Raw genomic sequence first — 57,671 nt, forward strand, 5'->3', positions numbered from 1 at the left:
GAAACGGTGGAACGCAGCTTCGCCGACGCCAAGCAATTGCATGGTCATCGCTACGCAAAGATGCGTGGCTTGCGCAAGCTTGCCGAGCAATGTCTGCTGGGGGCTGCTTGCCAGAATATGAAGAAGATCGCGCTGCTGCTGGCGCGGCTTTTAGCTTCTTTAAACGTCCATTTCGACCGCACATACGCCTTGATGCGCCATTTCCTCTTGCATGACGCTTTCTTCTGCCGATCGCCTGTTTTTTAAGCCCACGCCTTAATTCGACCCACAAAAAATAAAACCCACCAAAAAATGGTGGGTTCGTCAGCAACCTGAAGACAGGCAAACGCCTGTCTTTTACTTTACACCATGCGTTGATCGCTAGCTCGCGCCGCCGGCAAGGCCAAGGCGCGGCATGACCGTCACTTGTCCTTGCCGCTGGCCGGTTGCATGGCGAATTTCGGATTGGCCTTGAGCAGGTCTGAGGTGTCGCCGAGGATTTTCGCGGCTTCGTTCAGCAATACGTCCTTGGCGCTTTTTTGCGCCTTCTCTGCCGCCAGCTCGGCGCTCAGGCTGCGTTCGTTGGCTTGCAGGCCGTCGTCCTGGCGGTTGAGGTCGGCCGCATCGGCAGCGTCCTTGTCCTTGCTGTCGCTGTCGCCGGCCCCAGCCTTTCCGCGCGCCTTGAGGCGGGCTTCCTGCAGGTTCATTTCATTGCGGCGGTCGGTTTCGTTGAGCGAGATGACACGCTTCTTGCGCAGCGTGTTCAGCTCAGCCACGTCTTCCTGGAAGCGCTGGAAGTCCTTGTCCTTTTCGACCCGCGCATCGTGCCGGCTCTGGATCTGCGGCAGCAGGCCCTTGACGTCGCCGACAGGCGTGTAGTCGGCTGCCTTGACCTGCGACCACGGCAAGGCGTTGTCGTAACTCGATTCGCCAAAACTTTCGGGATCCGAGAAACCTGGCAGGCTGATGTCCGGGGTCACGCCGCGCAGCTGGGTGGTGCCGCCGTTGATGCGGAAAAACTGGGCGATGGTCATCTTCAGTTCGCCGAATTTCGGCTTGTCGTTGTGCGACAGCTCGTCAAGGTTGACCATGGTTTGCACCGTGCCCTTGCCGAAACTGCCTTCGCCGATGATGACGCCGCGGCCATAGTCCTGGATCGCCGCCGCAAAGATTTCCGAGGCAGAGGCCGAACCGCGGTTGATCAGCACCGCCAGCGGGCCGGTCCATGCCGGCGCAGGAATATCGTCGCCCTCGACGTTGACATCGCCGCGCGCATTGCGCTGCTGGACGATCGGGCCCTTGCCGACAAACAGGCCGGTCAGGTCGACCGCTTCGGTCAGCGAACCGCCGCCGTTATTGCGCAAGTCCATCAGGACGCTGTCGACCTTCTCTTTTTTCAGTTCGGCCAGGAGTGCGGCAACGTCGCGGCTGGCGCTCCGGAAATTCTTGTCGCCCTTGCGCCGGCCGTCGAAATCTTCGTAGAACGCTGGCAGCGTAATCACGCCGACCTTGCGGGTAGCGTCGCCGTTCTTGATCGTCAGGATGGTTTTCTTGGCGGCCTGCTGCTCCAGGCTGATCTTGTTGCGCACCAGGCTGATCAGCTTGTGCTTGCCGTCCGGGCCGGCGTCGGCCGGCAAGATGTCGAGCCGCACCACCGTGTCCTTGGCGCCGCGGATCTGCTTGACCACATCGTCGATGCGGGTGCCGACCACATCGGTCATGGCGCCCTTGTCGCCTTGTGCGACGCCGACAATCCGGTCGCCGACGGCAAGCTTGCCGGACAATTGCGCCGGGCCGCCAGCCACCAGTTCGCGGATAGTGGTGTAGTCATCCCTTTCCTGCAGCACCGCGCCGATGCCGACCAGCGAAAGCTTCATCGAGATATCGAAATCGGCCGCCGCGCTGGTGCCAAGGTAATCGGTGTGCGGTTCAATCGATGTCGCATAGGCGTTCATGAAAATCTGGAACACGTCGTCGCTCTTGTACTTGTAGGCGCGCGCCAGGGAGTTTTCGTAACGCTTGCCGAGCGTGTCGCGGATCGCCTGGTCCTTCTTGCCGGCCAGCTTCAGGCGCAGCCAGTCGTTCTTGACGCGCTTGCGCCACAGGTCACGGCTCTCGGCTTCGGATTTCGGCCAAGGCTCCTTGTCGCGGACGAAGGAGTAGTCTTCTTTCTGGCTGAAGTCGAAACCCTGCTTGAGCAGCTCGCGCGCATAGGTCAGGCGTTCGACGATGCGCTGCTGGTACAGGTTGAAAATGGAAAAAGGGATGCGCAGGTCTTCGTGATAGATGGCGTCGTCCAGCTTGGTGTTCTCGGCAGTGAACTGATCGATGTCGGCCTGCACGAAAAAGAATTTTTCGGGATCGAGCGACTTGATGTAGCGGTTGATGACCTTGGCCGACAAAGTGTCGTCCAGCGGCACTGGCTTGTAATGGAAGCGTGTCAGGAATTGCGCGCTCAGGTGCGCCGCCTGCGCTTGCTGCTGCATTGGCGACAGGACCGGCGGCGGCCCCGATTCCAGCGCGTGGGCAGCGGTCGAAATTGCCAGGATGACACATAACAGACTGTTTTTTAAGCGCATATAACCTTCAATTCGATGTTCGGTGTTGATTTGAGCGGCAAGGGCATCGTCCTTGCCCGCTACATCGGGCATGGCCGCCGGCAGGCCGGCGCTGTGCAATTCGACCCGCACGCCGGGCAAGCGTTCAGATTAAGTAATTCTACTTGGCTTTACTTAAAGCTTGCTTAAACCTGACCTCCCAGGCATGGTCCGCCATCAATTTTACCGAAGGGCAACTATTCCTGGCTTCTGTCCAGCCAGGATTTTGCGGAATGCGAGGTGATCGAAGGCGCTGCGGGTTTGAATGCGGGCGGATTACCCGTCGTTTGATGCAGTGAATTATCTGGCGCGGAGAGCCGCACCAGGAAAAACATCGGCCTGAGCCAGGCCGCGCATCTGGTTCAGCTCTTGACGCCGACGATGACATGCGATGCCTTGAAAATCGCCACGATCGGTTTGCCGGCCGCGAGGCCGAGGCTGGTCGCGCTTTCCTGGGTAATGATGGCCACCAGTGTCGCGCCGCCGTTCAGGCTGACTTCGACTTCCGTATTCACCGCGCCGGCTTTCACCGCCTTGACCGTGCCTTGCAGGCGGTTGCGGGTAGAGAACTTGATGCCGGCGTCGGGCGCAGACAGGATGATCCACGGCGCCTTCACCAGCGCCAATGCTTCCGCGCCCGGCTTCAGTTCCAGGTATCTGGTGCTTTCCCGGGTGATGACCGCAACGATGCGGTCGCCGCCGGGGAGGGTGATCTCGACTTCATCGTTGACCGCGCCTTCCTGGATGGCGGTCACTTTGCCTGTGAATTCGTTGCGCGCACTGGTCAGCATTTCTTGCTCCTTGAATCAGGTTAAGCGCCAAGCCCGGGGCCTGGAGCCGAGGAGTTTTATCATACCCCACCGTGCCGTCCGGGCATTCGCTTCCGGCTGCTAATGGCTATCAGCCGCCGCTGATAGCCGGCCAGCCGGAAGTTTGCCTGTTGCAACGTCCTGTGTCAGGGCTGCAGGGATGCCAGTACTCCTTCCTGCTTTGCCGGCTGCAAGGCGGTATTCAAGGCATGCGCAAAAACCTCGATATGCGGTGAAATCATCATCGACTGGTGGGTGCCCGGCACCGGCACCAGCCGCAGCAGCATTTCCGGCACCACGGCGCCCCAGCCGCGCAGAGGCTCGTTGACGGTGTCGCCCTCGGCACTGTAGAAGTGCACCGGAACGCCGATCGGCTGCGCCGCATAGTCGCCGTAGGCACGGATGATGGTGCGGCTGTTCTCCATCAGCTGCAGCAAGCCCTGCAAGGAAAACCCGGCCGGAAACAGGCCGTTCCGCCTTGCCAGCTGCAGCAGGGTGGGGACATCGATATCCGGCGCGGCCGCTTTCAGCTTTTCCATCGCGGCCTTGAGCACCGGATCGTTGCCGGCGGCGGCTTCCAGCAGCGTCAGCATCAGCTGCTTGTCGCCTAGTTTCCATTCGCGCTCATCATCGTCGCCGATAGAGCAGTGGGTGTCGAACAGCCCGATAAACTCGACCTCCTGGCCTGCATTGAGGAATTGCTGCGCTACCTCGTAAGCCAGCGCTCCGCCGAACGACCAGCCGGCCAGCCGGTAGGGGCCGCTCGGCTGCACCGCCCGGATCAGGTCGGCCGCGCGCACCGCCATGCCCTGCACCGTCGACAGCTGCGGCTGTTCCAGCGGCACCGGCGGCAAGCCGTATACCGGGATGTCGGGATGGATATGGCTTGCCAGCATATGCGCATAAATCAGCAAGCCCGAGCCTTCGTGCATCAGGAACAAGGGGCGCTGCCGGCCGCCGGCGCGGATCAGCACGGCAGCATTTTCCGTCTCCAGCGGATTCAGCTGCGCGATGTGTTCGGCCAGCCCGGCGACGGTCGGATAGGTAAACACGTCGCTGGCTGAAATCCGCACGCCTTTTTGCTTGAGCAGGTTCACGACCTGCAATATCGAGAGGGAATGCCCGCCCAGCGAGAAGAAATTGTCGTGGCGGCCGATGCGTTCGATCTGCAGCAGTTCCGACCAGATGCCGGCCAGGACCGTTTCGATTTCCCCCTCGGGCGCCGCATAACGGCCGACCGCATAGGCGTCCGCCGCAGGCGCCGGCAGGTGCTTCCGGTCCAGCTTGCCGTTCGGCGTCAGCGGCAGCGCGGCCAGCATGACGTACGCTGCCGGCACCATGTACTCCGGCATGTTGACGCTCAGGTGGGAGCGCAGCGTTTCGGCATCGACGGTTTCCACGCCGGCAGTTTCAAGCGCGACAACATAGGCCACCAGGCGCTTGTCGCCAGGACTGTCCTCGCGCGCAATCACCACCGCCTCGCGCACCGCCGGATGCGCGGCCAGCTTGGCTTCGATCTCGCCCAGTTCGATGCGGAAACCGCGGATCTTGACCTGGAAGTCGTTGCGTCCCAGGTGCACCAGGTTGCCGTCGGCCTGCCAGCGCGCCAGGTCGCCGGTGCGGTACAACAGCGCGCCGGGCAGTCCGGAGAAGCGATCCGGAACGAACCTTTCTTCCGTCAGCTCGGGGCGGTTCAGGTAACCGCAGGCTACGCCTGCGCCGCCGATATATATCTCGCCCGTCACGCCAACCGGCACCGGCTCGCCGTGGGTATCCAGCAGATATGCCTGGGTGTTGGCGATCGGCCGGCCTATCGGTATGGTGGCCTGGGCCGGGTCGACCGCCGTGATTTCATAAGTGGTCGCATAGGTAGTGGTTTCGGTCGGCCCATAGCAGTGGATCAGGTGCCCGGGTTTGCCGGCTTCCAGCACACGCGCAAACGCCGCCGGATCGCAGCGTTCGCCGCCGGTCAGCAGGTAACGCAGCTTGCCGAATGCATCCGGCACAATCGCCGCGCATTGGTTGAACACGGCGGTGGTGATGAACAGCGCGGTGACAGCGTGCTGTTCCAGCGCCCCGGCAAACCGGAACGGATCGAGGAATACCTCCTTGTCGATCACGACGATCCGCCCGCCATTGAGCAAGGCGCCCCAGATTTCCATGGTCGAGGCATCGAAGGCCGGATTGGCGGCGAATGCGATGCGGTCGCTGGCGTCGAATGCGGCGTAGCCGTTCTCCAGCACCAGGCGCTTGATGCCGCGATGCGGCACCATCACTCCTTTGGGCTGTCCGGTTGAACCCGAGGTGTACATGATGTAGGCGATCGTGTCGTTATCGCCCGCCGGCGCCAGGTTGTCCGCGGCGCATGCGGTTTCCGGCGAGCCGTCCAGGTTGACCCTGGTTACCGTTGCCAGCGCCGGCCAGTTGCCGCCCGCCAAAGCCAGGACCAGGCTGACGCCGCTGTCGCTTGCCATGAACACCTTGCGTTCGTCGGGCAGCGCCGGATCGATCGGCACATAGGCCGCGCCGCATTTCAGGATCGCCAGCTCGGCGACAACCAGCTGCGATGAACGGTCAAGATGCAAGGCCACCCGGTCGCCGGGTTTGACGCCCAGCGCACGCAGATAGTGCGCCAGCTGGCTGGCGCGGCGGTTGAGTCCGGCGTAGCTCAGCTGCTCGGCGCCATGCACCACGGCAATCGCCTGCGGCGTCTTGGCCGCCTGTGCTTCGAACAGCTGCGGCAGCAAGTCTTGCGGATTGCCGGCGCCGGTTGCATTCCACGCCGTCACGATCTGATGGCGTTCGGCGGCGCCCAGCAGCGGCAGGCGCGCGATCTGCTGCGCATCGTCCTCGACCATCGCTTGCAGCAGGCGCTGCCAATATCCCAGGTAGCGTTCCACGGTGCCGCGTTCGAACAGCGCCGTGGCATATTCCAGGACGCCGGCGATGACGTCGTCCGATTCGCCCAGCGACAGGGTCAGGTCGAATTTCGCGGTGACCTGCTTGAACGGCAGCTGCGTCATTTCCAGGCCGGCCAGGCTGAGCCTGCCTTGCGGCGCGTTCTGCCAGGCGAACATCACCTGGAACAGCGGACTGTGCGCCATGCTGCGCACCGGATGCGTATGCTCGACCACCTGCTCGAAAGGAATTTCCTGGTGCTGCTGCGCGGCCACGGATTGCTGCTTCACATGGGTCAGCAGCGTGCCTACCGTCGCATGCTCGGGCAGATGGATACGCAGCGCCAGCGTGTTGACAAAGAAACCGATCAAGCCTTCCACTTCCTGCTGGCTGCGGTTCGCTGCCGGCGTGCCGATGACGATATCGTCCTGCCCCGCCAGCCGGCCCAGCAGCAGCGCCCAGCTGCTCAGCAGCGTCATGTGCAGGGTGGTGCCGTGGCGCTGGCTGAGCGCCTTGAGCTTTTTCGTCAACTCGCCGTCCAGCACGGCGTCGACCCAGGCGCCGGCATAGTCTTGCTGCGGCGGACGCGGGTAGTCGGTAGGAAGTTCCAGCAAGGTCGGCGCGCCGGCCAGGCTTTCGGTCCAATACGCCGTCTGCTGTTCCAGCACCGTGCCGCTCATCCAGCGGCGCTGCCATGCCGCGTAGTCCGGATATTGCACGGCCAGGGCCGGCAGCGGATCGTGCTCGCCTTGCCGATAGGCGTTATACAGAGCGCTGACTTCGTTAAGCAGCACGCCGAGCGACCAGCCGTCCGAAACGATATGGTGCATGGTCACCAGCAGCGTGTGCTGGGTGCGCGTCTCTTGCAGCAGGCGGCCGCGGATCAGCGGGCCACGGGCCAGGTTGAACGGTGCGGCTGCTTCCGCGGCGATCAGGCGTTCCCGTTCGGCGTCGCGTTCGGGATGGTGCCGCAAGTCGTGCTCAAGCAAGTGGAAATGGCTGACGTCCGCCGCCGCGACCTGCTGTATCGCACCTTGGCCATGCTGCGGGATGAAGCTGGTGCGCAGCGCTTCGTGACGGAACACCAGCCGTTCCAGCGCCTGGACCAGGGCCACCCGGTCGAGTTCGCCGCGCAGCTGCAGGGCCAGCGGCACATGGTAAGCCTGGCGCACTTCGCCCATCTGCTCCAGGAACCACAGGCGCTGCTGCGCAAACGACAGCTGTTCCCGCTCGGCGCCGGTGGCGAGCGTCATCGCAGGCCGGATGCTGGCGTCGCTGCCGGGCAGCTGGGCGGCAAAGTCGGAAAAAAACGGATGCATGAACAGGGTGCTCAACGTCACTTCGACGCCGAATGCCTGCCGGATGCGTGACATCATCTGCACCGCCAGGAGCGAATGGCCGCCGAGGGAGAAGAAGTTGTCGTGGCGGCCGACACGTTCGACCCGCAGCAGCTCCGACCAGATGGCCGCCAGGGCGGTTTCGCTTTCTCCTTCCGGCGCCGCATAACTGCCGGCGGCGTAGGCGCCGCTGTCCGGGGCCGGCAGGCTGTTACGGTCCAGCTTGCCGTTCGGCGTCAACGGCAGTGCCGCCAGCGTGACGTAGGCGGCCGGTACCATGTAGTCCGGCATGCTGCTGCCAAGGTGCGCACGCAGGGCCTCGGCGTCGATTTCTTCGTCGGCCACGATGTAGGCCACCAGGCGCTTGTCGCCGGGCGTGTCTTCGCGCGCGATCACCACCGCTTCGCGGATTGCCGGGTGGGAAGCCAGCTGGGTTTCGATCTCACCCAGTTCGATACGGAAACCGCGGATCTTGACCTGGAAATCGTTGCGGCCCAGGTAGGCCAGGTTGCCGTCGGCTTGCCAGCGCGCCAGGTCGCCGGTCTTGTACAGGCGGGCATCCGGCTGTTGCGAGAATGGATCGGGAATGAAGCGCTGCGCGGTCAGTTCCGGCCGGTTCAGGTAACCGCGCGCCACCTGCACGCCGCCGATATGCAGCTCGCCCGCGACGCCGATCGGCGCCGGCCGGCCCAGGGCGTCGAGGATGTGGATGCTGGTATTGGCGATCGGCTTGCCGATAGGAATCAGCGCCCTGGCTTCTCCCGCAACGGAAGTCCAGGCAGTGACATCGACCGCGGCTTCGGTAGGGCCGTACAGGTTATGCAGCTGGGCTTGCGGCAGCAGCGCATGGAAACAGCGCACCAGCGACGCCGGCAGCGCTTCGCCGCTGCACATCACGCGGACGATGCCGCTGCAGTTCGCCGCCTCGCCATGCGCCGCGAATACCTGCAGCATGGATGGCACGAAATGCAGCGTGGTCACGCCGGCGGCACGGATGACCTCGCTCAGGTAACGCGGATCCTTGTGGCCGTCCGGCTTGGCCATCACCAGCTTAGCGCCCACCATCAGCGGCCAGAAGAATTCCCACACCGAGACGTCGAAACTGAAAGGCGTTTTTTGCAGCACCACGTCGTGCTGTTCCAAGCCGTAAGCCTGCTGCATCCACAGCATGCGGTTGACCACGCCGCGATGTTCGTTCATCACGCCCTTCGGTTTTCCGGTCGAACCCGAGGTGTAGATCACGTACGCCAGGTCTGACGGCGTGAGATGGCTGCTGTCCGGATTGTGGCCGGGATAGGCATCCCAGCTTGCCGCCTGCAGGTCAAGCACCGGCAAGTCCGGTGGCAGCGCCGCCCGGACCTGCTGCCAGCCGCCTTCGATCCCTGCTTGTGTCAATACCACGCGCGGTCCGCTGTCGCTGAGCATGTGCGCCAGGCGGTCCGCCGGATAGGCCGGATCCAGCGGCACGTAGGCGGCGCCCGCCTTCAGCACTGCCAGCAGGGCAACCACCATGGCCAGGCTGCGTTCGGCGCAGATCGCTACCCGGTCGCCCGGCCGCACACCCAGCTCGCGCAAATAATGCGCCAACTGGTTGGCCTGGCGATTGAGTTCTGCATAACTCAGCTGCTGCGTTCCCTGTTCCACCGCCACCGCTTGCGGTGTCCGCGCGGCTTGTGCTTCGCATAACTGATGCAACAGCGATTCACGTTCCGGATACGCTACCTGGGTTGCATTCCAGCCATCCAATAGCTGGCGTTCCGCTGCGCCCGCCAACGGCAGGCTGGCGATCTGCTGCCCATCGTCGGCGACCATTGCTTGCAGCAGGCGATGCCAATAACCCAGGTAGCGCTGCACCGTGCCTTGCTCAAACAAGGCCGTCGCATATTCCAGCGAGCCGGTTACCGCATCGCCCGATTCGCCCAGCGCCAAGGTCAGGTCGAATTTTGCCGTGACCTGCCTGACAGCCAGCGGCGCCAGCTCCAGCCCAGACAGCTGCAGCTTGCCTTGCGGCGCGTTCTGCCATGCAAACATCACCTGGAACAGCGGACTGTGCGCCATGCTGCGCACCGGATGGGTATGTTCCACCACCTGCTCGAACGGGATTTCCTGGTGCTGCTGCGCCGCCAGCGCTTGCTGCCTGACATGCGCCAGCAGCGAGGCAACCGTTGCGTTTTCCGGCAGGCGGATACGCAGCGCTAGCGTGTTGACAAAGAAACCGATCAAGCCCTCGGCTTCCTGCTGGCTACGGTTGGCAGCAGGGGTGCCTATGACGATATCGTCCTGTCCCGCCAGCCGGCCCAGCAGCAGGGCCCAGCTGCCGAGCAGCGTCATGTACAGGGTGCTGCCGTGGCGCTGGCTCAATGCTTTCAGTTTGCGCGTCAGCGTGGCGTCCAGGGTTGTATCGATGCTGGCGCCGGCATAGTCTTGCTGCGGCGGGCGCGGATAATCCGCAGGCACTTCGAGCAAGGTCGGCGCGCCTGCCAGGCTCTGTTGCCAGTATGCCGCCTGCTGTTCCAGCACCGCTCCGCTCATCCAGCGCCTTTGCCATGCCGCGTAATCGGGATATTGCACCGTCAGCGGCGGCAGCGGATCATGGCGGCCTTCGTGGTAGGCGTTGTAGAGCGCGCTGATTTCATCGAGCAGGATAGCCGTCGACCAGCCGTCTGAAACGATATGGTGGGCCGTGATCAAGAGCGTGTGCCGGGTCCGCGTTTCTTGCAGCAGCAAGCCGCGGATCAGCGGGCCACGGGCCAGGTTGAACGGTGCGGCTGCTTCCGCGGCGATCAGGCGTTCCCGTTCGGCGTCGCGTTCGGGATGATGCCGCAAGTCGTGTTCCAGCAGGTGGAAATGGCTGACATCCGCGGCTGCTACGCGCTGGATCGCGCCGTGGCCTTCTTTTGCAGCAAAGCTGGTGCGCAGCGCTTCGTGGCGGAACACCAGGCGCTCCAGCGCCTGGACCAGGGCTGCCCGGTCGAGTTCGCCGCGCAGCTGCAGGCCCAGCGGAATGTGATAGGCATGGCTGACCCCGCCCATCTGTTCCAGGAACCACAAGCGTTGCTGGGCGAACGACAGCTGTTCGCGCTCGGCGGCAGTGGCTGCCGTCAGCGGCGGCCGCACGCTATGACTGCCGGCCAGCAATTGCGCGGAAAAATCGCGCAGCACCGGACAGGCGAACAGGGTGCTGATCGCTACCTCGATGGCGAATGCCTGCCTGATGCGTGAAATCATCTGCACCGCTATCAGCGAATGGCCGCCCAGTGAAAAGAAATTATCGTGGCGGCCGATGCGGTCGACCCCCAGCAGTTGCGACCAGATCGCCGCCAGGGTGATTTCGGTTTCGCCTTCCGGCGCGACATAACCGCTCGCTGCGTAAGCATCGGCCTCGGGCGCCGGCAAGTGTTTCCGGTCCAGCTTGCCGTTCGGCGTCAGCGGCAGCGCCGCCAGCATGACGTACGCCGCCGGCACCATGTACTCTGGCATGCTGACGCTCAGGTGGGAGCGCAAGGCCGCGGCGTCGATTTCTTCGCTGGCGATGATATACGCCACCAGGCGCTTGTCGCCAGGATTGTCCTCGCGCGCAATCACGACCGCCTCGCGCACTGCCGGATGCGCGGCCAGCCTGGCTTCGATCTCGCCCAGTTCGATGCGGAAACCGCGGATCTTGACCTGGAAGTCGTTGCGCCCCAGGTGCACCAGGTTGCCGTCGGCCTGCCACAGCGCCAGGTCGCCGGTGCGGTACAGCAAGGCGCCGGGCTGGCTGTTGAAACGGTCTGGAATGAAGCGTTCCGCCGTCAATTCTTCGCGGTTGAGGTAACCGCGCGCTATGCCGGCGCCGCCGATATACATCTCGCCTGCCACGCCAACCGGCACCGGCTCGCCATGCGCATCCAGCAGGTACACCTGGGTGCCGGCGATCGGCCGGCCTATCGGTATGGTGGCCTGGCTTGCATCGGCCACGCTGACTTCGTATGTGGTGGCGTAGGTCGTCGCTTCGGTCGGGCCGTAGCAGTGGATCAGGTGCCCGGGTTTGCCGGCTTCCAGCACACGCGCAAACGCCGCCGGATCGCAGCGTTCGCCGCCGGTCATCAGGAAACGCAGGCGGCCGAACGCATCCGGCGCAACCGCTGCGCATTGGTTGAACACCGCGGTCGTCAGGAACAGCGTGGTGATGCCTTGCCGTTCAAGCGCATCGGCGAGGTGCAGCGGATCCAGGAATATTTCTTTGTCGATTACCACGATCCGTCCGCCGTTCAGCAAGGCGCCCCAGATTTCGACGGTCGAGGCGTCGAACGCCGGATTGGCTGCGAACGCGATGCGGTCGCCGGCGTCGAACGCGGCGTAGCCGTTTTCCAGCACTAGGCGCTTGATGCCGCGATGGGGCACCATCACGCCCTTCGGTTGTCCGGTCGAACCGGAGGTGTACATGATGTAGGCGATCGTTTCGTCGTCGCCCCCCGGCGTCAGGTTGTCAGCGGCATAGGCGCCGGCGGCGATATGGTCGAGGTCGACCCTGGTCAGCGCGGCCTGCGCCGGCCAGCGGCCAGAGCTGTGCGCCAGGAGCAGGGTGGCGCTGCTGTCGTTTGCCATGAAAATCTTGCGCTCGTCGGGCAGGCTGGCGTCGATCGGCACATAGGCGGCGCCGCATTTGAGGATCGCCAGTATGGCGACAAGCAGCGGCAGCGAACGCTCCAGCTGCAGCGCTATGCGGTCATTGCGCTTGACTCCCAGCTGCCGCAGGTGATGCGCCAGCTGGTTAGCCTGGCGGTTGAGTTCGGCATAACTCAGCTGCGCCGTTCCGTGCACCGCCGCGATTGCTTGCGGGGTTTTAGCGGCCTGCGCCTCGAACAGCTGCGGCAACAGTGGTGCCGGCTGCCTGGTTTTTGTTGCGTTCCAGCTGCTGACAACCTGCTGGCGTTCCGCGGCCGGCATGACATCGATGCTGTTGACGGCACGCTCCGGGCTTGTCTCCAGCGCCGCCACCAGGCGTTCCAGCGCGGTCTGCATGAAACCGCACACGCGCAATGCGCCGACCGCAGGCGTCACTTGCGCGGTCAAGGCGAAGCCGGATCCGAGGTCGTCCACCGACAGGGTCAACGGATAATTGCTGCGTTCCTCTCCCGAAATCTGGGTGACGCCTTCCCAGGTCGCCTGCTCGGCGGCCGTGGTTTCGCCAAGCATGTTGTGGCGGTAGTTGAGCAAGGCCGAGAACAAGGGCTGCGGCGCTGCGATCGCACTGGCGCGCTGCGCCAGCGCCAGCGAGGCATGTTCGTGTTCCATCAGTTCGGTCAGCAAGGCATGCGTATGCCGCACGCATGCCGCCGCGCCTTGGGCGTCGATGTTGATCCGCAGTGGCAGGGTATTGACCAGCAGGCCCATCATGCGGTCGGTGCCTGCGCCGCCTTGCATGCGGCCGAACAGCACGGTGCCGAACACCACGTCGCTGCGGTTGGCGATCCGCGCCAGCACCTGGCCCCACGCCAGATGGCACAGGCTGGCTGCGCTGACGCCCAGTTGCCGCGCCTGCTGCCGCAGACGCTTTGACAGCGCTGTACTGAGCTGCATATGGCCTTCTTCCAGTCCGCCGCCGTCGCCATGCACTTCCAGCAAGCCGAACGGCGCGGTTGGCTCATCGACATCGCCCAGCATCTGGCGGAAGAAGGCTTCATGCACCTCGATGTTGCCGCCCAGCCGGGCTTGCGCCACATAATTGCGGAACTGCAGCGGGACCGGCAGCTGCGCTTGCTGTCCTTGCAAATGTGCGGCGATTTCGGCGCGCACCACTTCCAGGGTGGTATGGTCGCTCACCAGGTGATGCATCAGGGTCAGCAATACCCAGCGTTCCTGTACAGAGTCGTAGGCAAAGCTGGTGCGCATCAAGGGCGCCTGCGACAGGTCGAGGCGGGTATGGCGCGGATCGAAACGGGCGCGCAGCTGGCCGGCGATATCGCCGTCGGCCGGGTCCAGCATCAGTTCTTCCTGCACCAGCGGCGCTGAGCGCCAGACCACCTGCAGCGGTTCCGGCACGCCTTCCCAGACGATGGCGGTGCGCAGCACGTCGTGCCGCTGTATCACGCCTTGCAGGGCTGCCAGATATCCGTCCAGGCGCGTCCGCGTATCGAAAGCGGTCAATCCGACCAGCAGATAGGGATCGCCGTCCTTGGCCATCAGGTGATGGAACAGGATGCCTTCCTGCAGCGGCGCCAGCGGGTAGATATCCTGCACATTGGCGGCGCCGCCGGGGACGCTGTCGACCACGCGGTCAATTTCAGCGCTGTTCAAGGCAGCCATCGGCAGCATCGCCGGTGTGATGAGTCCGCATCCGGCCGGGATCAGGCTGGCCGGGACGGCGACCACGCGGCTTTCCTTGCCGATTGCAGCCGCCAGTCCGGCCAGGGTCGGCGCAGCGAACAGCGCGCGCACTTCTGCCTGCAAACCTTGCTGGCGCATCTTTTCCATCAGGCTGACGGCCAGCAGCGAATGACCGCCCAGCGAGAAGAAATTGTCGTGGCGGCCGATGCGGCCGATCTGCAGCAGGGCGGACCAGATGGCCGCCAGCGCCGTCTCGGTTTCCCCTTGCGGCGCTTCATAACCGCTCACGGCATAGGCATCGCCAGCCGGCGCCGGCAGGTTCTTGCGGTCCAGCTTGCCGTTCGCCGTCAACGGCAAGGCCGCCAGCGTGACATAGGCCGCCGGCACCATATAGTCCGGCAGGTTGAGGTTCAGGTGCGCGCGCAAGGTTTCGGCGTCGACTTCTTCATGGACCACGATGTAGGCCACCAGGCGTTTGTCGCCGGGAATATCTTCGCGCGCGATGACGACTGCTTCGCGGATGGCCGGATGGGATGCAAGCCGGGTTTCGATTTCGCCCAGTTCTATGCGGAAGCCGCGGATCTTGACCTGGAAATCGTTGCGGCCCAGGTAGACCAGGTTGCCGTCAGCCTGCCAGCGCGCCAGGTCGCCGGTCTTGTACAGGCGGGCATCCGGCTGTTGCGAGAATGGATCGGGAATGAAGCGCTGCGCGGTCAGTTCCGGCCGGTTCAGGTAACCGCGCGCCACGCCGGCGCCGCCGATATATAGCTCGCCGGCCACGCCGACCGGCGCCGGTTCGCCTAGGGTATCCAGCAGGTACACGCTGAGATCCGGGATGCGCACGCCGATCGGACTGACGCCGCCGCGTACGGTGTCGGCCGCTTCAATCGGCTGGTAGGTAACGTGGACAGTGGTTTCCGTAATCCCGTACATATTGATCAGGCGCGTGGCGTTGCCCTGGTTTTGCGCGTACCACGGGGCCAGGGTTGCCGGTTCCAGCGCTTCGCCGCCGAAAATCACATGCCGCAGCCGGTGCGTTTCGGCGCTGCCGCCTTGCGCTGCAATCAGCTGGCGGAAGGCGCTTGGCGTCTGGTTGAGGATGGTTATTTTTTCGCGGCATAACAGACGATAAAAATCCTCCGCCGAACGCGCCGTTTCCAGGGGCACCACCACCAGGCGCCCGCCATGCAGCAACGCGCCCCAGATTTCCCATACCGAGAAATCGAAGGCGAAGGAATGGAACAGGCTCCACACATCTTGCGCGCCAAAATGGAACCAGGCGTCGGTCGCCGCAAACAGGCGCGTTACATTGCGATGTTCGACCATCACGCCTTTCGGCGTGCCGGTCGAGCCCGAGGTGTAGATCACGTAGGCCATGTCTGACGGCGCCAGGTGGCTGCTGTCGGGATTGTGGTCCGGATAGGCGCTCCAGGCCGGCGCCTGCAGGTCCAGCAACGGCAGGCCGGGTGCAATCGTCGCTTTCACCTGCGGCCAGCTGCCTTCGATCCCGGCCTGCGTCAGTACTACCCGCGGCGCGCTATCGTTGAGCATGTGCGCCAGGCGGTCGGCCGGATAAGCCGGATCGAGCGGCACATAGGCCGCGCCTGCCTTCAGCACGGCCAGCAAACCGACCACCATCGCTATGCCGCGCTCGACGCAGATCGCGACCCGGTCGTCCGGCTGCACGCCCAGTTCGCGCAGGTAATGCGCCAGCCGGTTGGCCTGGCGGTTGAGTTCGGCGTAGCTCAGCTGTTCGGCGCCGTGCGTCACTGCCGCGGCCTGCGGCGTCCTTGCTACTTGCGCTTCGAACAGCTGCGGCAGCAATTGCCCGGGATAGCCGGGCTGGTTTGCATTCCACGTTTGGACGATCTGATGGCGCTCCGCTGCCGGTAGCACGTCGATACTGTTGATGGCGCGCTCCGGCGCCGTCTCCAATGCCGCCACCAGGCGTTCCAGCGCGGTCTGCATGAAATCGCAGATGCGCATTGTGCCGACCGCAGGCGTCACTTGTGCGGTCAAGGCGAAACCGGATCCGAGGTCGTCCACCGACAAGCTCAACGGATAGTTGCTGCGTTCCTCTCCTGAAATCCGGGTAATGCCGTTCCAGGCTTCTTGCTCGGAGGGCGCTGCCTGGCTGAGCATGCTGTGGCGATAGTTGAGCAAGGCCGAGAACAAGGGCTGCGGCGCTGCGATCGCACTGGCGCGCTGCGCCAATGCCAGCGAGGCATGTTCGTGTTCCATCAGTTCCACCAGCAAGGCGTGGGTGCGCCGCACGCTTGCCGCCGCGCCTTGCCCGTCGATGCTGATTCGCAGCGGCAGCGTATTGATCAGCAGGCCCATCATGCGGTCGGCGCCTTCACCGCCCTGCATGCGGCCGAACAGCACCGTGCCGAACACCACGTCGCTGCGGCTGGCGACCCGTGCCAGCACCTGGCCCCACGCCAGATGGAACAGGCTGGCGGCGCTGACGCCCAGTTGCCGCGCCTGCTGCCGCAAGCGCTGCGACAGCCTGGCGTCGAGCTGCACTTGGCTCTCTTCCAGTCCGCCGCCGTCGCCATGCACTTCCAGCAAACCGAACGGCGCGGTTGGCTCATCGACATCGCCCAGCATCCGGCGGAAGAAAGCTTCGTGCGCCTCGGTGCTGGCGCCGGATCGCGCCTGCGCCACATGGTTGCGGAATTGCAGCGGGGCGGGCAGCTGTGCTTCTTGTCCCTGCAAATGCGCGGCGACTTCGGCGCGCATCACTTCCAGGGTGGTGTGGTCGTTCACCAAGTGATGGATCAAGGTCAGCAGCACCCAGCGCTTTTGTATCGCGTCGTAGGCAAAACTGGTGCGCATCAAGGGTGCCTGCGACAGGTCGAGGCGGGTATGGCGCGGATCGAAACGGGCGCGTAGCTGGCCGGCGATATCGCCGTCGGCCGGATCCAGCATCAGTGCTTCCTGCACCAGCGGCGCCGAGCGCCAGACCACCTGCAGCGGTTCCGGCACGCCTTCCCAGACGATGGCGGTGCGCAACACGTCGTGGCGCTGTATCACGCCTTGCAATGCCGCCAGGTAGGACGCAAGCCGTTCCCGTGTGTCGAAGCCGGTCATGCCGACCAGCAGGTAGGGATCGCCTTCCTTTGCCATCATGTGGTGGAACAGGATGCCTTCCTGCAGCGGCGCCAGCGGGTAGATATCCTGCACATTGGCAGCGCCGCCGGGAACCTTGTCGACCACATGGGCAATTTCTGCATCGGTCAATGCCACCATCGGCAGCATCGCCGGCGTGATGCATTCGCAGCCGGTGGGAATCAGGCTGGGAGGCACCGTTACCAGGCGGCTTTCCGCGCCGATTGCGGCGGCCAGCCCGGCCAGGGTCGGCGCGGCGAACAGCGCGCGCACCTCTGCCTGCAAACCTTGCTGGCGCATCCTTTCCACCAGGGTCACGGCCAGCAGCGAATGCCCGCCGAGCGAGAAGAAATTGTCATGGCGGCCGATGCGTTCTATCTGCAGCAGCTCCGTCCAGATCGCTGCCAGGACGGTTTCGGTTGCCCCCTCTGGCGCGGCATAGCCATTGAAGGCGTAAGCATCGCCATCGGGAGCGGGCAGGTTCTTGCGGTCCAGCTTGCCGTTTGGCGTCAATGGCAGCGCTGGCAGCGTGACGTAAGCCGCCGGCACCATGTAGTCCGGCAGGCTGAGGCCAAGATGCGTGCGCAGAGCTGCGGCATCGATGTCCTCGCCGGTCACGATGTAGGCCACCAGGCGCTGGTCGCCGGGCGTGTCTTCGCGCACGATGACCACCGCTTCGCGGATGGCCGGATGGGATGCAAGCTGGGTTTCGATTTCGCCCAGCTCGATGCGGAAGCCGCGGATCTTGACCTGGAAGTCGTTGCGGCCCAGGTAGACCAGGTTGCCGTCAGCCTGCCAGCGCGCCAGGTCGCCGGTCTTGTACAGGCGTGCGCCAGGCAGCTGCGAGAAGGGATCGGGAACAAAGCGCTGTTCGGTCAGCTGCGGCTGGTTCAGGTAACCGCGCGCCACGCCGGCGCCGCCGATGTGCAGCTCGCCTGCCACGCCGACCGGCACCGGCTCACCCTCGGCATCCAGCAGGTAGACCTGGGCGTTGGCAATCGGGCGGCCGATATGCAAGACCTCGCCGGCTGCTGCCAGCCGGCCGGATGTGGCGACCACCGTCGCCTCGGTCGGGCCATAGTTGTTGACCAGGGAGAACGGCAATCCTGCCTGCGGAGCGTGCCGCAAGCGGTCGCCGCCGGTCAGCAGGTGGCGCAGGTGCGGATTGCCGATGCCGTTGCGCAGGGCGTGTTCGGCCATCGGCGTCGGCAGGAAACTCACATCCAGCGTTTGTTCGCTCCACCATGCCAGCACCGTCGCTGCGTCGTCGTCCCGCACCGGCAGCAACAGGGTTGCGCCGACGCACAGGCTTGGCCAGATTTCCCAGGCCGCGGCGTCGAATCCCAGCCGCGCCACGCACGAGGTCCGCTGGCCCGCCTGCAGCTCGAATGCAGCGTTATGCCAATGCACCAGGTTGCTCAGGTTGCGGTGTTCGATCATCACCCCTTTCGGCGTGCCGGTCGAACCCGAGGTATAGATCACGTAAGCCAGGTGAGATGGCGCGAGCCGGCTGCTGTCCGGGTTGTGATCTGGATAGGCGCTCCAGGCCGGGGCTTGCAGGTCGAGCACCGGCAAGCCTGATGGAAGCGCTGCCAGGACCTGCTGCCAGCTGCCTTCGATCCCGGCCTGCGTCAGCACTGCCCGCGGCGCGCTGTCGTGCAGCATGTGCGCCAGCCGGTCCGCCGGGTAAGCCGGATCCAGCGGCACGTAGGCCGCGCCTGCTTTCAGCACGCCCAGCAAACCGGCCACCATCGATACGCCGCGCTCGACGCAGACCGCCACCCGGTCGTCCGGCTGCACGCCCAGTTCGCGCAGGTAATGCGCCAGCCGGTTGGCCTGGCGGTTGAGTTCGGCGTAGCTCAGCTGTTCGGCGCCTTGTACAACGGCCGCCGCCTGCGGCGTTTTTTCTGCCTGTGCCTCGAACAGCTGCGGCAGCAGGGATGATGGATAACTCGCCTGCGTGGCGTTCCAGGCCGTCACGACCTGGTGGCGTTCCCCGGCGTCGAGCAACGGCAGCCGGGCTATCGCACAATCCGCGCCGTCGATGACGGCGTCCATCAGCAAGGCCATGCGGCTTTGTATCCGGACGATTTCATCCTGCGTGAAATGACGCGTGTTGTAATCGAACACAACCAGCACGTCCTGGCCCTGGTGAAAATCCCGGACCGACAGCGCCAGCGGCGTCTGCTCGAATCCATGGTCCAGCTTGACGCCGCTGGCCAGCCCGTCGCCCATGGGGAAGTCGGTATTGAAGACTTCATAGGAAAGCGAGACGTCGAACAGCTGGCGATAACCGTTCTGCACCACATTGTGGGCGCGGTTGATCTCGACGATGGGGCAACGCTGATGGCGGTAGCAGCGGCGCAATTCCTTTGCAACGGCTGCCATCGCTTGGCTGAACGGCTGCTGCCGGTCCAGCGCGATCGCCACCGGAATGATCGACGAGAACATGCCGAAGGTGCTTTTTTCGCGCGCGTTGCCGCGGTTATGGATGGGCACGCCGATGACAACTTCGTCGAGGTCGTTGGCGCGCGCGAAATACACACTGGTCAAGGCCAGCATGAAATCCGGCGCGGAAAACCCGTGCGCCGCTGCAAACGCGGTCATCTTGTCGAAGCGCGGACGGTCGATAGACCAGTAGCGCTGCGCGCTGGGAGCCAGCTGTCTGGCCGCGAGCGCACTATCGCCTGCGACCAGCCGCGCAGGCAGCTGCGTGAAACGCTGGCGCCAGAATTCCTTGTCGAGCGCAAACCGCGCAGAAGAAAAATAGTCCCGGTCCTTGGCGATGAAATCCAGGTAGGAGGGTGCGGCTTCGGCCAATGTCACGTCCAGTCCGAGCAGCCGGTTGTAGGCGCTGGCGATGCTGGTGAAGCTCTGCGACGTGCTGATGCCGTCGGCGACCAGGTGGTGGTAGCACAGCAGCCAGTAATAGCGCGACGGACTCACGCGTATCAGTTCCATTTTCCAGAGCAGCCCGCCATACAGGTCGAACGGCTGCTTGAACACCTGTTCCATGCGCTGCCGGGCATGCAGGTCGCCGTCGGCTTCGCCGGAAAAATCCAGTACCGGCAACACAAAATCCACCGACGGCAGCACCTGCTGCCGCGCCATGCCGCCGGCTTTGACCAGCACCAGCCTGGCGGCGTCATTTTCCACCGCGAAATAGCGGATGGCTTGCTGCAGCACGAGCGGATCGACGGCTGCGTCGATTTGCACTGCCAGTCCGATGTTGTAGTAGGGGATGTCTGGATTCAGCATCTGGTCCAGCCACACCACTTGCTGCACGGAAGAAAGTGGGTGGACCGACGCTGGTCCGTCGTTGGACAGCGCGCCTGGCGCCGCAGGTGTTTCAACCGGATTCGACATAAAAACCTCTAGGCAGTGTTTTGACAACAATCGGAAATTAAGGAAGCGTTCTGCTTCTCCCGGGCCGCCGCCTGCCACGGCATGTGGATCGCCGGCGTCGATTCTCGGGTTGGAGCAGGGGCTTAAGGGACGCTGCTGGAGGCGGTTGCCTCAGTGGAGAGAGAGCATGGACAAAGCTGCTGTAGGGGGAGCGTGCGCATGGAATTCTCTTGGCTTGGAAACAAGTTTGAGGCGGACACCAGTTGCCGTAACCAGGCTTTGGCAGCGACGGCCGGGAAGGCAGCCAGCCGCCGCATCGCATAGGTTACGAGGCAAAAGTGATAACGATGTTGCAAGTAAAAAAACGAAGTAACATTGTTACTGTACAGAAAGTAAAAAACGCCGAAACTGTCACTTTTCACAGGCTGTTGCATTGCGGAAAATCACAGTAGACTAATGCGCACCCAGTCTTTTGATTGCATTTTTACCAATTCTGGTGGTATTTGCATCGGTAATGCAGGGATCCCGTCTTGCCTTCCCACGCCACGCCAGACTGCTCGAAAGCACAAGCTCCCGCCATGACCGAAATGACCGAAGAACTCGCAGCAGAAAACGCGGTTCCTGCCGACCGGGCGGGGCTGCCGCCGGTATTGCTGCATCGCGGTTTCCTGCTGCTGATGGTGGGGTCATTCGCCGCCTTCCTGGGCGAGCAGCTGACCACGGTGGCGTTGCCCTGGCTGGTGCTGAAGCTGAGCAACGACAGCCTGGCGCTGGGCACGGTGCTGGCTGTGGTGGCGGTGCCGAAAATCCTGTTCCTGGTGCTCGCCGGCGTGGTGGTGGACCGGCATTCGCCGCGCACTGTGCTGGTATGCGCGCTGGCCGGCGGCACCGTCCTGCTGACGGCAGTCGGCGCGATGCTGCTGCATGACTTGCTGGCGCTGTGGATGGTCTACCTGTTTGCCTGCGGGATGGGACTGGCGGGCGCTTTTGCGATTCCGGCGCGGGTCGCCATGCTGCCCAGGCTGATCGACCCGCGCCAGCTGCAGCCGGCGAACGCCATGCTCATGGGCATCACCCAGGTGTCGATGCTGGGCGGGCCGCTCCTGGCCGGGCTGCTGGCGGCGTCGGCGGATGGGCTGGGACTGGTTTTCTTGCTGAATGCTTGCTGTTTCCTGCTTGCCACGGTCACCGTGCCGCGTCTGCAGCCGCGTCCGCAGCCGGCGCAGAGTCATCATGTGCCGCTGCTTGCCACCATTGTTCCCGCTGCAAAATGGCTGTGGTCCGACCGCGTGCTGAGGACGCTGATCAGTTACTGGGCCGTGGTCACGTTGCTGCTGGCCGGCCCGGTGCAGGTAGGGCTGCCGCTGTGGGTGGACCGCCAGCTGGGCGGCGGCGCTTCGGCGTTCGGCATACTGATCGCCGCCAACTGCCTGGGCCAATTGGTCGGCATCGTTTGCTCCGGCTTGCGCGCCAGGAAAGTGGCCAATCTCGGCGTCGCGGTCTGCCTGATCGACGGCCTGGCGGGCATGGCCGTGCTCGGCATGGGATTCACCCATGTCCTTGAGGCCGGCCTGGCGCTGATGCTTGCGGTCGGCGTCGGCGCCGGCTACGTGCAGGTCGGATTGTTCACCTGGATCCAGCGCAGGATTCCGACCGAACTCCACGGCCGGGTGCTCAGCATCCTGATGCTGATCCTGATCACGATTGCGCCGCTGTCGGCGCTGATTGCCGGTTACCTGATCCTGTACGTGACACCGTCCCAGCTTTTCATTTACAGCGGCATGCTGCTGTCGCTGTTTGCCATGCTCATGCTGCTGCATCCAGATTTGAGGAAGCTACGCAACTAGCCGCGCCGCGGTTTGGCCGCCGCGGCGTGGCAAACAGGGATTCGCTGTAGAATATTTCTAAGCGGAAAGGAACTGTCATCCCATGCTCCGGTCAGACTTGAATCCGGCGTGAGGCTGCCATCGGCAAGAAGACGGCAGCAATGTTTTTCTGCACGTCTTCACTGTATCTGTTTCAGAAACGGAGTTTGACAGTCATGGCAAAAATCCCCCTCCCAGGCAGCGAACGCAGCCTCCCTTCCGGCGCCAAAAGCGTCGGCAGCGCTGCCCCCGCCGAGCAGCTCGAAGTGACTGTCGTCATGCGCCGCAGCGCGGACCAGGAGTTGTGCGACATCGTCGACAGACAATGCGCCGGCGCGGCGGTTGCGGCGCATCTCTCGCGCGAAGAATTCGCCCGGAAGTTTTCCGCCTCGCCGCAAGATATCGCCAAGGTGACCGCATTTGCACGCGACCATGGATTGCAGGTGGTGCGCGAAGATCCTGCTTGCAGCACCGTCACGCTGAGCGGTACCGTGTCGCAGTTCAACCAGGTATTCGATGTCGACCTGCAGCGTTACGAATCGCATCTTGGCAACTATCGGGGCCGCACCGGCGCGGTCCACATCCCGGCCGAGCTGCAGGATATCGTGACGGCGGTGGTCGGCCTCGACAACCGCCCGCAAGCGCGCCCGCTGTTCCGCCTGCAGCCGCCGTTCCGCTTCGCGCCGCACAATGCCGCCACCGCCTCCTTCCTGCCGACCCAGTTTGCATCCCTGTACGACTTTCCCGACAACCTCGGCGCCGGCCAGTGCATCGCCATCATCGAACTGGGCGGCGGTTACCGCGACGCCGACCAGCAAGCTTATTTTTCCAAACTGGGCATCGCGCTGCCGAAGATCAGCGCGGTCACGGTGAACGGCCCCGGCAACCAGCCTAGCGGCGATGCCAACGGCGCCGACGGCGAGGTGGTGCTGGATATCCAGATTGCCGGCGCGCTGGCGCCCGAAGCGCATATCGTGGTGTATTTTTCGACCAATACGGATGCCGGTTTCCTCAACGCGCTCAACAGCGCCGTGCATGACAACGTCAACCGGCCGTCCGTCGTCTCGATCAGCTGGGGCAGCGCCGAACCGCGCTGGACGCAGCAAGCCATGCAATCGTTCAATGCAGCGCTGCAGGCGGCGGCCGCGATGGGAGTTACGGTGTGCGTCGCCTCCGGCGACAGCGGTTCGAGCGACGGCGTGGCCGGCGGCAACCATGTCGATTTTCCGGCGTCCAGCCCGTACGTGCTGGCTTGCGGCGGCACCCGCCTGCAGGCGGCCGGGCAGGCGATCGAGAGCGAGGTGGTGTGGAACGGCGGCACGCAGGGCGGCGCCGGCGGTGGCGGCGTCAGCGCGGTGTTTGCGCTGCCGGCCTGGCAAAAGAGCCTGGTGCTTATCGGCAGCGACGGCAAGCATCAGCCGCTGGCGAAGCGCGGCGTGCCGGATGTGGCCGGCAACGCCGATCCGGTTACCGGCTACCAGGTGTATATCGACGGCGCCGACGCGGTAGTGGGCGGCACCAGCGCGGTGGCGCCGCTGTGGGCGGCTTTGCTGGCCCGTATCAACACGGCGAAGGGCAGCGCGGTCGGTTTCGTCAATCCGAAGCTGTACCAGCAGCAGGCTGCCTTCCACGACGTCACGCAGGGCAACAACGGCTACTTTGCCGCGGCGCCCGGCTGGGACGCCTGCACCGGACTGGGCAGCCCGGACGGCAAGAAACTGGCAAGCGTGCTGTAGCAGCGGCGCCCGGCGGGCCGCAACTTCGACCAAGGAGAGATCATGAGCAGCAACCATGCATCGGCCCGCGCAGCGGACCCAGCCGGCGACCAGCCTTGTTTCGACCCGACCGCCTACGGCACGGGGCCGAGCGATTCGGTGGCCGAGGCGTCCGAGAATGCGGCGGTCACCCATCACGCCACCACGATAGGCCAGCGCGCCTATCAATACACCGCCACCGCCGGCCACCTGGTGGCGGTCGACGCCGATACTTCGCAGCCGGCTGCAAAAATCTTCTACGTCGCGTTTACCGTCGACGGCCAGGACCTGAATGCGCGCCCGGTCACGTTCTTCTATAACGGCGGGCCGGGCTCGTCGTCGGTGTTCGTGCTGCTGGGTTCGTTTGCGCCCAAGCGCATCAAGACCTCGATGCCGGGCTTCACGCCACCGCCTCCTTATACCCTGGAAGAGAATCCCGACAGCCTGCTCGACAAGAGCGACCTGGTATTCATCAATCCGGTCGGCACCGGTTATTCCGCCGCCATCGCGCCGTTCAAGAACAAGGATTTCTGGGGCGTCGACCAGGACGCCCGGTCGATCAGGCAATTCATCAAGCGCTACCTGACCGCCAACGACCGCTGGAATTCGCCCAAATTCCTGTTCGGCGAATCGTATGGCACGCCGCGCAGCGCGGTGCTGTCGTACCTGCTGCACGAAGACGGCGTGGACCTGAACGGCATCACCCTGCAATCGTCGATCCTCGATTATGCGCAAGCCGGCAATCCGGTAGGCGCGCTGCCGACCGCGGTGGCGGATGCCTGGTATCACAGGAAAACCAGCGTGACGCCGGCGCCGGCGGACTTGCCGTCGCTGATGGCGAGCGCCGCGCTGTTTGCGCGCAGCGACTACGCCACGGCGCTGGAAAAATTTCCCAAGGCCGATCCGGCCACGCTGCAGAAACTGAGCGATTTCACCGGCATCGACCCGACCACCCTGACCGCCTGGGGACTGGACATCACCGCCGGCGACAGCCACGGCAGGACGCTGTTCCTGATCAGCCTGCTGCAAAGCCAGGGACTGGCGCTGGGCGCCTACGATGGCCGCGTGACCGGCATCGACACCGGCATCGCCGCTGACATCTCGCCCAACGCGGGAGGCAACGATCCCAGCATGACGGCGGTGGCCGGCGTGTATACGGCGATGTGGAACAACTACCTGAACGATGGCTTGAAGTTCACTTCGAATTCCGCCTTCACCGACTTGAACGACAAAGCGTTCCAGAACTGGGATTTCAGCCACACCGATCCGACCGGCGCCCAGAAGGGCATCGACGCCAAGGGCGACGTCATCCTGTACACCGCCGGCGACCTGGCCGCGACCATGAGCTTGAACGTCGACTTGAAAGTGCTGTCCGCAAACGGCTACTACGATTTCGTCACACCGTTCTACCAGACCGTGATGGACCTGCAGAAAATGCCGCTGGCCGATGCGGCCGTGCGCAAGAACCTGAGCGCGAAATTTTACCCGTCCGGCCACATGATCTACCTGGAAGCAGGTTCACGCACCGCCTTGAAAGCCGATGTGGCGGCGATGATCGACGCTGCGACATCCGATCACCAAGCGATGGCCAGGATCAGGTCGCTGCAGGCGCTCAAAGGCGGCTAGCCGCCTGCAGGTCGACGTAGGCGCCCTCGACCAGCTGCCCGGGCTGGACGCCGATCCTTGCCATCAAGGCGTGCGCTTCGTCCACACCTGTTTGCGGGGATTCACCGGCGTCGAGCACCACTTCAAGTTCCAGGAATTCACCCAAGCCTTTGACGCGGTCAAGATGGATGCGGGTGCGGCCGGCCAGGTACAGCGTGCGCTGCTTCTCGACCCGACCGGCTTGCCCGTGCGCCTCGGACAATACCGCGCGCAGCAGTTCCGGTTCGGCGGTAGCCGAGATCAGGTAATACGATTCCTTTGGTCCTTGCTGGTTGGAGCGGCGGTAGAAAATCAGCTGGCCGCTGCCGTCGCCGAAGGCGCGCAGCTTGAGCCTGCCGTTGGCGCAGTTGAAGAAGGTGTCGTCCTGGGTGATTTCAACCGGGCCTTCATCTGCCATCGCCGCCACCCTGGCGACCAGATCCGCTGTGATGTCGATGCGCGCTTTTATTTCTATGTTGCTTGCCATGTGCTGCTTCCAGGGTTGTCGGATACGGGCAAAGCATAGCAGGATCTTTTCGCCGACAGACAGCGCTCCGGCTGCTGCGCCATCTATCACCGAGACGTAATCAGGGCGTCACCGTTGCGTAATATTTCATGTATAGAGTCGGGCCATTCTTACTTTATGGAAACAACATGGCGCACTCAAGTCGTAGGAAATTCCTCAAAGATTCCGTGGCAGCGATGGGTGCAACCATGTTGCCTCCGGCCGTGCAGCAAGCGCTGGCGGCGCCCGCGGCGAGCGGCACGCTGGGCTCGGTTGCCCATGTCGTGATCCTGTGCCAGGAAAACCGTTCGTTCGATCATTATTTCGGCACCATCAAAGGCGCGCGCGGTTTCAACGACGATCACGCTGCGACGGTCCAGGCCACCAGCCGCAACGTCTTCACCCAGGCCGACAGCGTCGGCAGCCTGTACACGCCATGGCGCCTGAATTCCGGCACCAGCTCGGCGCAGTGGCTGTCGGATGTGCCGCACGACCTGGCCAGCGGCACCGCCGCCTGGAACAAAGGCCGCAGCGACAAATGGATCCCGAACAAGGGGATGAATGCGATCACCTACATGACGCGCAACGACATCCCTTACCACTATGCGCTGGCGGATGCCTTCACCCTGTGCGACAACTATTTCTGCTCGGCGCGGACCTCCACCAATCCGAACCGCCTGTACCTGATGAGCGGCACCATCGATCCGCAAGGCTTGCACGGCGGGCCGGCCACCACCAACGGCTTTACCTACGGCTCGCTGACCTGGCAAACCTATCCTGAAGCGCTGCAGGCCGCCGGCATCTCCTGGCGCACTTACCAGGAAGTCGACAATTACGACGACAACGCCCTGGCCTGGTTCAAGCAGTTCCAGAACCTGCCGGCCAATTCGCCCCTGTACATCAACGGCGTGCAGACCCGGGTGCTGGCCGATTTCCAGAACGATGTGATGCAAGACACCTTGCCTGCGGTGTCCTGGATCGTGGCGCCGGCGGCCAAGTCCGAGCACCCCAGCGGCTCGCCGAATGTCGGCGTCGATTACGTCAACCAGTACCTGCAGGCGCTGGCGTCGAATCCGGCGGTGTGGGCCAAGACGGTATTCATTTATACCTACGACGAGAACGGCGGTTTCTACGATCACGTCACCACGCCGACGCCGCCGCCAGGCACCGCCAACGAATTCGTCAGCGGCGTGCCGATCGGCCTCGGCTCGCGGGTGCCGACCATCGTCTGTTCTCCGTGGAGCCGCGGCGGCTGGGTCGCCAGCGAAGTGTTCGACCACACCTCGACCATCCAATTCCTGGAAAAATGGACCGGCGTCACTTGCCCCAACATCAGCCAGTGGCGGCGCGACATCTGCGGCGACCTGACCTCCTGCTTCGACTTCTCGGTCAGCAATGCGGCATTCCCGGTGTTGCCGGACACAGTGGCGCTGGCGGCGCAAGCCAATGCCCAGAAGAGCCTGCCAAAACCGGTTCCGCCAGCACCCGGCACCGTCATGCCAGCCTACGAGACCGGGCAAAAACCGCTGCGCGTGCAGCCCTACCAGCTCAACGGCTGGCTGACCCAGGATTTCGCCGGCCAGCAAGTGTGGACCAACTGGAGCAACGGCGGCAGCAAGCCGGCGCCGCTGCAAATCAACGTCGACAACTATCGCAGCGACAATCCGTGGATGTACACCATGGCCGCCAACGCTGCCTCCAGCGACTATTGGCACGTGATCAGCTACGGCGGCGGTTATTACGACCTGGAGATGATCGGCCCCAACCAGTTCTACCGGCGCTTCAAAGGCTATCTCAGCGCCACCGCGTGGCAGGGGCAGCCGGAACCGCAGGTGAAGCTGACCAACAACGGCGTCGGGCAGGCGGTCAGCATCCTGTTCGACAATAGCGCGACCACCAATACCGCGGTGTTCACGGTGCTGGACCGCATCACCTCCGGCAGCCTGGTCAGCCAGACTGTCACGGTAGCGGCGAAACAGACCGCCACGCTGCAATTGAATACCACCGGCGGCTGGTATGACCTGAAGATCAGCCTGGGCGGCGACAGCAATTTCATGCAGTCGGTGGTCGGCTACACCGAAGGCCATCAGGGTTTGACCAGGCCGCCGGTATTGCGCTGGTAAGTTCGTGACCGGGCCGGGGCGGTCGACAACACGATCGCCCCGGCCCACAGCAAGGTGCGGTAATGAATGAGAAAAAATTTGCGCTGGGCATAGGATTGGCCGGCATCGCATTTATTGCGCTGCTGGCGTACTTGAGCGCGCCGGACTTGCTGCCCAGGCCGGCCGTGGTGCTGCGTCCCGCAGGCGGCAGCGCTGCCAGCCCAACCGATCGCGCCGTTGCGGCGACGCCAGCCGCAACGGTTGCCAAAGCCGCTGCCGATTGTTCTGCCGAGCGCCTGGACTCCTGGCGGCTCATGAGCGTGGCCGCGGGCGGCTACCGGCAAGGCGGGTTCGCCGTGCTGAACAATGCGTTGCGCGGCACCGTCACGGTGGCCGAAACCCAGGTTTTCGATGGCGACCTGCAGCTGGAAAAGATTACCGGCAACACGGCCGAACTGCGCTGCGGCGAGATCCGGCAAACCAGGGTGCTGGCAGACAGCCGCGGCGCGGCGCCGGAAATGCGGACGGCATTGCCGGATCCGGGCGCCGGCGGACTGTAGCCGACGGCAGTGCACGGAACCCCGGCTCATGGCATGCTTATGGCAGAGCAGCATTACTTCCATCCGTTGAATTCCCATCAAGGGCGATGCCATGAAACGCTATTTTCCCTACCTTGTTGCCGCCATGCTTTTTGTTCCGTTTGCTGCAGGCGCGGCCACCGGCAGCCACGATTTTTCAAACATTTTCAAAGCTTGCTACGCCGCTGCCAATGCCAGCGAGGAATCGAAATCAGCGTGCCTGGGCGAAGAGCTGACCCTGCAAAGCAAGGCAGCCGCAGAACTGCATCAATCGACATCGCAGCTGTTGAGCGGCGCCGAGAGGCAGCAGCTTACCGATGATTTTGTGGCTTGGAAGAAAAACATCCTGCTGGATTGCTCGATCCAGGCTGACAGCAAGACTGTGCCGCTGGAACGGGAAAACGCCAGGGAGTATTGCCTGATCGAACGAACAATCGGACGCATGGATGCCTATGAGGCGATCCGGCAAGATAAGACCCTGAGGCGATAAGCCTGCCATTGCCGTTTGATTTCTCAGGGAAGAGCTGATTTTGTCCAATATATTAATTTGTCCATTTTTTTTGGACATTTCATCATATTGGACATCCCCTGATCCGCCCGCACGCCAACTTTACATTTTCCCTAAACGCGAAGCGCGTTTGACCGCTTGCGGCGGCTGCCCGACCGTGCGCAGGAAAGCGCGCCGCATGCGTTCGGTATCCGAAAATCCGGTTTCCCTCGCCACCACGTCGATCGAGTGGCTGCTGTCCTCCAGCATGGCGCGCGCCGCTTCGACCCTTAACGCTTCCACCGCCTTGGCGGGCGATTTCCCGGTCTCGTTGCGGAACGCCCGGCTGAACTGGCGCCGGCTCAGGTGGGCGGCGTCGGCCAGTTCATCTACCGACAATTCCTTTGCCAGGTTGCGCTTGGCGTAGCTGAGCGCGCTCTGGATCCGGTCCGACTTCGCTTCCATTTCCAGCAGCGCTGAAAACTGCGACTGGCCGCCGCTGCGGCGGTGGTAGACCACCATCATCCTGGCGATCAGGCGGGCGTTGGCCGTCCCCAGGTCCTGCTCCACCAGCGCCAGGCTCAAATCGATGCAGGCGGTCATGCCGGCCGAAGTCCAGATGTTGCCGTCATTGATGAAAATGCGGTCCTCTTCCACCCGGGTCTTGGGATACAGGTGCTGCAGTTCGCGCGCCTGCGCCCAGTGCGTGGTGACACGGCGGCCGTTCAGCAGCTCGGCCTCGGCCAGCAGGAAGGCGCCGGTGCAGATGCTGGCGGTGCGGCGCGAAGCGGCGCAGGACTGGCGCAGGAAATCGATGAAGCGGGGCGACGACACCACCGGCGACATGGAGCCGGTGACCATCACCGTGTCGTAGACATGCGCGTCGAATGCAATGCTGTCGACCTTGACCCCGGACGAACTGCGCACCGGGCCGCCATGTTCGGACAGCAGCATCAGATCGTAAAACGGCCCGCCGGGACAATCGTTGGCCAGCTCGAAGACGGCGACGGCGGCCATGTCGACCAGCTGGAAGCCCTCGAAAACGACAAAAGCGATGGTTTTTTTCATGTTGACCCAATTCGAGGTAAATACGTCACTTGGGACATAGATTGAACTCCTACACTGGGCTTGTCAATCTTTAAAACCAGCTGGACCGGCAGTCCGGCATCACTTTCCAAGGATACAAAATGTCTACCCAAACTACCCGTGCCGCCCAAGGCACAGCCCTCATCACCGGCGCCTCGACCGGCATCGGCGCCATCTACGCCGACCGCCTGGCGCGCCGCGGCTACGACCTGATCCTGGTCGCCCGCAACCAGGAAAAGCTGGATCAACTGGCAAGCCAGTTGTCTGGCAGTACCGGCCGCAAGGTCGACGTCATCAAGGCCGACCTCAGCGTCACGGCCGACCTGCGGGCCATCGAGCGGCGCCTGGCCGATGATGCGAGCATTACCATGCTGGTCAACAATGCGGGCCTTGGCGCGACCAAGAGCCTGATCGAATCGACGCCGGAAGAACTTGACGACCTGATTACATTGAATGTGCAGGCGCTGACCCGCCTGACGCGCGCCGTGGCGCCGGCGATGGTGGCGCGCGGGAATGGCACCATCGTCAATATTTCTTCCATGGTGGCGGTATCGCCGGAAACGCTGAACGGCACTTACGGCGGCACCAAAGCCTATGTGCTGGCGCTGACCCAGTCGTTGCATCATGAACTTGGGGCCAAAGGCGTGCGCGTGCAGGCCGTGCTGCCGGGCGCCATTCGCACGCCATTCTGGGATCGCGCCGGCCTGCCGGTGCAGCACCTGCCGCAAGAAATCGTGATGGATGCGGCAGACCTGGTCGATGCTGCCCTCGCCGGGCTGGACCAAGGCGAGCTGGCGACCGTGCCGTCGCTGCCGGACCTGGCCGACTGGGACCGTTTCGAAGCTGCGCGCCAGGCGCTCAAGCCCAACCTGTCGCATGTCAAGCCGGCGGCGCGCTACAAGGTTGGCGCCTGACCTGGCGTCTTGCGTATCGGGTGCAGGCGCCGCCTGCACCCGGAATAATCTCCTTCGGCGCGGTAAGGCGCACAGTGTAGGGCGTGGTAGGGCGTGGTAGGGCAGCGTATTACGCCGCATGAGATGTCTATGAGAATGCTGCATCATCCGAATCAAACATACGGCGCAATACGCTGCGCTATTGGCGCCCTACGCTTTACCGCGTTCTTCAGTTTGCAGTCGCGTGATTTATTGTCAGTCGTCATACAACTTTGCGTGAGCAACAAATCTTCATTCCCAGACTGATACGTATGCATACAATATGAGGGAATAAATCTGATTGCTAAAATATTTTTTGCTGCTTATACTGCGATTAAGTTGTAGGATGACTGATAACAAAGAAATTTCGCAAGCAGGCCAAGACCTGCGCTGGTTCTGCCAAAAACAGGAGACAAGGTGACTACCGATAAAACGTCGATCAATATCGACCGCTTGGGCGGCCTGCGGTGCGCCGTCGGCGAAAGCCCGCTGTGGAGCCCGAAAGAGGGCGCCTGGTACTGGGTCGATATTCCTGCCAGGACGGTCTGGCGCTGGCATGCCGCATCAGGTTCGGCGCGCAGCTGGACGCTGCCGGAAATGGTCGGCTGCATCGCGCTGAAAGACGATGGCGGCTTGGTGGCCGGAATGGAAACCGGGATTTTCAGCCTGCGCCTGGACGAGGCGCAAGCCGCCGCGGCAGAAAAACTGGCGAGCCCGGCCGGCCTGCGCGAAGGCATGCGCTTCAACGACGGCCGCTGCGACCGCCAGGGCCGTTTCTGGAGCGGCACCATGTTCCTCGACATGGCCGCGGCGCGCGCCGATGGCCACCTGTACCGCTATACGCCGCAGGGCCTGTCGCTGCCGATGGTCTCCAAGCTGATAGTCCAGAACGGCCTGGCCTGGTCGCCCGACGGCCGCACCATGTATCTCTCGGATTCGCATGTGTCGCGCCAGCTGATTTGGGCCTACGACTACGACATTGACGACGGCGTACCCAGCGCGCAACGGATTTTCGCCGACATGAACCAGCATCCCGGCAGGCCGGACGGCGCCGCGGTCGATGTCGACGGCTGTTACTGGACCTGCGGCAACGACGGCGGCTGTATCCTGCGCTTTACGCCCGAAGGCAAGCTGGACCGGCGCATCGATTTGCCGATGGCAAAACCTGCGATGTGCGCATTCGGCGGCGCCGGGCTGGATACCTTGCTGGTGACGTCGATCAGCGCCGGCCAGGCTGCGGACGATGAATGGGCCGGCGCAGTTGTCGCGTTGCGGCCCGGGGTGGCCGGACTGCCGGAGACTGAATTCAAGACCCAGGCAGCGGCTAAGCCGGGCAGCGATTCTTTGTAAACAAATCAAATAAAAACCAGGAGACAGAAAAATGAAGAAATACCTATCCATGCTGTGCATGGCCGGCGCGGCGTCGCTGACATTGTGCGCGCCATCCGCTTTCGCCAGGGAGTTCCGCGATGCGGATGTGCAGCCGGCCGACTACCCGACGGTCGCCGCCGTCAACTACATGTCCGACCTGATGAAGCAGCGCAGCCAGGGCAAATACGGCATCAAGGTCTATCCCAACAGCCAGCTGGGCAGCGAGCCTGATACGGTGGAACAGGTAAAGCTGGGAGCGATTGAATTCACCCGCACCCACGCCAGCGTGCTCAACGCCATTTGTCCGGAAACGATGCTGCCTTCGCTGCCGTTCGTGTTCCGCGACAAGGAACACATGCGGCATGTGCTGGACGGGCCGATCGGCGACGAAATCCTGCGCTCCTGCGAATCGCATGGCCTGGTCGGCCTGGCGTTCTACGATTCAGGCGCGCGTTTCTTCTATACAAAAAAGCAGATCAAGAACCTGGCGGACCTGAAGGGCATGAAAATCCGCGTTCCGCAGTCCGAGCTGTCGGTGGCGATGCTGCAGGCGCTGCACGCCAACGCGACGCCGATGGCGACTTCCGAGGTTTACACCGGGATCAAGAGCGGCATCGTCGACGGCGCGGAAAACAACTGGCCTACCTACCAGACCGCGCATCATTTCGAGATCGCGCCATACGTGCTGCTGGATGAACACGACATGACGCCGGAAATCCTGCTGATGTCGAAAGTGATCTTCGACAAGCTGTCGGCCGACGACCAGAAAATGATCCGCCAGACGGCCAAGGCGTCGGTGCCTTACATGCGCAAGCTGTGGGACGAGAAAGAAATTTCCTCGCGCGCCATTGTCGAAAAGGCCGGGGTCCACATCACGGCAGCGAACAAGGCGGAATTTCAATCCAGCATGGCGCCGGTCTATGCGAAATTCGTCACCACGCCTGGCATGAAAGACATGCTCAAGCGCATCCAGGACACCAAGTAAGGTCGCGCCTTCTCTCTCCATCAAGGAACCGGTCATGACACATGTCAATAAAACCGGCGACGCGATTGACGACAAGCTGCCCGTCGCCTTGCTGCCGCCGTTCACGTTTCTCACCCGCTGCAACGCCTGGCTGTCGCTGATGTGCATGCGGCTGGCGGTGGCTGGCCTGGTGCTGATCGCGGTTGCCGTATTCGGCCAGATTTTCGGCCGCTATGTGCTCAACAACAGCCCGTCCTGGACCGAGGCGCTGGCCTTGCTCATGGTGCTGTACGTCACCAACATCGGCGTCGCCGTCTGCGTGCGCGACGACCGCCACATGGGCGTCGAACTGCTGACCGGCGCGCTGCCGCCGAAAGTAAGGGTGCCGCTGAAGATCTTCATCCACCTGCTGGTCATCCTGTTTGCGGTCCTGATGATCTGGAACGGCTGGATCCTGGGCCGCCAGATCATCGACTACATGATCCCCAACCTCGGCGTTTCACAGGGTTTGACCTATTGGCCGCTGATGCTGTCCGGCAGCCTGATCGTCCTGTTCTCGATTGAACACATCATCGCGTTGCTGCAACGTACAAGGGTTGTCCCATCATGGCATTGACTCTGCTGTCGCTCAGTTTCCTGGTGCTGCTGCTGATCGGCGTGCCGATTTCGTTTTCGATCGGCTTGTCGGCCATCGCCACCATCTTTTATGAAGGTCTGCCGATCGCCGTGATCTTCCAGCGGATGACGGCCGGCATGAGCGTGTTTTCCTTCCTCACGATTCCCTTCTTCATCTTCGCCGGCGAGCTGATGCTGTACGGCGGCATCGCCGACCGCATCATCCAGTGCGCGCGCGGCGTGGTCGGCCACATCCGCGGCGGGCTGGGCATGACCAATGTGCTGGCATGCACCCTGTTCGGCGGCGTATCGGGCTCGCCGGTGGCGGACATCTCCGCCATGGGGGCGGTCATGATCCCGATGATGAAGCGCGAGAATTACGACACCGACTACGCGGTCAACGTCACCACCCATTCGTCGCTGGTGGGCGTGCTGATGCCGACCTCGCACAACATCATCATCTATGCACTGGTCGCCGGCGGCGGCGTGTCGATCACCACCCTGATCCTGGCCGGGCTGCTGCCGGCCCTGATCCTGACCCTGGCCAATCTTGCGGTGGCCTACCTGGTGGCAGTCCATCGCGGCTATCCCGCCGGCACCTTCCTCGGCTGGCAGGTAGCGTTGCGCAGCATCTTGCGCGCGGTGCCGGGGCTGATGGTGGTGGTCATCATCATTGCCGGCATCACTTCGGGCGTCTTTACGGCGACCGAGTCGGCCGCCATCGCCGTGTTTTATGCGCTGATCCTCACCACCCTGGTGTACCGCAGCCTGAGCTGGGCCGATTTCCTGAAGGCGGCGGTGAAATCGGTCAAGACCACCGGCGTGATCCTGATGCTGATCAGCATTTCATCCGCATTCGGTTACCTGATCAGCCTGTACAGCGTGGCCGATACAGTGGGCGACGCGCTGATGGCGGTCAGCAGCAACCCGATCGTCATTTTCCTGCTGATCAACCTGGCCTTGCTGCTGTTCGGCACCTTCCTCGACATGGCCGCGCATATCCTGATCTGCACGCCGATTTTCCTGCCGATCTGCGAACACTTCGGCATGGGGCCGGTGCAGTTCGGAATGATGTTGCTGATCAATTGCTCGCTGGGATTGAATGCGCCGCCGATCGGCGCGGCGCAAATCATCGGCTGCACCATCGGCGGCATCCGCATGGGAGAAATCATGCGCACCATCTGGCCGTTTTATCTTGCGCTGCTGTTCACCTTGATGCTGGTGACTTTCGTGCCCGGATTTTCGTTGTGGATACCGGGGTGGTTCGCTTAGCGGCGTTTCTTCCATCACGGCGGGCATGGCCATGTCCGCCGCCATTCCTTTTGCTTTTGCGGGCGCGCAAACCTGCAGCGCCGGCATCTGGTAGCATCCTGTCAGGCACCGGCTTGTCCTGATCCAGGCGTTCGCGCTGGATGCCGCTGGATTCGGCGGCCGCAAGCTTGGCCTCCCTGCAACATCCCCGACATTTATTTTTGATACTGACAGGAACACTCATGAGCGTTACCACCCAATGGATCGACATCCAGGCCGCCGACGGCACGTTCGGCGCATACCTGGCCGTCCCGCATACCGGCAAGGGCCCCGGCATCGTATTGCTGCAGGAAATTTTCGGCGTCAACGAACACATCCGCTCGGTCGCCGAGCAATACGCCGCCGACGGTTACGTGGTGCTGGTGCCGGACCTGTTCTGGCGCAGCGGCAGCCATATCGAGCTGGTTTACGACGAGGCCGGCTGGAAACGCGCGGTCGAGCTGATGCAGGCCACCGATTTCGCCAAGGCGCAATCGGATATCGCGCTGACCGTTGCGGCACTGAAAGCCCGGCCTGAACTGGACGGCAAGCTGGCCGTCATCGGTTATTGCTTCGGCGGCATGCTGGCGTACAACACGGCGGCCGACGGCCTGGTCGACGCGGCGATCGCATACTACGGCGGCGGCATCCAGAACCAGCTGCAGCGCGCCGGCGACATCAAGGTGCCGCTGCTGATGCATTTCGGCGGCGCCGACAGCCATATTCCGCTGGACGCCGTGCAGAGCATCGCCGAGCGTTTTGAAAACAATGAGGATGTCGAGGTCCACATTTATCCGGGCGCGGAACATGGCTTCAATTGTTCGCACCGTTCCAGCTACCACCAGCGCGCCGCGGCGGAAGCGCACGGCAATTCGCTGACTTTCCTGAGCGACAACCTGTAAGGCGTGCCCGGCCGGAGGCGCTGTCGCGGCCTCCGGCTTCGGTTCTTGCAAAAAAAAACGCCAACCGCTGAAGGTTGGCGTTCATGAAATACGTCCTTGCCGCTATCGCTACTTTGCCGTCGCCGGAGTTTCTGCAGCCGGCGTCCGCAGCGGCGCGTTCTTCACATAACGGTCGAACCAGCGCAGCATTTCATAGACCAGCTGTTCGTTCGATTCCATCGCCGCGTACCAGTGCGGTTCATGCGGCAGCATCACCAGCCGCGTGACGCCGCCGTTGCCGCGGATCGCTTCGTAGAGCTTGCTGGCCTGCAGCGGCGTGGTGCCCGGATTGGCGTCGTCCGCGCCATGCACGATCAGGATCGGCGTCTTCATCTTGTCGGCGAAGAAGAACGGCGATACCTTCAGGTAGACATCCTGCGCTTCCCACACTGAACGCTGCTCGTTCTGGAATCCGAACGGCGTGAGCGTCTTGTTGTAGGAGCCGCTGGTGGCGACGCCGGCCCGGAACAGGTCGGAGTGCGCCAGCAGGTTGGCGGTCATCAGCGCACCGTGGCTGTGGCCGGTGACGCCGATGCGGTCGGGGTCGGCCACGCCCAGCCGGACCGCTTCGCCCACCGCGGCCGTGGCGTCGGCGACCAGCTGCTCCATGTAGGTGTCGTAGGCTTTTTTCGGATCGCCGACGATAGGGAAGGCGGCGTTATCGATGATGGCGTACCCGGCCAGCAGCAACAGCTGGTACTTGCGCAGCCGCGTGAAGGTCTCTTGCGAGCCGGTGGTCTGGCCGGCCTGCGAGGCGTCGGCGTAATCGAGCGGGTAGGCATACAGGATAGTCGGCACGCGTGTGCCTTCCTGGTAGCCGGGCGGGGTGTACAGGGTAAACGACAGATCGAGGCCGTCGGCGCGTTTGTATTTCACCAGGCGCTTCTTGATCTGGCGCACCACCGGCGTCGGATCCGCGATCTGGGTGACAGCTGTACTGGTCGAAGCGAAGGCGGCTTCGCCGGCGGCGGCGTCAAGCGGTGCGCCGAGGGTGCGGACAAAGGCGTTCGGCGCTTCGGTCACCGATTGGCGCCAGGTCAGGAAGGTGCGCGCATCCGGTCCGGCAAAACCGAGGAACTGCTCGTAGGACGTTTTGTCGCTGCGGAACAGGCGTTCCGGTTTCAGCGTCTTCAGGTCGAGCTTGTCCAGGAACGGGCGGTCGCCGCCAGGCGAGGCGCCGGCGCCGCTGAGGAAGATCGCATCGCCATCCTGGCGCAGCACCCAGGCGCCGTTCGGCAGCTGGCGTTTCACCGGCGTGCCTGGATTGGCATATTTCTCGTCGGTCGACAGGTCCCACAGCAAGCGCGGCTGCTGCTGCGGATCGTCGACATTGACCAGGAAACTGCGCCGCCAATGGCGGGTGCGATCGTATTCGTGCATCAATGCGAGGCTGGGCTGCTCGGTCCAGGCGATGCCCATGTAACGCTGTTCGGTGCGCGTGATTTCCACCGCCGCCGAGCTGAACGGCGCCTTCTGCAGCATCAGCTTGTCGCGCGCCGGCACCTTGGTTTTCCAGTCGCCGCCGTCCAGCGCTTCAGCCCAGACCAGCGTCGCCGGCTCGGTAGCGCGCCAGGTGAAGTCGCGCGGGCCGAGTGCGACGCCGCCGATCGGGACCCGGTCCGCCAGCGGCAGCGAGGCGATATGGTGCACTGTCATGTTCTGGCGTTTGGCGAGATCCCAGACTTCCACTTCTTGCGGAAAGCGGTCGAAGGTAGTTACGTAGGAATAGGGTTTGCGGATCGAGGTCACCAGCAGGTGCCGGCCATCCGGCGCCGGTCCCAGCGATTCGTAGCGGCCCGGCGTCCCGACCGGCGTGACCGTCGCGCTGGCGGCGTCGACCAGCGCCAGCTGCGAAGCTGCGTAGTAGTCGAACAGGTCTTCGTCGTGCCTGTTGTTGAGCGTGTCGCGGTTTTCGTAGGTGCTGCTCTGTCCTTTGCCGCCATCCGATTCCTGGATGCTCGGGCCATTCGGCACGGCCGGTTCAGGCGGCGGCGGACCCATGCGCTGGGGAACCAGCTTGACCAGCAGCGTCTTCTGGTCGGGCATCCATTGCAGCTGGTCTTCCAGCATCGGGTTCAGGCGCGCGCCCGGGACGCGGCGTACAACGCCGCTGCTGGCGTCGCCGATCCAGAGCTCAACCGAGTCCTTGGCGATATTTTCAAACGCAAAGCGCTTGCCGTCGGCGCTCCACAGCGGCCGTCCCGGGCAGGCGCCTGCCGGCAGCGCGACAGGAGCCTGGGCGCCATCGGCGATATGCACCAGGTCAAAGCTCCTGGCGCAGGGAGTGATGCCGTAGCCGCCAGGGGTGTCGTGCTTGCTGTGATTGCCCGGTTCGACGCGCACCCCGGCCAGGCGCAGGAAGGGCGCAGCCACGCGCGAAATCGAAGGGTATTCCTGCCAGGACACCAGCAGCATCCGGTCGCGCGTCGGGCTCAGCACCGGCAACGGCGGCGACGGCGCGCGCATGACGTCCAGGATTTCCTTGGGCGGCTGGTTGTAGCCGGAGGCGGATGCCGGAGCCGCGGCCGGCGACGCTGCGGTTGCGGCATGCGGCGCCGTCGTGACGCCGGCCGCAAGCAGTGAGACCCAGAGACAGGTCAAGGTGGATTTTATTGCCATTAATGTCCTCAGTTCGATTCGTCTGCAACAAGGGTTTTGCCAGCTTGTGGCTGGCCTTGCTGATATTGCCATTTGACTCTGGAAAAAGGGTCATTTTTTTTCGGATTTTTTTAAAAAAACTCGCACGGCTCGGGTAAGCGCCGTTTATGATAATATACGAAACGTATATGAATCGTATAACTGGAACAACGCCATGGGCATCGTCAAAATCTCCGATCTAATGCATGACAACCTCCGCACCGCAAGCGATGCGCTGAGCCGATCCATCAATGCCCAGGCTGAACACTGGATGCGCATCGGCATGCTGTCCGAGCTGCATCCGGAGCTGTGCCACGGCGAAATCTGCCAGCTGCTGATGCGCGCCAGGCAGGCGGGCGACGAAAGCCTGGCGTTTTTTACGCAGGAAACGGCGGCTGCGCCTGCCGCGGCGAAGGCGGCGCGGAAGGCCGTGCGATGAGCCGGCCGGACTGGATCAAGTCGGCGGCCGGCATCGCTAAGGCGCGCATCGCCGGCGGCCTGGCCGCCGATGTGCTGCGGATGATCGCGGAGCATGTGAAACCCGGCGTCAGCACCGAGGAACTGGACCGCCTGTGCCATGACCATATCGTCCACGTGCAGCAAGCGATACCGGCCAACATCGGCTACCACGGCTTCCCGAAGACGATATGCGTCTCGGTCAACCACGTGGTTTGCCATGGCATCCCGTCGCCGCAGAAGATCTTGAAGAAGGGCGACATCATCAATATCGATGTCGCCGTCATCGCCGACGGCTGGTTCGGCGACACCAGCCGCATGTATTTTGTCGGCGAGCCCAGCCCGCTGGCGCGCAGGCTGGTGGATACGACCTACGAAGCGATGCGGGCCGGCATCCTGCAGGTACGGCCCGGCGCCACGCTGGGCGATGTCGGCCATGCCATCCAGGCCGTGGCCCAGCGCGAGCGTTTCAGCGTCGTGCGCGAATACTGCGGGCACGGCATCGGCCAGGTCTACCACGAAGACCTGCAGGTGCTGCACTACGGTAACCGCGGCGAAGGGCTGCGCCTGGAGCCCGGCATGGTGTTTACCATCGAGCCGATGCTCAATGCCGGCAAGCGCGAAACCAAAGAACTGGCCGACGGCTGGACCGTGGTCACCCGGGATCATTCGCTGTCGGCGCAATGGGAGCACATGGTCGCGGTGACGGCCGACGGCTTTGAGCTGCTGACGCCCTGGCCGGACGGCACCGGCTCCTATGCCGCGATCGCCTGAGAAATTTTTTTCACCCAGCCACAATATTCCTTATTGTGAAACGTCTTCATTGGTATGAGCCCGCCGAACAGCCCGCAGCCGATGAACGACCAAGACCGAGACATCACTGCGACTGTCTTGCGTGAGCGCGCCAGGCTCGGGAATTTCATCCTGCGCCGGGTGCGCGATCCGGACGAAGCGGACGATATCCTGCAGGATGTGTTCCAGGAATTCGTCCAGGCCTACCGTCTTCCCGCGCCGATCGAACAAGCGAGCGCCTGGCTGTTCCGTGTCGCGCGCAACCGCATCATTGACCGTTTCCGCAAGAAGAAAGAGCAGTCGGTAAACGAGATCGGTGAAATGAGCGGCGATCCTGACGGCGAAGACAGCGAGTACCGGCTCGACCTGGCGCTGCCGGCGCCCGACGGACCGGAAGCGGTACACGCCAGGTCGGTCTTGCTGAGAGAGCTGCAGCAAGCCCTCGACGAACTGCCGGCCAGCCAGCGCGATGTGTTCGTCGGACACGAACTGGAAGGGCTCAGTTTCAAGGAAATGGCGTCGCAAAGCGGCGTTGCCGTGAATACCCTGCTGGCGCGCAAGCGCTACGCGGTCTTGTACCTGCGCGCCCGGCTGCAGGCGGCATACGACGAATTCGGCATCTATTGAGAGTTTCACAATTCGTGACAGCGCCACGGCAGGAATCTTCTGGGGTCAGAGTTATCTGGGGTCAGAGTCAACTTTCGCAGTGCTTCATCGCGAAACTTGACTCTGACCCCAGATGACGGATTCGGAGAAAGGCAGAGCGCACAGTGCGGTTTTGTTTTTTTTCAGCGATGAGGCAGCTACTCCGTGGCCCGCTAAGTGGGGTCAGAGTGAAGTTTCTGCAAAAAGCGCGCAGAAAGTTCACTCTGACCCCAGTTAGCTGCGGTTGTTGATCGCATGGAAAACCGGGCAAGGGCTTTGTCATGTTTTATGAAACTCTCAATAAGTCGACATATGAATTGTGCCTATGGATTGGCACGTGAATTGACACGCAAAGGAGCAGGAAGATGAAAGCGAGATTTTTTTGGAAATTGCTGATGGTGCTGGTGGTTGCCGCCGTGCTTGGCGGCGCTGTCATGGTGCTGTGGAACCTGGTGATGCCTGGCCTGTTCGCCGGCATCCTCCAGATCGATTACTGGCATGCGCTCGGCCTGCTGGTCCTGAGCCGGATCCTGTTCGGCGGATTCCGCGGGCACGGCGGATGGCACGGCCGCCGGCAATGGCAAAAATGGCAAGCAATGACGGCGGAAGAGCGCGAGCAGTTCCGCAAAGGCCGTTCAGCCCCTTGCAAGAAAAACGAGGAATAAGCGTGGCTGATACCTCGACCGCCGGCTGCAAACAGGAACCGGGAGCGATCGTCCCGGTGGTCAACCTGAAGCGCTGCGAAGGCAAGGGCGACTGCGTGGAGGTATGCCCGGAGAACGTGTTCCAGGTCCGGCGCATCGACGACAGCGATTATCAAAACCTTGGTACATTACAGAAATTCAAATTGCGCGTGCACGGCATGCAGGTCGCCTATACGCCAAACGCCGATGCGTGCCGGGCATGTGGTCTGTGCGTCAGCGCGTGTCCTGAACATGCCATTACCCTTAGCCGCATATGACCGAACCTACGAATCCACCTGCCACAACCTCGCCATCGCAGTTCTCCCGTTACCAGAAGTTTGTGGTCGGCATGCTGGCGTTCCTGCAGTTTGCCGTCATCCTCGATTTCATGCTCATGTCGCCGCTGGGCGCCGTGATCATGCCCGCGCTCGCCATCGGTCCGAAACAGTTCGGGCTGGTGGTCTCCGCGTACGCGTTCAGCGCCGGCCTGTCAGGATTGCTGACAGCCGGTTTCGCCGACCGTTTCGACCGCAAGAAGATCCTGCTGTTCTTTTATGCCGGCTTCATCATCGGCACATTATGGTGCGGTCTGGCGCAAAGCTTCGAGAGCCTGCTGCTGGCGCGTATCGTCACGGGCCTGTTCGGCGGCGTCATCGGTTCGGTGGTGCTGGCCATATCGACCGACCTGTTCCCGCTGCAGATGCGCGGCCGCGTGATGGGCCTGATCCAGACCGCATTCGCCGCCAGCCAGGTGCTGGGCATTCCGGTCGGGCTGTACCTGTCCAACCGCTGGGACTGGCATGTGCCGTTCCTGGCGATGGCGGTCCTGGGCGTGTTCGGCGGCCTGTTCGTGACCTGGCGCATGCAGCCTGTCACCGCCCACCTTGCCATACCCCAGGAACACAGCCCGTGGATGCACCTGTTCCACACGGTCACCGAGCCGCGCTACCTGATGGCTTTCGCGACGACGGCGTTGCTGACCACCGGCGGCTTCATGCTGATGCCCTTCAGCAGCGCCTATGCGGTGAGCAACCTCGGTATCGACCTGCACAGCCTGCCGACGGTCTACCTGGTCACGGGGCTGTGCACCATCTTCTTTGGCCCCATGATCGGCAAGGCCGCCGATGCATTCGGCAAATTCCGCGTGTTCATACTCGGCACGGTGCTGTCGATCACCATGGTGCTCATCTATACCCACCTCGGGCCGACCTCGCTGCCCCTGCTGATCGTCGTCAATGCGTTCATGTTCGTCGGGATATTCTCGCGCATGATTCCGTTCCAGGCGCTGGTGTCGTCGGTACCGGTCAGCACCCAGCGCGGCTCCTTCAACGCCATCAGCGCTTCGATCCAGCAGCTGTCAGGCGGTGTCGCCTCGGTCGTCGCCGGCCATATCGTCACGCTCGGGGCGGATGGAAAACTGCAGCATTTCGACGATGTGGGTTATGTCGTCGTCGGCACCTCGCTGGTGGCGCTAATGCTGCTCTGGCGCCTGCAGCGCAGCGGGCCGACGACGCAACCCGCAACCGCCGTTTAAAGCGCAATCGCTTGATTCTCAAACGGCGTGATGTCTTGATGCGCCTGTCTTTTCTCCAGCCAATTCCTGGCGCGGCCACCTGAATCCGGCCGCATGCCTGGCGATCTATTGTCCGCTGCGCGCTTCCGCCAGCGCAATGGTCAGGTGCTGCACTTTCTTTTTCAGCTGGTCGCGCTCCTGGGTGAGTTCAACCACCTGCTGCAGCAGGCGGTGAATTTCGATTTGTTCGGGCGTGGCGTCATACGGCGGCGGATCCTGTTCGGGCTTCGGCGGCAGCCGGGCTTCGCGCACCTGCCTTGCTGCCTGGCGCAATTCCTTTTTTCCTCCGGCAACCGCCGCTACCTGCTCCTCGCTGGGCAAGGAGGCTACGGCCGCCGCGGCGTTGATGGAAATCAGGCCCGACTTCACGGCGCCCACCAGCTCAGGCGCTGCCGTCTTCTGGATTCTTTCGATCTGCCCCAAGGTCGCGCTGCTTACCCGCGCGGTGCGCGCAACGGCTTCCCGGGTCCATGGCGGGTCGCCGTCGGACTGGGCAGGGGTCTCGGTCCCGGTGGGCTGCGCAGCCGATTGCCGGGCCTGTTCCTGGCGCGCCGCCACGATCTCTTTCTTGCGCAATGCGAGCACGCCGCGCTGGAAATCCGATACGCTGCGCCGTCCCAGATGATTGTCGATCATCCACAGGTGCACGTCTTCGACGGATTGGAACGTATGGTTTTGCATGGTGTTGAATGGAATCCGATGCTTCTGGCAGATGCTGTAGCGGTTGTGCCCGTCCACCAGCAGGTCGCCCCACAGCACCAGCGCATCGCGGCAGCCTTCCGCCAGCAGGCTGCGTTCCAGCGCGGCGAATTCGTCTTCGGTCAACGGATCGATATAAGCGCGGAGGTCTTCGTTGATAGTGATGGTCATGGCTTCAGAAGGAATAAAATGTTAGCGTGGCAATGGCGGCCTGTTGTTCTATTCCGTGCGGCGGGATAGTCTGGATCCGATTTTACCTCGCGCATGGCATGTTTATTGCCTAAAAAATGTGCATGTCCGCCAATTCCGATGCATCAAGCATCGGGATGGCGCTTAGATAAACGTCTTCGTAAGGGTGCCCTGATGAGATTCGCAAAACTCCTGCTGTTGTCCCTCGGACTGTGCATCATGGCAGTGCAAGATGCGCGGGCCGATGCCCTGGCCGATATCCAGAAGCGCGGCGTCCTGCGCATCGCCGTGCCGCAGGATTTTGCGCCGTTCGGATCCGTCACCTCGGACATGAAACTGCAGGGACTGGATATCGATGTCGCAACGCTGGTCGCCAGGAACATGGGGCTGAAACTTGAGCTGGTGCCGGTCACCAGCGCCAACCGCATCGCCTATCTGCAGACGCGCAAGGCTGACCTGGCGATTTCGACATTGGGCAAGAATGCCGAACGCGAAAAGGTCATCGCCTTTTCGCAACCATATTCACCCTACAACAACAGTGTCTTCGGCCCCGCCAGCTTGAAAGTTGCGGGCGCTGCCGACCTCGCCGGAAAAACCATCGGCGTCGCACGCGGGACGTTCCAGGACAGCCAGCTGACAGAAACCGCGCCGCCCAGCGCAGTGATCAAACGCTACGAGGACAACAACGGCATGATCTCGGCCTACCTGTCGGGCCAGGTGCAGCTGGTCGGCACCGGCGATTTCGTCGCTGTTGCGCTGGCGGAAAAAGCCGCCAGCAACAAGCCGCAAATGAAATACATCATCCAGGAATCGGCCTGCTACGTCGGCCTGCTCAAAGAGGAGCCGGCGCTGATGGCGAAAGTGAATGCCGCGCTGACCCAGGCCAAGAAGAACCATGAGTTGAACGCGATCGTGCAAAAATGGCTGAACGTGCCGTTGCCAGGGAAACTGGCAGTCCAGTTTGACTGAACTGCCGGCAACGGCCGCTGAGGCTTGGCGGCCAGGATTGGCCGTTTAAGGCCGCTGCACCGCGTCGATGCCAAGCACGCTGGCATCGGCGGCGCCGTGTCCCGCGGCGATGAGCTGGTCCATCCTGGCTGCGACCGCTGGCAGGGCTGCCATCGGCCGGTTGCCGGTCGTTTCCAGCATCAGCCGCACATCCTTGCGCGCCATCGCCAGTTCAAAGCTCGGGGTGAAATTGCCCTTTGCCATGTTCAGGCCGCGGCCGGTCACCATCCCGTTCAAATCAAGCAGCCCCAGCAGCTTGATGGCGTCCTCGCCATCCACGCCGCTCGCTTGCGCCAGGGTGAGGATGTCGGCCACCACCGCGGAGAGGCCGATGATCACGGCGTTTCCAAACAATTTGTTTGCTGCGGCAAGGTCGCTGCGTTCGCCCAGGTATTCGAGACGTCCTGTCATCTTGGCGAGATCGGCCTGCACGGATTCGAACAGCGCCTTCGGGCCCGCGACCATCATCGTTCCCTGGGCATTGCGAGCGGCCGGCGGTCCCATGAAGACGGGACAGTGCAGGTATTTCACGCCGGCCGCATGCAGCCGTTCAGCCCGTTTGGCGGTAAGCGCCGGCAAGGTCGTGGTGTGGTCGATCAGGATTGCGTCGGGCGATAGGCCAGCGCGCGCCGCCGCGATAAGCTCTTCGACCACCGCGTCGTCTTTCACCACGATATGCACCCGTGCAGCGCCTCGGACCGCTTCGGCGGGCGTTGCAGCAGCCTTCACGCCGAACTGGGCAAGGGCGTGCACCTTGTCGATGGAACGATTCCATGCGGTTACCGAATCGCCGCGTTTTGCGGCGGCCTCAGCGAATGCGCCGCCAAGCAACCCGGTACCGAGAAAAGCAATGTTTGCCATGACTGTATCCTTTTGAAATTAAATCTGAACAACAGAATGGCAAAATATAACACCGGAAAAATTTGTCCGAGCGGCGCCGCCGCATTGTGCGCAAATCGTCAATTTTCTCCAGACAGCAGTGCAATCCTGGCAGGCAGTTCGGCTTTCAGGAATTCTATATAAGCCCGCACAGCCGGGACCAGGCCGCGCCGGGTCGGGAATAACAGCCGCACCTGCCCCGAGGGCGGACGCCAATCGGGCAGCACGCGTTGCAGGGATTTCTGCGCCAGGTCTTCCGAGCATACGTGGCGCGGTAAAGCGATCACGCCCATGTGCGCCAGCGCTGCCTTTTTAAGAAGCCGGATGTTGTCGCTTCTCATGCGCGGCTTTAATGCAACCACCTGCTCTTCGCCTGCCTGGTTCAGCAACCGCCATGCCGGCGCTTCGTCGTCCATGCCGAAAACAAGCGCGTCCAGCGCGGCCAGGTCGGCGGGGTTTTGCAGCTCTCCGGCGCGTTCCATGAAAGACGGGCTCGCATACAGCCCCCACGGGGTCGAGCACAAGTTGGCCTGGACCAGGCTGGAGTTCTCCAGCGCCTGCGAATTGATGCGCAAGGCGACATCCATCCTCTCTTCGACCAGGTCGACGTTGCGATTGGTAATCTGCGTCATGACCTGGACTTTGGGATACATGGCCATGAAGCGCGGCAACAGGTCGCTCAGGATCATATCGATCATTCCTTCCGGAGCGCTGAAGCGTATCGCTCCCACCGGCTCGACCAGGGTGCGCTGCACGACGTCTTCGGCGGCGTGGGCCTCGATGATCATCGCCACGCAATGCTGGTAGAACTGGGAGCCGACCTCGGTAAGCGCGATGCGGCGCGAGGTCCGATGCAGCAAGCGGACTCCCAATACTTTCTCCAGTTCCGCGGTACGCCGGCTCAGCCTGGATTTCGGGATGTCCAGGGCGTCTGCCGCTGCGGTGAAGCCGCCGCGGTCGACAACCTGGACAAAAAAATACAGGTCGTTGAGGTCGATATTCAGTTTTTTCATCGAAAGTTCCGGCTTTATCGTCCCATATACAGAACGGAAGATCGCATTTTAGCTAATTTATCTGGATTGTCGTTGCGCATAGTATCAATCACACGGCAAGACATGCTGGAAAACAAGTTTCACAGAATGCCGACACCGTCGCCATCCCGGCTTATATTTTTACTGAAAGCACAAAATGAACATCCTGAAAATCGTGATTGCCACCACCCTCGTCGCCGCCACCGGCTCCGTCCTTGCTGAAGCAAGCTATCCGCCAGAAGCGCCTTTTGTTTCGACCAAGACGCGGGCAGAGGTCGTGGCCGAATTGCAGCGGGCAAGCGACCAGGGCAGCCTGAACTATGCCGCCTCCGCCTACCCGGTGCTGCAGCCTGTGGCGTCGGCCAAGACCCGCGCTGAAGTCAATGCGGAGCTGAAGCGCGATACGCCGGTTGCAAATCGTGAGCCGGATGAGTTGCGTGACAATGCCGGCTACTAAGCCGGCAAGCGCGTTGACGAACCTTGCAAATCAGGGAAACGTGGCGATGCGCTGCGCGTGTCGCCACGGCACTGAACCATTGAATAAAAAAACCATGCAAACTTCACCTGTGCTGTACCGCAGCGGCCGTGCCCTTCTGGCGTCGCTGTTCGTCGTTTCCGGCCTGCTCAAGATCACTGCCTTTTCCGGCGTGGTCGGATATATGGACCGCATCGGCGTGCCGTTCGCCACTTTTTCCGTGCTGGCCGCGATCCTCGTTGAATTCGGCGGAGGCCTGGCGATCCTGGCCGGCTGGCGGGTCCGTCCGGTCGCCGTGATAGTGGCTTTGTTCACGGTGATTGCGACCTTGACCGCACATCGCTTCTGGCAGGCAGAACCTGCCGCCATGCAGAACCAGCTTAACCATTTCCTGAAAAATGTTGCGATTATCGGCGCCTTGCTGATGCTGGCGGCATCGGATGGCGGCGGTTCGCCTGAAGAAAAATGAGATAGCCGCACGGATCTTCCGCCGGCTTTCAGTCGAGCGGAAAGACGCGATCGCCCTCGCCCGGCCGGCAGCCGTCGGCGACCGGCGTCCAGCCGCGGTGCACCACGATCTGCCGGCCGTCATGGCATATCTCGATGCGGTCGCTGCCGGGTAGGCGCTCCCGGACAAAGGTTTCTACCGTCGACGGCAGGCTGACCTTCAGCTTCATTGCGAAGAGGTCATCCTCGGGATGGTCGTCGAGATGCAGCAACGGCACAAATGTCGCCGCGAACATCAATGCATGCGAGCCGACATCCACCGGCTCGGGCGCGTAGTTCGCCTGTTGCAGCCAATGCTGCGCGCGCCCGCGCAAGTCGTCGCCATCTGCCAGGCCGCCCCAGGCTGCCGCCAGCATTTCCATCACCCACTGGTTGCAATTCTGGTGGAGCGTGCTGAACGGGTAGGCGTTGGCGCTGTAGCTGGCGGCCAGCAGGTGCCGCACGCGCGGCGCGTCGAGCGATGCGCGCCGCAGCGATTGGGCTGCATCGGCCGGCAGCCGCACGATCGAGATGTAGCCGGAGGAGGGATCGTCGGCGCCGATCACAAAACCGGCGAGGCCTTGGTCATAGATCCGCGGCCGCTCTTCGTCGCAGGCGTAGTAGAGCTGGCGTGCCGACCAGGCGCCGGTGTCGCTGCGCCAGGCGACTGCGGCATGCGAGTAACGGATGTGAAAACGCGAGAGATCGAGTCCCGAGCGGCTGACCAGCGCAGTGTCGCCGCCCATGGCGTCGAGTTCGTCGCGGACCACGGCGGCAAAGCGCAGCAGCCGGTCTTGCTGGCCGGCGGTAAGCTGCTGCGCGCGATCGCAGAAGGCTGAAGATGTCGAGTAGCCGGGCGAACCGGGTTGCGCTTGCGCCGCGCCCGCGGCAATTGCAGCGGCAAGAGCGAAGACGCGCCAGATCTTCAAAGAGTCACCGGCCGCGCCGCAAGCTCGTTGTACCACGCGTCGGCGAGCACCAGGTAGAACGCCTCCCGCGTATCGCCGCGCGCGAACTCGAAGCCGTACACGCGATGCTGTGCGTGCACAAGATCGCCCCGGCCGAGATTCTGCTTCTCGGCAATCGCCTGCGGCAGGTCGAGCACGATGCGCTGTTGCGAATCGTCGATTTGCATCGTGACGCGCGCGACGCCGGCGCGGCCGGGCGCCCTGGCGACATCGATGATGCGATAGTTGCCGTCGGCGGTCTTGTCGCCGCCGGTCGAGCTGTCGCTTGAGCCGTGCAGCGAAGCGGACACGCTGCCGCTGGAGGCCGAACCGGTGCTGACGGCTGACGAGGTAAAACTTTCTGCATGCGCGTGCAGCGTGAAACCGGCGGCTGCGACGAGGCAGGCGAGACGGATGGCGGCGGGGAAGTGCATTGGATGCTCCTTGGCAGTTGGATGGGTTGGTGTGTGGCGCAGCTGCGCCCTGTAAACAATCAATTAACAATCAATTCGGTACTCGTTTCCGCATCAGGGGATTTCCTGCTTCTCGGGAGCGATGTGATATTGGCTGTAGCGCGCCAGGGAATGCCCGGTCGCCGCGGGCGCCGGCGATATTTGCTGCAGCGACCGAATTGCCGTTGCGATATCGGCGGCGGTGCCGGCGACAATGCGCTGGTAAGCGGCCACTACGCTATCCACTCCGCCCGGCGCCGGCAACTCTGCTTGCGTGCGGCCCGCCGTCACCTTGCTGTCCGGGAAGCGCTGCACCGCCCAGTTGATGGTGGCGCCGGCGCTTCTTCCGGGTTCGGCATCCATGCGCACCACTTCGACCGTAACGCGATACAGGGGCGCCACGCCGGATGCGTCGCGGTGGTAATAGGTGTCGATAGCGCCCAGGCTGGCTTGCAGCCGCTGCGACAGCGCGTCGCGCAGCTCGTCGGGAAGCGGCGCCGACCAGCGGTCCTGTTCCATCATCTTGAGCGCGCCCTTGCCATCGCCGAGCAGCAGGTTGGCCCGGTTGAGCCGCTCGGGGACACGGACGGGAGGTACCTCAATCATTAGCGGTTCTTTGTCACGGGCGCTGGAGGAGCCTGCGGCTGCATCGCTGGCCGAGCCGGAGCCTGCCAGCGTGTAATAACGCGGTTCGGGCGAGGCGCAGCCGGCCAGCACGGCGGCGGCGAGCAGCAGTTCCGCACAGAGCACGGCGAGATTGGCGGATGGGATCATGGCTTCTCCGTATCCGCTTTCCCGCGCAGCAGCGCTTCGGGATGACGTTCCAGGTAATCAGTCAGGCTGCGCAGGGAGGCGGCGCTGCGCGTCAGTTCCTGCATCATGCGGCGCGTGTCCTGCTGCAAGGGGGCATTCGGGGCTAGCGTCTGGTTGGCCGCCTGCAGGGTCTGGCGTGCGTCTTGCAATGCGGCGGCGAATTGCGGTACGAGGTTGCCGTCAACCTGGGCCATCAGCTTGTCGGCGTTGTCCAGCATCTTGTCCAGCGCCGCCATCGAAGTACGCAGGTCGCGGCCGATCTGTTCGAACGGGACGTTGTCGATCTTGTTGACGATGGAGCCTAGCTTGGCTTGCAACTCGTCCAGCGTGCCGGGCGTGGTGGCCAGTTCCGGCATGGGGCCGTCGACGCTGACCTTGGCGGGCGCCGCCTTGGGGAAAAAGTCGAACGCCACGTAGAGCTGGCCGGTGAGCAGGTTGCCGTTGCGCAGCTGCGCACGCAGGCCGCGCCGGTTCATGGTTTCGGCGATATCGTTGGTTTTCTGCTTGTCATCCAGGTCGCGCGGGCTGAAGCCCATGCGGGACGGATACAGTTCCACAATCACGGGGAAGCGGAAGGTTTTTTTGTCGCGCTGGTATTCGATTCCGATCGAGCGCACCTGGCCCACCACGATGCCGCGAAAGTCCAGCGCTGCCCCTGGCGACAAGCCACGTACAGACTGGTCGAAATTGAGGACGGCAAGCGCCGGCTTCAGTTCATCGAGGGGTTTCATGGCTTCCGCCTGGTCGCTGGCCAGGATGAACCGCGTATCCTCGCCGGCTGCGGCAGCGGCCTTGGCATTGTCGGGATCCTGGAACGCCACGCCGCCAAGCAGCATGGTGGCGAGCGCCTGCGTATTCACCTTGAGGCCGCCGGCGTCGAGCTTGATGTCGATGCCGCTGGCATGCCAGAAACGGGTGTTGGCGGTGACCAGCTGGTCGTAAGGCTTGTCGACGAACACGCGCAGCGAGAGATCCTGGCCGTTGGGTTCGAGCTGGTAAGCCACCACCTGGCCTACCCGCACGCGCCGGTAATAGACAGGGGAACCGATGTCGAGCGAACCGAGGTCGGCGGCGCGCAAGACGAATTGTTTGCCGGAGGCGTCCGTGGATACCGCCGGCGGCACTTCCAGTCCGGCGAAACTATCGCTGCGTACGTCCGACTTGCCGGCGTCCACGCCGATATAAGCGCCGGACAAGAGCGTCTCCAGGCCCGAAATGCCGGAGACGGCAAAGCGCGGGCGCACTACCCAGAAACGGGTGTCCTTGGCCAGGAAGCTGTTGGCGTCGTTGCTCAGGGCGATGGTGGCGATCACGTGGGAACGATCGCGCGCCAGGCGCAGCGACTTGACCACGCCGATATCGACTGCCTTGTAGCGTACCGGCGTCTTGCCGGGCGCGAGTCCGTCCGCGGTGCGGAAAGTCACCGTGATTTCGGGGCCGCGCTCGGACAGGGTGTGGATCAGGAGCGACAATCCGATGATGGCGGCGACGATCGGGATCAGCCATACCAGCGAAGGCAGCCAGCGTGCGCGCCGGCGCAATTCGGGACGCGGCGGCGCGGGCGGCATCGGCGGATTGGAATCGGATTCAGTCATTGCGTGCATCCAGCGCATCCCACAGCAGGCGGGGATCGAAGCTCAGCGAAGCGAGCATGGTGAGTACCACGACAGCGGCGAAAGCCAAGGCCCCGGGACCCGGGACGATGGTGGCCAGCTTGCCGGCGCGCACCAGCGAGGCCAGCATGGCGACGACGAAGACGTCGAGCATCGACCAGCGGCCGACTGTCTCCAGCAGGCGGTACAGCTGGGTCTGCTGCCGGATGCGCCAGCTGCAGCGGAAATGCACCGAAAGCAGCAGCAGCGTCAACGCCATCATCTTTAGCAGCGGCACCGCCACGCTGGCGGCCAGCACCAGGATGGCCAATGCTTTCGCATCCGCAATCCACAAATAGGCGATGCCGGAGAGGATGGTGTCGCGCGAGGTCTCGAAAACGGATTGCGTGATTATCATCGGCAAAAGGTTGGCGGGGATGTAGAGGATCGCGGCGGCGATCAGGAAAGACCAGGTGCGCGCCAGCGAGTCTGGCTTGCGGCGGTGCACGGCGGCGCCGCAGCGCGGGCAGGGCCGGCCTTCGGGCGCACGTGGGATGAGCAGGTTGCAGGCGTGGCAGGACGCCAGTCCCATCGACGCGGTGGTCGGCGCCGCGGTCGGCGGCATGCTCATCGCGGCGGCTCCCTGTACTGCCACAGGTCGCGCGGATCGAACGACAGCATGACCGCCAGCACGATGACCAGCGCACTGAATGACCAGAGCGCCGGGCCAGGCAGGATATCGGCAACGCTGGAGAGCTTGACCAGCGTTACCACCACGCCGAGCAGGTAGACCTCGATCATGCCCCATGGCCGCGTGCGGCGGATGTAGCGCACGACGTACTCGAAACCTGCCGGCAAACGGCGCCGCGCCATCGGCGCCAGCAGGTGGAGCATCATCAGCATCTCTGCCAGCGGCAGCAGGATGGTGGCGGCAAACACCAGCAGGGCCACCAGCGCCATGTCGCGGTCGGCATACAGCGCCTGCACCGCGCCCCATAAGGTGGTTTGGGTGCGGATGCCCTTGAGGTCCATCTCGACAATCGGAAAGATGTTGGACACCACAAACAGGATCAGCGCGGTCACCACCAACGGCAGCAGCCGTTGATAGGCGCGCGTGCTCTCGCGGTACAGCGTGCCGCCGCAGCGCCGGCACTGCGCGCGTTCGCCTTCGGCAAGGCCGGCGCGCTGGTAGACGGCGTCGCAGTGCTCGCAGGCGACCAGGTGCTGGCTGTCGGTACCTGAAGCCGGCGCATTACGCGTAATGTCATGGTCGGTCATGGCGCGTTCATCTACGGATTCAGCCGCTTATTTCAGGGAAGCGACCAGCGCATCTGCGCCTTTTTCGATGCCGGTTTTGGCGGCATGGAGCGAACCGAAGGTCGCCACGATATTCATTGCATTGGGATACTGCTTTGTCACGAACGCCTTCAGGAGCTGGTTGCTTGCCGCGTCATAGATTTCGACTGAATAGCTGACTGAGCCCATGAACATCCCTTCTTTCCCACGGATCGATTGGACAACGTTGTAAGGCATTCCAGCCAGGTCAAAGCGGGTCACCGTCGATGCCACTGCAGTGTTTGTACCCACGCCGGCCAAGGTCAGCCTGAGCTTGAGAGTATTCGATCCGGGATTGGCGGTTACCTGGAATCGCTGGCTTAATGTTTTTCTGAAAGTGGTATCCATGTAGCGGGCGAGTTCCTGCTTGTCAGCCTCGGACAAATCTCCAAACTGATGATCCGGCCCGCTGTAGATTGCGACCGGATCGATGATGAGCGCGTTGTATTTCTGCCATTCCACGGGAGCCGAATAACTGTACGGGACACGTCCGGTATCGTCTTTCTGGTTAGGCGTCAGTTTTGGCGACGACGAGATTCCCGAGTACGCCACCGGCTGCGTGGTCCCGCATGCCGCCAGCGCCAGGCAGAACGCTGCGATCATGGCCAGCCGGCCGGTCTTGATGGATATGTGCATTTCAATTCCTCTTCAGTCTTCAGGTTTTTCCAAGGAATGACGGTCATCCCCTGGTACGGCGTGGTGGATGAGTCGGGCATGACCGTGATGGCGATCGCTGCCTGGCGCTATTGGACGGAGTGAAATGCAGCGTTCAACTGATGCATAAATCAGCCTTCCTGCCGCCCTTTCGCGCTAACTCAGGAAGCGAATATAGCACCGAATCCCGCATTTGCAAACCGCCTGGTCGGTTTTTGAAAAGAAAATATAAAACCCTCTCTGATGCCTTTGCCACGCAGGAAGAGGCGTCGTACCGGGCTTTCGGGGGAGGGACGGGGCCAGGCCCTTTTGGTATGGAATGTCTATATTGCAACATACGCCGTGCGACGGCGACCGGGGCGGCGTCGGCAACCGAGCCCTGGCAGGAGTCGGCCAGGGCGCATCATTGATGGCGCGTCTTCCTATGAGAAGGCGCGCAAGCCAGGCGTTGGTCCTAGGCTTTGCCGGGAACCAGCCATTGCTTGCTGTCGAGCAGGCGCTCAAACATGCGCTGGCGTTCTTCATCCGATAACGGACATAACCCGAACAGGGCATTCAGGAGCAAACCTTTGGCCGCATACCAGCGCAGCATCGCCAGCTCAGGATCGGCTGCCTCGGCCTTGATCGACGCGATCTTCTTGGCGTCGATCTCTTTAAAGGCAGACAGCAGCCCGGGCTCTTCGCTGATGGCGCCGAGGATGGCAAAGGCGACCGACTGCTGCGTAGTGACGGCTTCACGGGCTACCGCGATCTGTGTCGCCAGAAGGGGTTCGGGCGACGTCGCGCTGGCCTGCGCCATGTAGCCCTGGGAAAATTTCTCGAAATATTCAGCCTGGTATTCCAGCAACGCCTTCAACACCGCCTCCTTCGAGCGGAACTGATGCATCAGCCCGCCCTTGCTGATGCCGCTTTCGCGCGCAATCGCGTCCAGCGTCAGCCGGCGCGGACCGTCGCGCGCGATGATGGCGAGGGCTGCCTGGATGATGGCGTTGCGTGATCGTTCCGATCGCGTGGTGTTGTCCATTCTCTGTCTCCGCTGCGGGATGGGTAACCGTCAAACCCGTGACGATAGCTCGGAATGCCGATAAAAACAATCTCCGCGGTCTGTTTTTCCGGTTGTCCGATGGGCCCGGCCCTCTGCACCGGGACCCGGCAAGCGCCCGCAATCGACGTCATCGCTTCAGGAAACCAACCCTTAACCAGGCTAGGGTTGCGGTGCAATCGAATCCACGTCCCGGCGGGACAAATCGACGACGAAGGATTCGCGCATGCTTTCCACGTCGCGCAGCGGCGAACGTCCGAACAGCCGGCTGTACTCCCGGCTGAATTGCGATGGGCTCTGGTAGCCGACGCGATATCCGGTTGAGCCGACATCCAGCCGTTCGACCAGCATCAGGCGGCGCGCCTCGTACAGCCGCAGCTTCTTCTGGTACTGCATCGGCGTCATCGCCGTCACGGCACTGAAATGGTGGTGGAGCGAGGACACGCTCATGCCGACATGGCGGGCCAGGTCTTCCACGCGCAGCGGGCTTGCGAAATTCTGGCGCAGCCAGGCGGTGGCCTTGAAAATCCTGTTGCCGGGACTCTCGGCCTGGGCGATCCGCAGCAGCCGCGGGCCGTAAGGCGAGGTCAGCAGGCGGTACAGGATTTCCTCTTCGATCAACGGCGCCATTGCCGGTATGTCGCCTGGGCGGTCGAGCAATTTCAGCATTCTCAGCGTCGCATCCAGCAATTCCGGCGCGGCGGGGTTGACGGCTATACCGCGTATTGCGTCGGCGGCGCCCGCTCCCGCCGGCATGCCTATCCTGCCGATCAGGTGTTTGAGCCGCTCGCCATTGATCGCCATGGCCACACCTAGGTGCGGAACTTCCATGCTCGCTTGCGTAATGAGCGAGGCGACCGGAAGGTCCAGCGACACCACCAGGCAATCTCCGACGCCGTATTCAAACACCTCGGTTCCTAGCGTCAGGCGTTTCGCCCCTTGGACGACCAGCGCGAAGCACGGCCACTGCGTGGTGTTGAGCGCCTGGGATGGGGAAGAACGGCGGCCGATGAAAAAACCGTCGATGGCGGTCTCAAGCTCGCCATCGGTGTTGGCGAAACGGGCAATGATGGATGCCATTTCCCGATAAGGGCCTAAGCTTGTTTTCATGGGAAACACTTTGATTTCTAAGGATTGCAGCGGTATCCAGCTTACCTGATATTCCAGTTGGCGCATCAGGCAGGTTCAATCATTTGCAGGATCGTAGACGATTTATGGAGAATCCGGATAACGCGCGTGGTCCAGTCGATGACACCATGCAGTCATCCGATTTATCCAATCCATCGAAGAGGAGCCGACCATGGCAACCAATCCCATCCCGAACGCCGTCCCAAGAAAAGTGATACTCGTCACTGGCGCAAGCAGCGGCATCGGCGAGGCTACAGCCCGTCATCTAGCTGCCAGCGGCCACCAGGTGCTGCTTGGCGCCCGTCGCGTCGACCGTATCGCCGTCATCGCCAAGGAAATCCTGGACGCTGGTGGCGAGGCAAGTTTCCGGGAACTGGACGTGACCAGCCTCGACAGCGTACGCGCCTTCGCGAACACTGCCGCCAAGCGCTACGGCAGGATTGACGTGCTGGTCAACAATGCGGGCATCATGCCTCTGTCCATGCTCGACGAACTGCGGGTCAACGAGTGGGACCGGATGATCGACGTCAATCTGCGCGGCGTCCTGCACGGCATCGCGGCAGTGCTGCCGGTCATGAGAGAACAGAAAGCTGGACATATCGTCAATATCGCTTCCACCTCAGCCTATCGGGTCGATCCCACCGCTGCGGTCTATTGCGCGACCAAGTTTGCAGTGCGGGCAATTTCCGAGGGGCTGCGCCAGGAAAACACCGACATCCGCGTGACCGTGGTCAGTCCCGGCCTTACGCGCAGCGAACTGGTCGACGGCATTGCCAACCCACAGGTGCAGGCGGCGGTCCGCGAAATGATGGGCCTGGCGATTTCACCTGAAGCCATCGCGCAGGCGATCGGTTTCGCCATCAGCCAGCCGGCCGATGTCGACGTGAGTGAATTGATCATCCGCCCTACAGCGCAGCGATGAACACGTTTGACGAAGAGCTGCGCCCCGCAAATCAGCCACACAGGAGTTACAAGATGTCTACGGCCCTCGAGATCACGACTTTCAAGCTTGTCAAAGGACTTGGCGTGAACGATTTCATCGCCGCCAATGCCGACATCGATGCATGGCTGAAGCGCCAGGCCGGCTTTCAGTCCCGCCACATCGCGGAATTGGAAGACGGTTCTATCGTGGACATGCTGGTCTGGAGTTCCACGGCCGAAGGCGAGGATGCCGCGTCTCGCATCATGGGCGAGACGGCGGACTCGCCAGTGCATGCGGCCATCAACCAGCGGTCCGTCGTCTGGCGCATCGCGCAGGTGCGGCACCAAGTGTGCGTGTAGAAGCCCTCGGCGGCAGGCGTCTGTAATTAATAGCCGAGTTCCGCAATACCGCATCTTCGAGCGTAAGCTGCGCGACAGCATGATGATTTAGCATTGGGCATGGTTTCTGGTTATGATGAGTCTGGCTCAAGCGCAAACCTGGGTTTGACGGCGCGGCAACAGCAGGCACGGACCAATTCCCCGGATCGCAGAACAAGATTCCTATCCCTGATATCTGAGAAACTCCTCATGAAAAACACGACCGTAATCGCGAGTTTATTGTTTTCTATTTTTTGCGTCAGCGCCATGCCGACGGCGACCGCCGCCGGCGCCGCCACAGTCAAAGTCACTCCTTTAGGCAGCCACGACGGCGAAT

The 57,671-nt window shown here is 62.8% G+C and carries 43 protein-coding genes (1 of these 43 running past the window's edge); 25 read left to right on the plus strand and 18 right to left on the minus strand.

All coding sequences use genetic code 11. The annotated features are described in order from the left end of the window. Window positions 1–246, plus strand: a 246-nt coding sequence (locus BM062_RS25935) for a transposase (protein ID WP_254785072.1), incomplete at its 5' end; no start/stop codon positions are given. A 155-nt stretch (window positions 247–401) separates the two neighbouring features. On the opposite strand, the gene BM062_RS13840 is transcribed toward BM062_RS25935, so the two are convergent. The 3 genes from BM062_RS13840 to BM062_RS13850 all read right to left on the minus strand — a co-directional run bounded on the left by BM062_RS13840 (window position 402) and on the right by BM062_RS13850 (window position 20,406). Then, on the minus strand, window positions 402–2,558 hold the full coding sequence (locus BM062_RS13840) for a carboxy terminal-processing peptidase (protein ID WP_092397991.1): 2,157 nt from the start codon (window positions 2,556–2,558) through the stop codon (window positions 402–404). Window positions 2,559–2,938: 380 nt separating this feature from the next. Beyond that, complete coding sequence (locus BM062_RS13845) at window positions 2,939–3,367, minus strand: TOBE domain-containing protein (protein WP_092397775.1); 429 nt, start codon at window positions 3,365–3,367, stop codon at window positions 2,939–2,941. 164 nt (window positions 3,368–3,531) lie between these two features. After that, complete coding sequence (locus tag BM062_RS13850; protein WP_092397777.1) at window positions 3,532–20,406, minus strand: non-ribosomal peptide synthetase; 16,875 nt, start codon at window positions 20,404–20,406, stop codon at window positions 3,532–3,534. Window positions 20,407–20,963: 557 nt separating this feature from the next. On the opposite strand from BM062_RS13850, the gene BM062_RS13855 reads away from it, so the two are divergent. The 3 genes from BM062_RS13855 to BM062_RS13865 all read left to right on the plus strand — a co-directional run bounded on the left by BM062_RS13855 (window position 20,964) and on the right by BM062_RS13865 (window position 25,630). Beyond that, window positions 20,964–22,232, plus strand: a complete 1,269-nt coding sequence (locus BM062_RS13855; protein ID WP_092397779.1) for an MFS transporter — start codon at window positions 20,964–20,966, stop codon at window positions 22,230–22,232. Window positions 22,233–22,426: 194 nt separating this feature from the next. Further along, on the plus strand, window positions 22,427–23,986 hold the full coding sequence (locus BM062_RS13860; protein ID WP_092397781.1) for a S53 family peptidase: 1,560 nt from the start codon (window positions 22,427–22,429) through the stop codon (window positions 23,984–23,986). 42 nt (window positions 23,987–24,028) lie between these two features. Further along, entirely contained in the window at window positions 24,029–25,630 is a 1,602-nt protein-coding gene (locus tag BM062_RS13865) for a S10 family peptidase (RefSeq protein ID WP_092397783.1), read from the plus strand. Here BM062_RS13865 and BM062_RS13870 read toward each other — a convergent pair. Further along, on the minus strand, window positions 25,617–26,135 hold the full coding sequence (locus BM062_RS13870; protein WP_092397785.1) for a class IV adenylate cyclase: 519 nt from the start codon (window positions 26,133–26,135) through the stop codon (window positions 25,617–25,619). The genes BM062_RS13865 and BM062_RS13870 overlap by 14 nt on opposite strands. 167 nt (window positions 26,136–26,302) lie before the next feature. On the opposite strand from BM062_RS13870, the gene BM062_RS13875 reads away from it, so the two are divergent. The 3 genes from BM062_RS13875 to BM062_RS13885 all read left to right on the plus strand — a co-directional run bounded on the left by BM062_RS13875 (window position 26,303) and on the right by BM062_RS13885 (window position 29,323). Then, entirely contained in the window at window positions 26,303–28,276 is a 1,974-nt protein-coding gene (locus BM062_RS13875) for a phosphocholine-specific phospholipase C (RefSeq protein WP_175501003.1), read from the plus strand. A gap of 62 nt (window positions 28,277–28,338) precedes the next feature. Then, window positions 28,339–28,815, plus strand: coding sequence for a hypothetical protein (locus BM062_RS13880; protein WP_092397789.1), 477 nt, complete (start codon window positions 28,339–28,341; stop codon window positions 28,813–28,815). 91 nt (window positions 28,816–28,906) lie between these two features. Then, window positions 28,907–29,323, plus strand: coding sequence for a hypothetical protein (locus tag BM062_RS13885; protein WP_092397791.1), 417 nt, complete (start codon window positions 28,907–28,909; stop codon window positions 29,321–29,323). A gap of 120 nt (window positions 29,324–29,443) precedes the next feature. Here the strand turns inward: BM062_RS13885 and BM062_RS13890 are convergent, their stop codons facing one another. Then, complete coding sequence (locus BM062_RS13890; protein WP_092397793.1) at window positions 29,444–30,388, minus strand: GlxA family transcriptional regulator; 945 nt, start codon at window positions 30,386–30,388, stop codon at window positions 29,444–29,446. 119 nt (window positions 30,389–30,507) lie between these two features. Here BM062_RS13890 and BM062_RS13895 point away from each other — a divergent pair, with 119 nt between their 5' ends. The 6 genes from BM062_RS13895 to BM062_RS13920 all read left to right on the plus strand — a co-directional run bounded on the left by BM062_RS13895 (window position 30,508) and on the right by BM062_RS13920 (window position 36,480). After that, window positions 30,508–31,320 (plus strand): SDR family NAD(P)-dependent oxidoreductase, encoded by an 813-nt coding sequence (locus BM062_RS13895; RefSeq protein ID WP_092397795.1) that lies wholly within the window; start codon window positions 30,508–30,510, stop codon window positions 31,318–31,320. Between the two features lie 435 nt (window positions 31,321–31,755). After that, window positions 31,756–32,688, plus strand: a complete 933-nt coding sequence (locus BM062_RS13900) for an SMP-30/gluconolactonase/LRE family protein (protein ID WP_371326587.1) — start codon at window positions 31,756–31,758, stop codon at window positions 32,686–32,688. 31 nt (window positions 32,689–32,719) lie between these two features. Further along, entirely contained in the window at window positions 32,720–33,694 is a 975-nt protein-coding gene (locus BM062_RS13905; protein ID WP_092397797.1) for a TRAP transporter substrate-binding protein, read from the plus strand. Window positions 33,695–33,728: 34 nt separating this feature from the next. Beyond that, complete coding sequence (locus BM062_RS13910; RefSeq protein WP_175501004.1) at window positions 33,729–34,289, plus strand: TRAP transporter small permease; 561 nt, start codon at window positions 33,729–33,731, stop codon at window positions 34,287–34,289. Next, window positions 34,280–35,560 (plus strand): TRAP transporter large permease, encoded by a 1,281-nt coding sequence (locus BM062_RS13915; protein WP_092397799.1) that lies wholly within the window; start codon window positions 34,280–34,282, stop codon window positions 35,558–35,560. The genes BM062_RS13910 and BM062_RS13915 overlap by 10 nt, the downstream gene beginning before the upstream one ends. 221 nt (window positions 35,561–35,781) lie before the next feature. Further along, window positions 35,782–36,480 carry a dienelactone hydrolase family protein gene (locus tag BM062_RS13920; RefSeq protein ID WP_092397801.1) on the plus strand — a complete coding sequence of 233 codons (699 nt, stop codon included), beginning with the start codon at window positions 35,782–35,784 and terminating at the stop codon, window positions 36,478–36,480. Between the two features lie 108 nt (window positions 36,481–36,588). On the opposite strand, the gene BM062_RS13925 is transcribed toward BM062_RS13920, so the two are convergent. Further along, on the minus strand, window positions 36,589–39,138 hold the full coding sequence (locus BM062_RS13925) for a S9 family peptidase (protein ID WP_092397803.1): 2,550 nt from the start codon (window positions 39,136–39,138) through the stop codon (window positions 36,589–36,591). Window positions 39,139–39,331: 193 nt separating this feature from the next. Here BM062_RS13925 and BM062_RS13930 point away from each other — a divergent pair, with 193 nt between their 5' ends. From BM062_RS13930 to BM062_RS13955, 6 genes are all read left to right on the plus strand, one after another. Beyond that, window positions 39,332–39,595, plus strand: a complete 264-nt coding sequence (locus BM062_RS13930; RefSeq protein WP_092397805.1) for a ParD-like family protein — start codon at window positions 39,332–39,334, stop codon at window positions 39,593–39,595. Next, the gene (gene map / locus BM062_RS13935) at window positions 39,592–40,386 is read left to right on the plus strand and encodes a type I methionyl aminopeptidase (RefSeq protein WP_092397807.1); all 795 of its coding nucleotides are present in this window, start codon (window positions 39,592–39,594) and stop codon (window positions 40,384–40,386) included. The genes BM062_RS13930 and map overlap by 4 nt, the downstream gene beginning before the upstream one ends. 54 nt (window positions 40,387–40,440) lie before the next feature. Further along, a complete protein-coding gene (locus BM062_RS13940) occupies window positions 40,441–41,031 on the plus strand; it encodes an RNA polymerase sigma factor (protein WP_092397809.1) in 591 nt (196 codons plus the stop codon). A 383-nt stretch (window positions 41,032–41,414) separates the two neighbouring features. Next, the gene (locus tag BM062_RS13945) at window positions 41,415–41,714 is read left to right on the plus strand and encodes a hypothetical protein (protein ID WP_092397811.1); all 300 of its coding nucleotides are present in this window, start codon (window positions 41,415–41,417) and stop codon (window positions 41,712–41,714) included. Further along, window positions 41,711–42,010: a 4Fe-4S binding protein gene (locus BM062_RS13950; protein WP_371326590.1), complete on the plus strand. Its 300-nt coding sequence runs from the start codon at window positions 41,711–41,713 to the stop codon at window positions 42,008–42,010. The genes BM062_RS13945 and BM062_RS13950 overlap by 4 nt, the downstream gene beginning before the upstream one ends. Continuing rightward, window positions 42,007–43,266 (plus strand): MFS transporter, encoded by a 1,260-nt coding sequence (locus BM062_RS13955; RefSeq protein WP_092397815.1) that lies wholly within the window; start codon window positions 42,007–42,009, stop codon window positions 43,264–43,266. The genes BM062_RS13950 and BM062_RS13955 overlap by 4 nt, the downstream gene beginning before the upstream one ends. Window positions 43,267–43,371: 105 nt before the next feature. Here the strand turns inward: BM062_RS13955 and BM062_RS13960 are convergent, their stop codons facing one another. After that, window positions 43,372–44,175 carry a ParB N-terminal domain-containing protein gene (locus BM062_RS13960; protein ID WP_092397817.1) on the minus strand — a complete coding sequence of 268 codons (804 nt, stop codon included), beginning with the start codon at window positions 44,173–44,175 and terminating at the stop codon, window positions 43,372–43,374. 192 nt (window positions 44,176–44,367) lie between these two features. Between BM062_RS13960 and BM062_RS13965 the strand changes: the two genes are divergently transcribed. Continuing rightward, complete coding sequence (locus BM062_RS13965; protein ID WP_092397819.1) at window positions 44,368–45,162, plus strand: transporter substrate-binding domain-containing protein; 795 nt, start codon at window positions 44,368–44,370, stop codon at window positions 45,160–45,162. Window positions 45,163–45,207: 45 nt separating this feature from the next. On the opposite strand, the gene BM062_RS13970 is transcribed toward BM062_RS13965, so the two are convergent. Together BM062_RS13970 and BM062_RS13975 are read right to left on the minus strand one after the other, a co-directional pair. Next, window positions 45,208–46,062 (minus strand): NAD(P)-dependent oxidoreductase, encoded by an 855-nt coding sequence (locus BM062_RS13970; protein ID WP_092397821.1) that lies wholly within the window; start codon window positions 46,060–46,062, stop codon window positions 45,208–45,210. Between the two features lie 98 nt (window positions 46,063–46,160). Beyond that, a complete protein-coding gene (locus BM062_RS13975) occupies window positions 46,161–47,093 on the minus strand; it encodes a LysR substrate-binding domain-containing protein (RefSeq protein ID WP_092397823.1) in 933 nt (310 codons plus the stop codon). A 175-nt stretch (window positions 47,094–47,268) separates the two neighbouring features. On the opposite strand from BM062_RS13975, the gene BM062_RS13980 reads away from it, so the two are divergent. Both BM062_RS13980 and BM062_RS13985 read left to right on the plus strand, forming a co-directional pair. Continuing rightward, window positions 47,269–47,568 carry a DUF4148 domain-containing protein gene (locus BM062_RS13980; protein ID WP_092397825.1) on the plus strand — a complete coding sequence of 100 codons (300 nt, stop codon included), beginning with the start codon at window positions 47,269–47,271 and terminating at the stop codon, window positions 47,566–47,568. Window positions 47,569–47,662: 94 nt separating this feature from the next. After that, window positions 47,663–48,055, plus strand: coding sequence for a DoxX family protein (locus tag BM062_RS13985; RefSeq protein WP_092397997.1), 393 nt, complete (start codon window positions 47,663–47,665; stop codon window positions 48,053–48,055). 28 nt (window positions 48,056–48,083) lie between these two features. On the opposite strand, the gene BM062_RS13990 is transcribed toward BM062_RS13985, so the two are convergent. The 9 genes from BM062_RS13990 to BM062_RS14030 all read right to left on the minus strand — a co-directional run bounded on the left by BM062_RS13990 (window position 48,084) and on the right by BM062_RS14030 (window position 56,017). Next, window positions 48,084–49,001: a DUF2145 domain-containing protein gene (locus BM062_RS13990; RefSeq protein WP_092397827.1), complete on the minus strand. Its 918-nt coding sequence runs from the start codon at window positions 48,999–49,001 to the stop codon at window positions 48,084–48,086. Then, a complete protein-coding gene (locus BM062_RS13995; protein WP_092397829.1) occupies window positions 48,998–49,453 on the minus strand; it encodes a hypothetical protein in 456 nt (151 codons plus the stop codon). Before BM062_RS13995 ends, BM062_RS13990 begins: the two co-directional genes overlap by 4 nt. Before the next feature lie 93 nt (window positions 49,454–49,546). After that, complete coding sequence (locus tag BM062_RS14000; RefSeq protein WP_092397831.1) at window positions 49,547–50,245, minus strand: PqiC family protein; 699 nt, start codon at window positions 50,243–50,245, stop codon at window positions 49,547–49,549. Continuing rightward, window positions 50,242–51,879, minus strand: coding sequence for a PqiB family protein (locus BM062_RS14005; protein WP_092397833.1), 1,638 nt, complete (start codon window positions 51,877–51,879; stop codon window positions 50,242–50,244). Before BM062_RS14005 ends, BM062_RS14000 begins: the two co-directional genes overlap by 4 nt. Next, window positions 51,872–52,507 carry a paraquat-inducible protein A gene (locus tag BM062_RS14010; RefSeq protein ID WP_092397835.1) on the minus strand — a complete coding sequence of 212 codons (636 nt, stop codon included), beginning with the start codon at window positions 52,505–52,507 and terminating at the stop codon, window positions 51,872–51,874. Before BM062_RS14010 ends, BM062_RS14005 begins: the two co-directional genes overlap by 8 nt. Then, window positions 52,504–53,154, minus strand: a complete 651-nt coding sequence (locus BM062_RS14015; protein ID WP_092397837.1) for a paraquat-inducible protein A — start codon at window positions 53,152–53,154, stop codon at window positions 52,504–52,506. The genes BM062_RS14010 and BM062_RS14015 overlap by 4 nt, the downstream gene beginning before the upstream one ends. Before the next feature lie 27 nt (window positions 53,155–53,181). Then, window positions 53,182–53,847: a DUF3313 domain-containing protein gene (locus BM062_RS14020; protein WP_092397839.1), complete on the minus strand. Its 666-nt coding sequence runs from the start codon at window positions 53,845–53,847 to the stop codon at window positions 53,182–53,184. 472 nt (window positions 53,848–54,319) lie between these two features. After that, window positions 54,320–54,889: a TetR/AcrR family transcriptional regulator gene (locus tag BM062_RS14025; protein ID WP_092397841.1), complete on the minus strand. Its 570-nt coding sequence runs from the start codon at window positions 54,887–54,889 to the stop codon at window positions 54,320–54,322. Between the two features lie 180 nt (window positions 54,890–55,069). Next, window positions 55,070–56,017, minus strand: a complete 948-nt coding sequence (locus BM062_RS14030; protein WP_092397999.1) for an AraC family transcriptional regulator — start codon at window positions 56,015–56,017, stop codon at window positions 55,070–55,072. A gap of 190 nt (window positions 56,018–56,207) precedes the next feature. On the opposite strand from BM062_RS14030, the gene BM062_RS14035 reads away from it, so the two are divergent. The 3 genes from BM062_RS14035 to BM062_RS14045 form a co-directional block, all read left to right on the plus strand. Then, window positions 56,208–56,957: an SDR family oxidoreductase gene (locus BM062_RS14035; protein WP_092397843.1), complete on the plus strand. Its 750-nt coding sequence runs from the start codon at window positions 56,208–56,210 to the stop codon at window positions 56,955–56,957. 53 nt (window positions 56,958–57,010) lie between these two features. Beyond that, on the plus strand, window positions 57,011–57,316 hold the full coding sequence (locus BM062_RS14040) for a hypothetical protein (protein WP_092397845.1): 306 nt from the start codon (window positions 57,011–57,013) through the stop codon (window positions 57,314–57,316). Between the two features lie 228 nt (window positions 57,317–57,544). Continuing rightward, window positions 57,545–57,671, plus strand: the beginning of a protein-coding gene (locus BM062_RS14045) for an MBL fold metallo-hydrolase (RefSeq protein ID WP_092397847.1). 854 nt of this gene lie beyond the right edge of the window; 127 of the gene's 981 nt are visible here — the first part of the coding sequence; the start codon lies at window positions 57,545–57,547; its stop codon lies off the right edge, out of view.

The organism is Collimonas sp. OK412 (assembly GCF_900112135.1).
GTDB classification, from domain to species: domain Bacteria; phylum Pseudomonadota; class Gammaproteobacteria; order Burkholderiales; family Burkholderiaceae_D; genus Collimonas; species Collimonas rhizosphaerae.

Coding starts and splice junctions, on each gene's coding strand:
- BM062_RS13840 (WP_092397991.1), bottom strand. CDS start 2,558: ATGCGCTTAAAAAACAGTCTGTTATGTGTCATCCTGGCAATTTCGACC.
- BM062_RS13845 (WP_092397775.1), bottom strand. CDS start 3,367: ATGCTGACCAGTGCGCGCAACGAATTCACAGGCAAAGTGACCGCCATC.
- BM062_RS13850 (WP_092397777.1), bottom strand. CDS start 20,406: ATGTCGAATCCGGTTGAAACACCTGCGGCGCCAGGCGCGCTGTCCAAC.
- BM062_RS13855 (WP_092397779.1), top strand. CDS start 20,964: ATGACCGAAATGACCGAAGAACTCGCAGCAGAAAACGCGGTTCCTGCC.
- BM062_RS13860 (WP_092397781.1), top strand. CDS start 22,427: ATGGCAAAAATCCCCCTCCCAGGCAGCGAACGCAGCCTCCCTTCCGGC.
- BM062_RS13865 (WP_092397783.1), top strand. CDS start 24,029: ATGAGCAGCAACCATGCATCGGCCCGCGCAGCGGACCCAGCCGGCGAC.
- BM062_RS13870 (WP_092397785.1), bottom strand. CDS start 26,135: ATGGCAAGCAACATAGAAATAAAAGCGCGCATCGACATCACAGCGGAT.
- BM062_RS13875 (WP_175501003.1), top strand. CDS start 26,303: ATGGCGCACTCAAGTCGTAGGAAATTCCTCAAAGATTCCGTGGCAGCG.
- BM062_RS13880 (WP_092397789.1), top strand. CDS start 28,339: ATGAATGAGAAAAAATTTGCGCTGGGCATAGGATTGGCCGGCATCGCA.
- BM062_RS13885 (WP_092397791.1), top strand. CDS start 28,907: ATGAAACGCTATTTTCCCTACCTTGTTGCCGCCATGCTTTTTGTTCCG.
- BM062_RS13890 (WP_092397793.1), bottom strand. CDS start 30,388: ATGAAAAAAACCATCGCTTTTGTCGTTTTCGAGGGCTTCCAGCTGGTC.
- BM062_RS13895 (WP_092397795.1), top strand. CDS start 30,508: ATGTCTACCCAAACTACCCGTGCCGCCCAAGGCACAGCCCTCATCACC.
- BM062_RS13905 (WP_092397797.1), top strand. CDS start 32,720: ATGAAGAAATACCTATCCATGCTGTGCATGGCCGGCGCGGCGTCGCTG.
- BM062_RS13910 (WP_175501004.1), top strand. CDS start 33,729: ATGACACATGTCAATAAAACCGGCGACGCGATTGACGACAAGCTGCCC.
- BM062_RS13915 (WP_092397799.1), top strand. CDS start 34,280: ATGGCATTGACTCTGCTGTCGCTCAGTTTCCTGGTGCTGCTGCTGATC.
- BM062_RS13920 (WP_092397801.1), top strand. CDS start 35,782: ATGAGCGTTACCACCCAATGGATCGACATCCAGGCCGCCGACGGCACG.
- BM062_RS13925 (WP_092397803.1), bottom strand. CDS start 39,138: ATGGCAATAAAATCCACCTTGACCTGTCTCTGGGTCTCACTGCTTGCG.
- BM062_RS13930 (WP_092397805.1), top strand. CDS start 39,332: ATGGGCATCGTCAAAATCTCCGATCTAATGCATGACAACCTCCGCACC.
- map (WP_092397807.1), top strand. CDS start 39,592: ATGAGCCGGCCGGACTGGATCAAGTCGGCGGCCGGCATCGCTAAGGCG.
- BM062_RS13940 (WP_092397809.1), top strand. CDS start 40,441: ATGAGCCCGCCGAACAGCCCGCAGCCGATGAACGACCAAGACCGAGAC.
- BM062_RS13945 (WP_092397811.1), top strand. CDS start 41,415: ATGAAAGCGAGATTTTTTTGGAAATTGCTGATGGTGCTGGTGGTTGCC.
- BM062_RS13955 (WP_092397815.1), top strand. CDS start 42,007: ATGACCGAACCTACGAATCCACCTGCCACAACCTCGCCATCGCAGTTC.
- BM062_RS13960 (WP_092397817.1), bottom strand. CDS start 44,175: ATGACCATCACTATCAACGAAGACCTCCGCGCTTATATCGATCCGTTG.
- BM062_RS13965 (WP_092397819.1), top strand. CDS start 44,368: ATGAGATTCGCAAAACTCCTGCTGTTGTCCCTCGGACTGTGCATCATG.
- BM062_RS13970 (WP_092397821.1), bottom strand. CDS start 46,062: ATGGCAAACATTGCTTTTCTCGGTACCGGGTTGCTTGGCGGCGCATTC.
- BM062_RS13975 (WP_092397823.1), bottom strand. CDS start 47,093: ATGAAAAAACTGAATATCGACCTCAACGACCTGTATTTTTTTGTCCAG.
- BM062_RS13980 (WP_092397825.1), top strand. CDS start 47,269: ATGAACATCCTGAAAATCGTGATTGCCACCACCCTCGTCGCCGCCACC.
- BM062_RS13985 (WP_092397997.1), top strand. CDS start 47,663: ATGCAAACTTCACCTGTGCTGTACCGCAGCGGCCGTGCCCTTCTGGCG.
- BM062_RS13995 (WP_092397829.1), bottom strand. CDS start 49,453: ATGCACTTCCCCGCCGCCATCCGTCTCGCCTGCCTCGTCGCAGCCGCC.
- BM062_RS14000 (WP_092397831.1), bottom strand. CDS start 50,245: ATGATCCCATCCGCCAATCTCGCCGTGCTCTGTGCGGAACTGCTGCTC.
- BM062_RS14005 (WP_092397833.1), bottom strand. CDS start 51,879: ATGACTGAATCCGATTCCAATCCGCCGATGCCGCCCGCGCCGCCGCGT.
- BM062_RS14010 (WP_092397835.1), bottom strand. CDS start 52,507: ATGAGCATGCCGCCGACCGCGGCGCCGACCACCGCGTCGATGGGACTG.
- BM062_RS14015 (WP_092397837.1), bottom strand. CDS start 53,154: ATGACCGACCATGACATTACGCGTAATGCGCCGGCTTCAGGTACCGAC.
- BM062_RS14020 (WP_092397839.1), bottom strand. CDS start 53,847: ATGCACATATCCATCAAGACCGGCCGGCTGGCCATGATCGCAGCGTTC.
- BM062_RS14025 (WP_092397841.1), bottom strand. CDS start 54,889: ATGGACAACACCACGCGATCGGAACGATCACGCAACGCCATCATCCAG.
- BM062_RS14030 (WP_092397999.1), bottom strand. CDS start 56,017: ATGAAAACAAGCTTAGGCCCTTATCGGGAAATGGCATCCATCATTGCC.
- BM062_RS14035 (WP_092397843.1), top strand. CDS start 56,208: ATGGCAACCAATCCCATCCCGAACGCCGTCCCAAGAAAAGTGATACTC.
- BM062_RS14040 (WP_092397845.1), top strand. CDS start 57,011: ATGTCTACGGCCCTCGAGATCACGACTTTCAAGCTTGTCAAAGGACTT.